At 26.8% G+C, this 57671-nt stretch carries 58 protein-coding genes, 1 pseudogene and 1 other annotated feature (1 of these 60 only partly in view); of the genes and pseudogenes, 11 read left to right on the forward strand and 48 right to left on the reverse strand.

Annotated elements, in window-relative coordinates:
• Positions 1-255: 255 nt before the first annotated feature.
• The 12 genes from J7M87_RS18095 to J7M87_RS18150 all read right to left on the reverse strand — a co-directional run bounded on the left by J7M87_RS18095 (position 256) and on the right by J7M87_RS18150 (position 14408).
• On the reverse strand, positions 256-1947 hold the full coding sequence (locus tag J7M87_RS18095) for a M56 family metallopeptidase (protein ID WP_291653264.1): 1692 nt from the start codon (positions 1945-1947) through the stop codon (positions 256-258).
• 72 nt (positions 1948-2019) lie between these two features.
• A complete protein-coding gene (locus J7M87_RS18100) occupies positions 2020-2406 on the reverse strand; it encodes a BlaI/MecI/CopY family transcriptional regulator (protein ID WP_291653266.1) in 387 nt (128 codons plus the stop codon).
• Positions 2407-2749: 343 nt separating this feature from the next.
• Entirely contained in the window at positions 2750-4849 is a 2100-nt protein-coding gene (locus J7M87_RS18105; RefSeq protein WP_291653267.1) for a sodium-translocating pyrophosphatase, read from the reverse strand.
• A gap of 340 nt (positions 4850-5189) precedes the next feature.
• Entirely contained in the window at positions 5190-6089 is a 900-nt protein-coding gene (locus tag J7M87_RS18110) for a D-alanine--D-alanine ligase (protein ID WP_291653269.1), read from the reverse strand.
• A gap of 442 nt (positions 6090-6531) precedes the next feature.
• Entirely contained in the window at positions 6532-7197 is a 666-nt protein-coding gene (gene nth / locus J7M87_RS18115; protein ID WP_291653272.1) for an endonuclease III, read from the reverse strand.
• A gap of 8 nt (positions 7198-7205) precedes the next feature.
• Positions 7206-7910, reverse strand: a complete 705-nt coding sequence (locus J7M87_RS18120; RefSeq protein WP_291653274.1) for a lysophospholipid acyltransferase family protein — start codon at positions 7908-7910, stop codon at positions 7206-7208.
• A gap of 34 nt (positions 7911-7944) precedes the next feature.
• Positions 7945-8934, reverse strand: coding sequence for a tRNA epoxyqueuosine(34) reductase QueG (gene queG, locus J7M87_RS18125; protein WP_291653276.1), 990 nt, complete (start codon positions 8932-8934; stop codon positions 7945-7947).
• 208 nt (positions 8935-9142) lie between these two features.
• A complete protein-coding gene (epsC, locus tag J7M87_RS18130; protein ID WP_291653278.1) occupies positions 9143-9727 on the reverse strand; it encodes a serine O-acetyltransferase EpsC in 585 nt (194 codons plus the stop codon).
• A 41-nt stretch (positions 9728-9768) separates the two neighbouring features.
• On the reverse strand, positions 9769-10677 hold the full coding sequence (cysK, locus tag J7M87_RS18135) for a cysteine synthase A (protein WP_291653280.1): 909 nt from the start codon (positions 10675-10677) through the stop codon (positions 9769-9771).
• 121 nt (positions 10678-10798) lie between these two features.
• Positions 10799-11030, reverse strand: a binding site (T-box leader).
• Positions 11031-11102: 72 nt separating this feature from the next.
• On the reverse strand, positions 11103-12359 hold the full coding sequence (locus J7M87_RS18140) for a CBS domain-containing protein (protein ID WP_291653282.1): 1257 nt from the start codon (positions 12357-12359) through the stop codon (positions 11103-11105).
• Positions 12360-12810: 451 nt separating this feature from the next.
• Entirely contained in the window at positions 12811-13452 is a 642-nt protein-coding gene (locus J7M87_RS18145) for a hypothetical protein (RefSeq protein ID WP_291653284.1), read from the reverse strand.
• Positions 13453-13526: 74 nt separating this feature from the next.
• The gene (locus tag J7M87_RS18150; protein WP_291653286.1) at positions 13527-14408 is read right to left on the reverse strand and encodes a YegS/Rv2252/BmrU family lipid kinase; all 882 of its coding nucleotides are present in this window, start codon (positions 14406-14408) and stop codon (positions 13527-13529) included.
• A gap of 263 nt (positions 14409-14671) precedes the next feature.
• On the opposite strand from J7M87_RS18150, the gene pssA reads away from it, so the two are divergent.
• On the forward strand, positions 14672-15193 hold the full coding sequence (gene pssA / locus J7M87_RS18155; RefSeq protein WP_291653289.1) for a CDP-diacylglycerol--serine O-phosphatidyltransferase: 522 nt from the start codon (positions 14672-14674) through the stop codon (positions 15191-15193).
• Positions 15194-15253: 60 nt separating this feature from the next.
• Here pssA and J7M87_RS18160 read toward each other — a convergent pair whose 3' ends face one another.
• The 7 genes from J7M87_RS18160 to J7M87_RS18190 all read right to left on the reverse strand — a co-directional run bounded on the left by J7M87_RS18160 (position 15254) and on the right by J7M87_RS18190 (position 20181).
• On the reverse strand, positions 15254-15604 hold the full coding sequence (locus tag J7M87_RS18160; RefSeq protein WP_291653290.1) for a hypothetical protein: 351 nt from the start codon (positions 15602-15604) through the stop codon (positions 15254-15256).
• Between the two features lie 43 nt (positions 15605-15647).
• Positions 15648-16712: a hypothetical protein gene (locus tag J7M87_RS18165; protein ID WP_291653292.1), complete on the reverse strand. Its 1065-nt coding sequence runs from the start codon at positions 16710-16712 to the stop codon at positions 15648-15650.
• Positions 16713-16723: 11 nt separating this feature from the next.
• Positions 16724-17266, reverse strand: coding sequence for a rubrerythrin family protein (locus J7M87_RS18170; RefSeq protein ID WP_291653294.1), 543 nt, complete (start codon positions 17264-17266; stop codon positions 16724-16726).
• Positions 17267-17518: 252 nt separating this feature from the next.
• Positions 17519-17992, reverse strand: coding sequence for a GNAT family N-acetyltransferase (locus J7M87_RS18175; RefSeq protein ID WP_291653296.1), 474 nt, complete (start codon positions 17990-17992; stop codon positions 17519-17521).
• 204 nt (positions 17993-18196) lie between these two features.
• Positions 18197-18547 carry a hypothetical protein gene (locus J7M87_RS18180; RefSeq protein WP_291653298.1) on the reverse strand — a complete coding sequence of 117 codons (351 nt, stop codon included), beginning with the start codon at positions 18545-18547 and terminating at the stop codon, positions 18197-18199.
• 700 nt (positions 18548-19247) lie between these two features.
• Entirely contained in the window at positions 19248-19940 is a 693-nt protein-coding gene (locus J7M87_RS18185; protein ID WP_291653300.1) for a hypothetical protein, read from the reverse strand.
• A gap of 25 nt (positions 19941-19965) precedes the next feature.
• Positions 19966-20181: a hypothetical protein gene (locus tag J7M87_RS18190; protein WP_291653302.1), complete on the reverse strand. Its 216-nt coding sequence runs from the start codon at positions 20179-20181 to the stop codon at positions 19966-19968.
• A gap of 780 nt (positions 20182-20961) precedes the next feature.
• Here J7M87_RS18190 and J7M87_RS18195 point away from each other — a divergent pair.
• From J7M87_RS18195 to J7M87_RS18215, 5 genes and pseudogenes are all read left to right on the forward strand, one after another.
• Positions 20962-21558, forward strand: a complete 597-nt coding sequence (locus J7M87_RS18195) for a hypothetical protein (RefSeq protein WP_291653304.1) — start codon at positions 20962-20964, stop codon at positions 21556-21558.
• Between the two features lie 277 nt (positions 21559-21835).
• A pseudogene (locus tag J7M87_RS18200) lies at positions 21836-22237 on the forward strand (transposase).
• A gap of 26 nt (positions 22238-22263) precedes the next feature.
• Positions 22264-22374, forward strand: a complete 111-nt coding sequence (locus J7M87_RS18205; RefSeq protein ID WP_291653430.1) for a hypothetical protein — start codon at positions 22264-22266, stop codon at positions 22372-22374.
• Positions 22375-22490: 116 nt separating this feature from the next.
• Entirely contained in the window at positions 22491-22688 is a 198-nt protein-coding gene (locus tag J7M87_RS18210) for a helix-turn-helix transcriptional regulator (RefSeq protein WP_291653306.1), read from the forward strand.
• A gap of 2 nt (positions 22689-22690) precedes the next feature.
• Positions 22691-23110, forward strand: coding sequence for a hypothetical protein (locus J7M87_RS18215; protein ID WP_291653308.1), 420 nt, complete (start codon positions 22691-22693; stop codon positions 23108-23110).
• A 286-nt stretch (positions 23111-23396) separates the two neighbouring features.
• On the opposite strand, the gene J7M87_RS18220 is transcribed toward J7M87_RS18215, so the two are convergent.
• Genes J7M87_RS18220 through J7M87_RS18230 form a run of 3 tightly spaced genes read right to left on the reverse strand, consistent with a single transcriptional unit; the run spans position 23397 to position 27872 of the window.
• Positions 23397-24767 (reverse strand): SpoVR family protein, encoded by a 1371-nt coding sequence (locus tag J7M87_RS18220; RefSeq protein WP_291653310.1) that lies wholly within the window; start codon positions 24765-24767, stop codon positions 23397-23399.
• A 1-nt stretch (position 24768) separates the two neighbouring features.
• Entirely contained in the window at positions 24769-25944 is a 1176-nt protein-coding gene (gene yhbH / locus J7M87_RS18225; protein WP_291653312.1) for a sporulation protein YhbH, read from the reverse strand.
• 5 nt (positions 25945-25949) lie between these two features.
• Positions 25950-27872 (reverse strand): PrkA family serine protein kinase, encoded by a 1923-nt coding sequence (locus J7M87_RS18230; protein ID WP_291653314.1) that lies wholly within the window; start codon positions 27870-27872, stop codon positions 25950-25952.
• Positions 27873-28241: 369 nt separating this feature from the next.
• Here J7M87_RS18230 and J7M87_RS18235 point away from each other — a divergent pair, with 369 nt between their 5' ends.
• Positions 28242-28367 (forward strand): hypothetical protein, encoded by a 126-nt coding sequence (locus J7M87_RS18235; RefSeq protein ID WP_008680269.1) that lies wholly within the window; start codon positions 28242-28244, stop codon positions 28365-28367.
• Positions 28368-28546: 179 nt separating this feature from the next.
• On the opposite strand, the gene J7M87_RS18240 is transcribed toward J7M87_RS18235, so the two are convergent.
• From J7M87_RS18240 to J7M87_RS18255, 4 genes are read right to left on the reverse strand one after another with little or no spacing between them, the layout of a single operon-like run.
• On the reverse strand, positions 28547-29143 hold the full coding sequence (locus J7M87_RS18240; RefSeq protein WP_291653319.1) for a hypothetical protein: 597 nt from the start codon (positions 29141-29143) through the stop codon (positions 28547-28549).
• 12 nt (positions 29144-29155) lie between these two features.
• Entirely contained in the window at positions 29156-29863 is a 708-nt protein-coding gene (locus J7M87_RS18245) for an ABC-2 transporter permease (protein ID WP_291653321.1), read from the reverse strand.
• Positions 29863-30696 carry an ABC transporter ATP-binding protein gene (locus J7M87_RS18250; protein ID WP_291653323.1) on the reverse strand — a complete coding sequence of 278 codons (834 nt, stop codon included), beginning with the start codon at positions 30694-30696 and terminating at the stop codon, positions 29863-29865. Before J7M87_RS18250 ends, J7M87_RS18245 begins: the two co-directional genes overlap by 1 nt.
• A gap of 1 nt (position 30697) precedes the next feature.
• A complete protein-coding gene (locus J7M87_RS18255) occupies positions 30698-31072 on the reverse strand; it encodes a GntR family transcriptional regulator (RefSeq protein WP_291653325.1) in 375 nt (124 codons plus the stop codon).
• A gap of 452 nt (positions 31073-31524) precedes the next feature.
• On the opposite strand from J7M87_RS18255, the gene J7M87_RS18260 reads away from it, so the two are divergent.
• Positions 31525-31767, forward strand: coding sequence for a hypothetical protein (locus J7M87_RS18260; RefSeq protein ID WP_291653327.1), 243 nt, complete (start codon positions 31525-31527; stop codon positions 31765-31767).
• 115 nt (positions 31768-31882) lie between these two features.
• On the opposite strand, the gene J7M87_RS18265 is transcribed toward J7M87_RS18260, so the two are convergent.
• The gene (locus J7M87_RS18265; RefSeq protein WP_365846250.1) at positions 31883-32347 is read right to left on the reverse strand and encodes a GNAT family N-acetyltransferase; all 465 of its coding nucleotides are present in this window, start codon (positions 32345-32347) and stop codon (positions 31883-31885) included.
• A gap of 136 nt (positions 32348-32483) precedes the next feature.
• Here J7M87_RS18265 and J7M87_RS18270 point away from each other — a divergent pair, with 136 nt between their 5' ends.
• The gene (locus J7M87_RS18270; RefSeq protein WP_291653329.1) at positions 32484-33509 is read left to right on the forward strand and encodes a hypothetical protein; all 1026 of its coding nucleotides are present in this window, start codon (positions 32484-32486) and stop codon (positions 33507-33509) included.
• A 137-nt stretch (positions 33510-33646) separates the two neighbouring features.
• Here the strand turns inward: J7M87_RS18270 and J7M87_RS18275 are convergent, their stop codons facing one another.
• From J7M87_RS18275 to J7M87_RS18295, 5 genes are all read right to left on the reverse strand, one after another.
• Complete coding sequence (locus J7M87_RS18275; protein WP_291653331.1) at positions 33647-33757, reverse strand: MetS family NSS transporter small subunit; 111 nt, start codon at positions 33755-33757, stop codon at positions 33647-33649.
• Positions 33758-33778: 21 nt separating this feature from the next.
• Positions 33779-35266, reverse strand: a complete 1488-nt coding sequence (locus J7M87_RS18280) for a sodium-dependent transporter (RefSeq protein ID WP_291653333.1) — start codon at positions 35264-35266, stop codon at positions 33779-33781.
• A gap of 374 nt (positions 35267-35640) precedes the next feature.
• Positions 35641-36171: a 2'-5' RNA ligase family protein gene (locus J7M87_RS18285; protein ID WP_291653335.1), complete on the reverse strand. Its 531-nt coding sequence runs from the start codon at positions 36169-36171 to the stop codon at positions 35641-35643.
• A 181-nt stretch (positions 36172-36352) separates the two neighbouring features.
• Positions 36353-36982, reverse strand: a complete 630-nt coding sequence (locus tag J7M87_RS18290) for a DUF488 domain-containing protein (RefSeq protein ID WP_291653336.1) — start codon at positions 36980-36982, stop codon at positions 36353-36355.
• A 447-nt stretch (positions 36983-37429) separates the two neighbouring features.
• On the reverse strand, positions 37430-40465 hold the full coding sequence (locus J7M87_RS18295; RefSeq protein WP_291653338.1) for a DEAD/DEAH box helicase: 3036 nt from the start codon (positions 40463-40465) through the stop codon (positions 37430-37432).
• A gap of 490 nt (positions 40466-40955) precedes the next feature.
• On the opposite strand from J7M87_RS18295, the gene J7M87_RS18300 reads away from it, so the two are divergent.
• Entirely contained in the window at positions 40956-41294 is a 339-nt protein-coding gene (locus J7M87_RS18300; protein WP_291653340.1) for a hypothetical protein, read from the forward strand.
• Between the two features lie 256 nt (positions 41295-41550).
• Here the strand turns inward: J7M87_RS18300 and J7M87_RS18305 are convergent, their stop codons facing one another.
• Positions 41551-41865, reverse strand: coding sequence for a hypothetical protein (locus J7M87_RS18305; RefSeq protein WP_291653342.1), 315 nt, complete (start codon positions 41863-41865; stop codon positions 41551-41553).
• 174 nt (positions 41866-42039) lie between these two features.
• Positions 42040-42570, reverse strand: coding sequence for a flavodoxin domain-containing protein (locus J7M87_RS18310; RefSeq protein WP_291653344.1), 531 nt, complete (start codon positions 42568-42570; stop codon positions 42040-42042).
• Between the two features lie 360 nt (positions 42571-42930).
• Here J7M87_RS18310 and J7M87_RS18315 point away from each other — a divergent pair, with 360 nt between their 5' ends.
• Positions 42931-44127 (forward strand): MFS transporter, encoded by a 1197-nt coding sequence (locus J7M87_RS18315; RefSeq protein ID WP_291653345.1) that lies wholly within the window; start codon positions 42931-42933, stop codon positions 44125-44127.
• A 100-nt stretch (positions 44128-44227) separates the two neighbouring features.
• Here J7M87_RS18315 and J7M87_RS18320 read toward each other — a convergent pair whose 3' ends face one another.
• The 14 genes from J7M87_RS18320 to rbsK form a co-directional block, all read right to left on the reverse strand.
• The gene (locus J7M87_RS18320; RefSeq protein ID WP_291653347.1) at positions 44228-45478 is read right to left on the reverse strand and encodes an ATP-binding protein; all 1251 of its coding nucleotides are present in this window, start codon (positions 45476-45478) and stop codon (positions 44228-44230) included.
• Between the two features lie 373 nt (positions 45479-45851).
• Positions 45852-47111, reverse strand: coding sequence for an ATP-binding protein (locus J7M87_RS18325; protein ID WP_291653349.1), 1260 nt, complete (start codon positions 47109-47111; stop codon positions 45852-45854).
• Positions 47112-47124: 13 nt separating this feature from the next.
• Positions 47125-47253: a hypothetical protein gene (locus tag J7M87_RS18330; protein ID WP_291653351.1), complete on the reverse strand. Its 129-nt coding sequence runs from the start codon at positions 47251-47253 to the stop codon at positions 47125-47127.
• Positions 47254-47826 (reverse strand): accessory gene regulator B family protein, encoded by a 573-nt coding sequence (locus tag J7M87_RS18335; RefSeq protein ID WP_291653353.1) that lies wholly within the window; start codon positions 47824-47826, stop codon positions 47254-47256.
• A gap of 160 nt (positions 47827-47986) precedes the next feature.
• Entirely contained in the window at positions 47987-49744 is a 1758-nt protein-coding gene (gene recQ / locus J7M87_RS18340; protein WP_291653355.1) for a DNA helicase RecQ, read from the reverse strand.
• A gap of 339 nt (positions 49745-50083) precedes the next feature.
• The gene (locus J7M87_RS18345) at positions 50084-50506 is read right to left on the reverse strand and encodes a hypothetical protein (RefSeq protein WP_291653357.1); all 423 of its coding nucleotides are present in this window, start codon (positions 50504-50506) and stop codon (positions 50084-50086) included.
• Positions 50507-50856: 350 nt separating this feature from the next.
• Positions 50857-51780 (reverse strand): transketolase family protein, encoded by a 924-nt coding sequence (locus J7M87_RS18350; protein ID WP_291653359.1) that lies wholly within the window; start codon positions 51778-51780, stop codon positions 50857-50859.
• Positions 51781-51792: 12 nt separating this feature from the next.
• Positions 51793-52605: a transketolase gene (locus J7M87_RS18355; RefSeq protein WP_291653361.1), complete on the reverse strand. Its 813-nt coding sequence runs from the start codon at positions 52603-52605 to the stop codon at positions 51793-51795.
• 17 nt (positions 52606-52622) lie between these two features.
• Positions 52623-53621: a LacI family DNA-binding transcriptional regulator gene (locus tag J7M87_RS18360; RefSeq protein WP_291653363.1), complete on the reverse strand. Its 999-nt coding sequence runs from the start codon at positions 53619-53621 to the stop codon at positions 52623-52625.
• Between the two features lie 73 nt (positions 53622-53694).
• Positions 53695-54609, reverse strand: coding sequence for a ribose ABC transporter substrate-binding protein RbsB (gene rbsB, locus J7M87_RS18365; RefSeq protein ID WP_291653365.1), 915 nt, complete (start codon positions 54607-54609; stop codon positions 53695-53697).
• Positions 54610-54629: 20 nt separating this feature from the next.
• Complete coding sequence (locus J7M87_RS18370) at positions 54630-55568, reverse strand: ribose ABC transporter permease (protein WP_008680310.1); 939 nt, start codon at positions 55566-55568, stop codon at positions 54630-54632.
• A 16-nt stretch (positions 55569-55584) separates the two neighbouring features.
• Complete coding sequence (locus J7M87_RS18375; protein ID WP_291653369.1) at positions 55585-57090, reverse strand: sugar ABC transporter ATP-binding protein; 1506 nt, start codon at positions 57088-57090, stop codon at positions 55585-55587.
• A 17-nt stretch (positions 57091-57107) separates the two neighbouring features.
• Positions 57108-57503 (reverse strand): D-ribose pyranase, encoded by a 396-nt coding sequence (gene rbsD / locus J7M87_RS18380; protein ID WP_291653372.1) that lies wholly within the window; start codon positions 57501-57503, stop codon positions 57108-57110.
• Between the two features lie 5 nt (positions 57504-57508).
• A protein-coding gene (gene rbsK, locus J7M87_RS18385; protein WP_291653374.1) for a ribokinase crosses the window boundary here: on the reverse strand, positions 57509-57671 show its 3' portion. 767 nt of this gene lie beyond the right edge of the window; 163 of the gene's 930 nt are visible here — the last part of the coding sequence; the start codon falls outside the window, past its right edge — the gene reads right to left on this strand; its stop codon occupies positions 57509-57511.

The raw sequence follows: 57671 nt of genomic DNA on the forward strand, positions 1-57671 counted from the left end.
AATTTTATAATTATTTTAACAACAACTTTTTAAAACACATTCATATAGTTTATTTAACTATTAATATCTCAGTATTGCTACAAAAATATTTCTAATAAATCTAAATTAAAATAAAAGAAATACCACATTTAAACTTTAAATAATGCAATATTTCTATTTATCATTTTTTCTATTTATTATTTTTTTAATATCTTTACATCGTATTTATGAAAAGTTTTTAATAATATTTATATGGACTATTTATGTTGCAAATTATTAATTATAAATGCTTACAATTCTGTATATATTTTTACCAATCTTTTCAATGTCAACCATATTACATTTTTCTCTCATCCAATCTCCGTCTATAACTCCAGTTCCTGCAATCCATCCCTTGCCTTCTTTTGCTAGTTTTATATCATATGATATACTAACAGTAAATATATTTTTTCCATCTTCAGATAAAATCGCATCATATACTTTACTATCTGCTACCGTTATTTCTGCTTCTTTTCTTAAATCATTATTTAAATTAAATAACCAATTAGTTGTATGAATTTTTATATATTCTTCAAAAAGTTTCTTAGCAATTAGAGTTTTATCATCCGTATCTATTTCTATTTCTATTTCAGGATAGACTCTGCTTGCATCAATATATCCATCTTTTTCATTACTTACTTTATATTCGATTCCATTTATCCTCATATATTTATCTATAAAACTAATATCATAATTTTCTTCTCCTGAAATTGATATGCTAATTTCCCACCCTTTATAAAGTTCTTGCTTTTTATTTTTAACCTCTATTGAATTTAAATAATTTACTATTCTATCTATATCTTCTTTTGTAGATATTACTTTTTGTTTAGGTTGTGATGGCATTACCTTAATACTAATACTTGTTAGTTTATTTTTATCTGTTTCATCTATATGAGTACTGCTAATCTTACTCGTTAAGCCCACTCCCCCTAAAACTATTATAATAATAACTCCAATAATTAAAGTTTTGAAACCAAATTTTTTATTTTTAGATATACTTATTATTCTTTCTTTTAATTTTTTCTTATCTGTGATTATTGATGTTGTCCCAGGCTTATAACTTTTGATATTTATATATTGTAGTACATTTAAAATAGTATTACCATAATCTCTATTTTCATTATTATCTAGTTTTGATAAAACCATTTCATCACATGCTTCTTCACAATCACTTCTCATGATATTTATTCCTAAATATATTATAGGATTAAACCAATGTATAGCTTTTATAAAAGAACTTAACCATGATATAAATACATCTTTTCTTTTATAATGGCATAATTCATGTAATATTATATATTTCTTTTCCTTTTCGCTCATATTTTTAGCTAATTTAAGCGGTATTAGTATTTTGGGATTTATGATACCACAAAGACATGGAGTACTTATTTCATTTGATATTCTTATTTTTAATTTATTCTTTATAGATAACAGGCTTATCTCCTCTTCTATTGATATGTTAAAATCATAATTGCTATATCTTTTGAATTCTCTTAAAATATTTATTTGAAATTTTATATATGAAGTGATTGTTTTAATTAAAATTATCGAAAAAGTAATGAACCAAATAGCGAATAAAATTTGCTTAAACCGAAAATTATTTTTACCACTTGTGATTATACTATTATTCAAACTTTCACTTACTATATCTCTATCTTCGTTATTTTCGTAAGCTGTTTTATCATTTATTTCTAAGGAATCTAAATTAGGTATAATTGAAATGTCGCTTATAGGCTTGTTATTAATTTGATTTTGAATATTTTTTCCTTCTAATGTTAGAGACTCTTTTGTATTAATATCCACAAAATTATATATACTAAGCTTACTTTCAGGACTAAATTGAATTAATAGCTTTACAACTAAAATAAACCATAAATAATAAATAATTGATTTTTTCACATGCTTCTTCAGTAGTAGCCTTAATCCCAAAATTAAAACTACTCATAAGCTTCCAACTAAAGATGTCTCTAAAATATACTCGAATATTTTAAGACTATCCATTTATTTTTCCTCCGATATAAATTTTCCATCTAATATACTTCTTAGCTCATTTATATCTTCTTTAGTTAGATTATCTGATTTTACAAAGTTTATCATCATTTCATTTAATGACCCATTAAAAACTTTCTTTATAAAGGATTTGCTTTCCTCTTTAACACATTCTTCTTCTGACACAAGTGGAAAATAGAAATATTCCTTTCCAAGTTTTTTAAAGCTTATAGCATCTTTATTTAATAATCTACTTATAAGACTTTTTACAGTTGTGCTTTTCCAAGGCTGCTTTCCCTTAAGATCTTCAATAATTTCACTTGATGTTGCTTCTCCTAAAGCCCATATTATTTTCATAACTTCCCATTCTGCATCAGATATTTTAGGTAACTTTTCCATAAATCTCTCCCCCATCATTAATTACATTCGTAATTTATAATATAAGTTTACAAATGTAATCATTAACTGTCAACATATAACTGTAAATATTTTCTTAATATTATTTTTACATTTATTATCATTATATAGACTTTAATATTATGTATACTTTAATCGCTATGTAATTTTTAAACATTATATTACTTTTAAATATTATAAAAATTTTAGATATTATTAGATTCTTAATCCTTAAAATTTAACTAATATTATTTGAAATTTTATAGATATATAAAAAATTTAGAAGCACTAGCTAAGATTAATTTATCTTAGTTAGTACTTCTTTAAACTCGAAATAATAATAAATCTAAAGCATTCCAAAAGCTAGTACTAAGGCACCAAATACTATTGATACCATAGACATAAGCTTAATTAATATATTTATTGATGGTCCTGTAGTATCTTTAAATGGATCACCTACTGTATCTCCTACCACAGCAGCTTTATGACAATCTGATCCTTTACCACCTAAAACTCCTGATTCTATATATTTTTTAGCATTGTCCCATGCTCCACCTGAATTGGACATCATAATTGCAACTGCAAAACCAGTTACTGTAGAACCAGCTAATAATCCTGCTACACCATTTGGTCCTAATAACAATCCAACTAAAATTGGTGTTAAAATTGCTATTATAGCTATTGTTACAAGTTCTTTTTGAGATGATTTTGTGCAAATATCAACGCAAGAAGCATAATCTGGTTCTGCTTTTCCATCCATAAGCCCAGGTATTTCCTTGAATTGTCTTCTTACTTCTACTACTATTTTAGAAGCAGCTCGTCCAACCGCATCCATTGTCTTTGAAGAAAATAAAAATGTAACCATTCCTCCAATAAATAAACCTATTAATACTTGAGGATTTAATATAGACAAATTAAATTCAAATTCATAAACTCCACCTTTAACCATATTTTCTATAGAATCCTTATATGCTGCTATAAACGCAAGAGCAGTAAGGGCTGCTGATCCTATAGCAAATCCTTTTCCTGTTGCTGCTGTAGTATTTCCTAGAGAATCTAATGCATCTGTTCTTCTTCTAACTTCTGGATCTTGATTTGACATTTCAGCTATTCCTCCTGCATTATCTGCAATTGGGCCATAAGCATCAGTTGCTAGCGTTATTCCTAATGTCGATAACATCCCTACTGCTGAAATAGCTATACCATATAATCCTAAGTTGAAGTCATCTGATCCACCTGATAATTTGAAGCTTATTAAAACTGACAAAGAAACTATTATAACTGGAATTGCAGTTGATACCATTCCTAATGATAAACCACCTATTATAGTAGTTGCTGGTCCAGTTTTAGTCATATCAGCTAATTTTTTTGTTGGATTATAATTATCTGAAGTATAGTACTCTGTGAAAAATCCTATTAATATTCCAGCTATAAGACCTGACAATATACTAAAATAAACTCCTATATTCTCAGTTCCTATTACAGTTTTAACTATAAAGAATGATCCTACAGCAACAATAATTGATGATATATATACTCCTCTTCTTAATGCCTTTAAAAGATTTTTTTGTGTTGCATCCTCTTTAGTCTTAACAAAAAATGTAGAAAAAATAGATGCTACTACTCCTAAAGTTGCAACTAATAACGGAACCGCTATCCCCTTAGTAGATAAACCTGCTGCCACCGCTAAAGCGCATGATGAAACTAATGAGCCTACATAAGATTCATATAAATCTGCTCCCATTCCAGCAACATCCCCAACATTGTCCCCTACATTATCTGCTATTACCGCTGGATTTCTTGGGTCATCTTCTGGAATTCCTACTTCAACTTTTCCAACTAAATCTGCCCCAACATCTGCTGCCTTAGTAAATATTCCTCCACCAACTCTTGCAAACAACGCCATAGAAGATGCACCAATACCAAATGTTAGTATATTAGTTGTAATTTGAACTACACGCTCTGCTTCAGCTAAATCCCTATAATACCAATCTAAGAAGAAATATCCAAGTCCTATATAAAGTAATCCTAGAGAAACAACCACTATACCAATTACAGATCCACTTTTAAAAGAAACTTTCAATGCCTCATTTAAGCTTTTTTTAGCTGCAGTAGTTGTCCTTCCATTTGCATTTGTTGCAACTTTCATTCCAATAAACCCACTAAGCCCTGATAAAAACCCTCCAATTACAAAAGAGAAAGGCACAAATATTGATACAAAATCAAAGATGCTTAATATTAAAAAGATAATAAACATTAAAACAAAAAATATAGCCACTCCTTTATATTGCCTTGCCAGATATGCATTTGCTCCTTTTCTGATCTTAGTTGAAATACTTTTTACCTTTTCATCACCTTCATCTTCTTTTAATATTGAGTATGCTTGATAAGCTGCAAAGATTAAACCTAAGACAGAACCAAGTAAAACTAAGAAAATGAAATTCATTACAATTCCTCCTATTATATTAATATATATATTAACTTCACTTTATTATACGTTTTAAATTTTAGGAAAATACTCAAATTAAATGTGAAATTAATATAAATCTCTACTTTAACTGAATGTTGCTATATACAATAGTATTATCTATATAGCTCCCCTTATTTATTATATAGAGCTTACCTGATGATGACTAAAAACTTTAAAGTATTAATATTAAAAAGAAAAGCGAACGAGCTGATCTATCAGCTTTTATATTCTTCATTATTGATACTGATTTAAAACAGAGCTCAATAAAAAATAGGTATGACTTTCCACTTAAAAATCATACCTATCTACTATAGTTCTATTTCTTTAATGAATGTTCTATTATCATATCTATAAATTTAGAATAGCTTATTCCTTTTTCTCCTGCACTTTGAGGGAAAAGGCTAGTTGCTGTCATACCTGGTAAAGTATTTACTTCTAATACATATGGAACTCCTTCTTCTGTAATTATCATATCAATTCTAGCATATACAGAGCATTTTAAAGCCTTATATGTGTCAAGAGCCATCTTTTCTACTTCACTGTGAATGTCTTTTTCTAAATTTATTGCGTAATGCTCAGCTCCATTAGCTGAATATTTTTGTTCATAATCATAAAAATCAGTTTTAGCTTTTATAGCAAGTACTGGGAACATTTCATTTTCAAATACAGGACAAGTTATTTCATCACCCTTTATAAACTCTTCAATCATAACTTCATTGTCCCACTTTAAGCCTTCCCTTACTGCATTTTCAACATCTTCTTTTTTTGTTATTTTAAATGTTGCAACACTTGAGCCACCATTAGTTGGCTTTATAAATACTGGATATCCCATTTCTTCTATTGCAGCATAATCAATTTCTTCTACTGCTCTAACATTTAGCCATCTTGCAGTTCTTATTCCATTAGCTTTTAAGATAGTTTTTGTTAAATCCTTGTCCATACATAATGAACTACTTAATGTATTACAACCTGAGTATGGTATTCCTAAAGTATCTAATACAGCTTGAACTGTACCGTCTTCTCCAAATCTTCCATGTAAAGCTAGTAATGCAAAATCTATATCTTTTACTTTTTCTATTACATCTTCCTTCTTATCTATAATAACTGGAATAACTTCATACTTTTCCTTATTTATATGTTGCATCATAGAGTTTCCACTATTTAACGACACTTCTCTTTCTGAAGATATTCCCCCCATTAAAACTCCAACTTTCATAACAAGTCCTCCATTTTACTATAAAATTTACTCATTTAAATCTTTAATTATTATATCACTATACAATCTATGATTAAAGTAATAAAAGTAAACTTAAAATTAAAATTTCACTCTCAGACTATGAATATCATTATTCTCATAAAATTATCATTAAATTTAAAGTTAATCTAATTTCTTTAAAAATAAAAAAATATATAGGATTTATTAGTTATTAAACTAACTAATAAATCCTATATCTATCTTACTATATTTAAATTTTATATCTTTTTATGATTATATATATTTATTTATGTAGAAACCTTTATACTTATATTCACGAACTTATTTTTAAGCTCATTATAAAATTAATTCAAAATTACTCTAAGTTTATGTTAACTTAAATCTATATATCTAATTACTTAGACTTAATTTCAAACTCAATTTAGCTTTATAACTTTTTTACTTATTTCTTTTTTGATTCTTTCTTTTTAATTTCTTTTTTCTTAACTTCCTTATAATACTTACATTGCTTTGTTAAATTACAAATTTCACATTTTGGATTTCTAGCAATACAGCATCTTCTTCCATGAAAAATTAATAAATGATGGGCTAAGCTCCATTCCTTTTTAGGTAGTTCTTTTTGTAGTTGTTTTTCTACCTCTAATACATTATCAGAATCTGCAAGTCCTAACCTATTTGAAACTCTAAATACATGAGTATCAACAGCTATAGATGGTACTCCAAAAGCATTTGATAAAACTACATTTGCAGTTTTTCTACCTGCTCCAGCTAATGAAGTTATTTCTTCCATAGTATTTGGCACTTCTCCATTAAACTTTTCTTTAAGCTGATTACACATCATTATTAGATTTTTTGCTTTACTTCTATATAATCCAATTTGTTTTATTCTTTCTTCTAGTTCTTCCACTGTAAGAGTTAAAAAAGCATCTAAGTCTGGATAATCCCTAAACAAAGTTTCAGTTACTTCATTTACTTTTTTATCAGTTGTTTGAGCTGATAATATAGTCGCAACTAAAAGCTGAAAAGCAGATTCATGATTCAATTCACACTTTGCATCTGGATAATCTTCCTTTAATGTCTCTAGTATTGTTTTTGTTCTTTGCTTCATAAAATCACCTATTTATATACTCCTCTATATTTTTCAGGTAGCAAGTTAGCAATAGACTTCATTATATATAGCATGGATCTTTCATCAAATTGGTGTTTATCTTCATCCTTTTCTTTTACTGGTAGTGCAATAGGATCACCAATTTTAATATTTACATCTGCATAATTAAACTTTTCTCCACCCATATCACCATCTTTATTTATAGGTAAAAGAACTTCAGTTCCATACATCCCAATTGGTATTATTTGAGCCTTTGTAAGCCTTGCCATTAGCAGTATTCCTTTTTTTCCTTCAATCATTGATCCAGTTCTACTTCTTGTTCCTTCTGGGAAAATAACTAAGTTTTCTCCTCCTCTAACAAGCTTAACTATCTTTGTAATAGCCTCTTTATCTGCTGAGTTAGGCTTAATACCAACATTTTTAATCATAACTGTTCCTAATCTTGTTATAGGATCATTTGAAAGTTTTACTCCTGCAACAAATGTTGGATCATACTTTTCTCTAAGTACCTTATCTAATATTAACCCATCAGCATTGCTTAAATGATTGCATATAAATATTTTAGGCCCAATTGCTTTTTCTATATTTTCAAAACCTTCTATTTTAATATTTGCATACTTTTTAAAATATTTGTTTACAATACCTTTTGTTATCTTTACTACTAATGATTCTGGTAATACATTTATTACCTTTACTAATGTTGGTGATAACATTAATCTCCCTCACTTCCTATTGTTATATGTAATATTATATTTTATTACTATTTAAAAGTCTATCAACATAATCTTTTAAATAGGGAGAGTCAGTTTTTATATCACTTATATCCCCATTATTATGCCTAATTTTTATTAAAGCATTCCTCTTCAAAACGTTTTTTCCTCTCCATCCACAAGAGGTATTTAAAAATGTTTCTTTAAATTCTCTAGTATTTATATTAGCTAACTCAATTCCATTTTCTTTATTCATAAAATCAAAAGGATAGAAATCACTTATACTTGAAAAACTTATATCTTCATTATATGGACAACAGTTTTGACAACTATCACAGCCAAAAACCCTTCCCTTTAATAATTTTATGTGTTTATCCTCTAAATCTTTCTTTTGCGTAAAATATGAAACGCATATATTACTATTTTTTTTATATGCATTTATAGATTTACTTGGACAACTTTTATAACATTTATCACATTCTCCACACTCTTTAAAAAGAGTAATTTCATTAAAGTTTCTTTCATCATCACAATTTATTTCTAAATCTGTTATTATTTCTCCTAAAAATACATATGATCCATACTTTTCTGTAATAATCATATTATTCTTACCTATAAATCCAACCTTTGCTAAATAAGCTATATATCTCTCAGGTAAAAAGTTGCTATCAACAAATGAATTAGCTTTTCCACCAATACTTTCTATGTATTCACATATTTTACTTAAATATAATTTTACTACTTTATGATAATCTTTCCCTCTTGTATAAACTGAAAAACCATTATCAAAATAATCTATATCATGAAGATAAGGGAAAGCTATTGATATAATAGTTTTCCCCTCTTTCATATAATTAAAAGGATTTATCCTCTTTTCAATATCTTTTTCTTCAAACTCATTTTCAAGACCTTGTTGTCTTCTTTTATAAAAGAAGTCCCTAAGTTCTACAAACTCTCTGCATTTTATAAATCCTAAAGTGTCTAATCCCAAAGAGTTACAATAATTAACTATGTCTTCTTTTCTCATAACAAACCTCTATATAATTATATTACATAACATATTAATTCTATATAATCATACTCTCTTTTTTATATTATAATTTTTTATATAATATCTAACTCCGTTTATAATTAAATTATCTTAGTAGTCAATATCATCTATAATAATTAACCCTTATATAATAATTAACCCTTATATAACAATAAACCTCTATATAATAATATTATTATATATTTTATATAACCATGTTGTTATATATTGTTTTTTTATTTCCATCTTCATCTATTACTTCAATTATATCATTAACATTTTTAATGATATTTCTTCCTGCACAACCAACAACAGTGGCTTTTTCAGGCACTTCCTTTAAAACTACAGTATTTGCTCCCACTCTAGACCCCTTTTTTAAAGTTATTGGACCTAATACCTTTGCTCCAGCTCCAATTATTACGTCATCTTCTACTGTTGGATGTCTCTTTCCTTTTTCTTTTCCAGTACCACCTAAAGTAACTCCGTGATATATAGTAACATTATCTCCTATTTCACTTGTTTCTCCAATTACTACTCCCATACCATGATCTATAAATAGTCCTTTTCCAATTTTAGCACCTGGATGAATTTCTATTCCAGTAAAAAATCTAGCTAATTGTGATAATAATCTAGCACAAAAGAATCTTTTATGATTATAGAAAAAATGTGCTATTCTATATGCAATTAATGCATGAATGCAAGGATATAACAAAAGTACTTCTATTTTACTTCTTGCAGCTGGGTCTCTTTCTAATATATTATTTATATCATAACTTAAATTTTTAAACACAGCTATTTTCCTCCCTTTGTTAAAATTACTTATTACTAATTTTAATCGTAAATCCCCATTGATATATATTTTTCTCCTCCATCAGGTGCTATTACTAAGACTTTTTTACCCTTACCAAGTCTTTTAGCTTCTTGAAGTGCTACAAATATAGCTGCTCCTGATGATATACCTAGTAATATTCCTTCTTTTTCTGCAAATTCTTTCGTCATCTTAAATGCATCTTCATCTGAAACCTTTATTATTTCATCTATACACTTTGGATTATATATTTCTGGTATAAAACCTGAACCAAGTCCTTGTATATTATGAGCTCCTGCCCTTCCTCCACTTAATACTGGTGATTTAAGTGGCTCTACTGCAATAACTTTAATTCCTTTCATCTTCTCTTTTAGTTTATTCCCAACTCCTGTTACAGTTCCACCAGTTCCTACTCCTGCAACAAAAGCATCTAAATCACTTAGGTCTAAACATATCTCTTCTGCTGTAGTCTCATAGTGCTTTGTTGAATTTGCTAAGTTTTCAAATTGTTGAGGCATAAAATAATTATCTTGCTTAGCAAGTTCTTTTGCCTTTTCTATAGCCCCATTCATTCCCTCTGCTCCATCAGTTAGTATCAGTTCTGCTCCATAAGCTCTTATTAAATCTCTTCTTTCTTTACTCATACTATCTGGCATTATAATTATAACCTTATATCCCTTTACTCTCCCAAGCATAGCTAAAGCTATACCTGTATTACCACTTGTTGGCTCTACAATTATTGAACCTTCTTTTAATAATCCTTCTTTTTCTGCCTTCTCAATCATTCCTAAAGCAGCTCTATCCTTAACACTTCCACCTGGATTATATTTTTCTAATTTAACATAAACCTCTGCACTATTTTCATCAACTAGATTATTTAATTTTAGTATAGGAGTATTACCTACTAAATCTAATATGCCGTTATATATCATCTTTTCCTCCTGCTATTTGAGCTTATTTTCAAAAAATAAACTTAGTTACTATATCAATATATAATTTAATTTTTATACTGTTTTATTAACTATTATAAATTAAAAACTTCGCCTCTAACAATATAGAGACGAAGTTAACTCCGTGGTTCCACTCTAATTAGATTAATAAATTAATCTCACTCATAAATGCAAATAATGCATTATCATTGTAACGGATGATACCGGAAAGTTCTACTGTATTTCAAACTTCAACTCCAAAGTGCACTTCATATAAATTTCAGGTAAAAAGCTCTCATCCTTCTTTTCTTTCTGTAACCTTCCTCTATACTACTCTTCTTTTTCTTAGTTTTTAATTCTGAGTATTTCAGTAAGTTTTATATTATCATTATATTCTTCAAGCCTTGATTGTCAACCCACTTAACTCTCTACCTTATCTTTTTCTTCCAAACTGGATACAAAATTTCATCTATTAAATCATGAGTGTTGACAGCTCCTATTAATTTGTATTCTTCATCAATTACTGGTATAGCTAATAAATCATACTTAGCTGTAATTTCTATTGCTTCATCTATATTAACATCATGTCTAATTACATTAATATTTTCATTCATTATATCTTTAACTTTAACACTAGGTTTATTTAATATTAAATCTATTTGACTTATATCTCCTATTATTCTATCTTCTTCATCGGTAATATAAATCCTATAAATCTCATCTTCTTCAAGTTCTTCCATTTCTCTTAATATATCAATTATCTCACCAACTGTTATATCTAAATTAAATGAAATAAAATCTGTACTCATTATACTACCAACAGCTTCATCTTCATACCTTAACAATTCCTTAACTTCATCTGCATCTTCTTTTTCTAGATTCACAAGGATCTTTTCTCTTTCCTCATCATCTAGATCATCAAGAATATCTGCAATTTCATCATTTGGCATGTTTTCCAAAAGCTCAGCTGCCTTTGTTTCACTTAAGTCTTTTATAATGCTACCTTTATATTCAGGTTCAATTTCTTCTAATGTATCTGCTGCTAAATCTTCATCTAATGATTCAAATATTTGTTTTCTTGAACTTGCATCTAAGTTTTCTAATATATCTGCTAAGTCTGCTGGATGTAGAGTTGAAAGCTTTTTATATGGTACTGATATTTTTAAATTATTATCTACCATTTCTAATGACTCAACATCATCCCACATTAAAACTCTATCTTCATAGTCTTTTCTAAGCATCTTATAGATAAAGCTACCAAACTTTGCGCAATTCATTCTTCTAAATCTTGCCATAGGACCAGTTTCAACTGCTATTACCCTATATTCTCCTGCAATTTCAGCTATTCTTAAATCATCGACTCTAACTACTTGCTTACCATTAATATCTACTATTTTCTTGTCTAGTAGATGCTCTGATAAAAGATAAGAATATGTTCTTGGGAGTATTTCTTTGCTGCCTCTTGTAACTATTTTTATCCTATTGTCTTGTTGATAAAAATTAATGCTCCTAAACTCATAGTGAAAAGTATATCCATCTCTTTTGACTTTATAGCCAATTACCCTTGGATATCCATCTTCAGTAGTTACATAAATATCTTTAAGTTCTCCAAGGCTTTCATCAAACTCGTCATACATCTTTCTCCCTAAGATATTTGTATATAGAAATACTGATAGTCTTTTCATATCTTTTCCTCCTCACTTTTAGAAGAGTAGACAATGAATTAACTATACTAAGATTAATTTATAATGAAGTCTATCTCCTCTAAAACTCTAATATTCAATTTTAATAAGTTACTACTCTGAGGGACACCCTCCATTTTAAATTCACCCCTTATTTATTTAGAATAAATATTATTTCATTTTATTATACATACAATCTCCAATACTATATTATATTAAAATACCCCAAAAAGGCAACCTTTTTAAGAATGCAAAATGAAAAATGTAGAATTAAAATTAAAGACAATTTTATACTCAAAAATTAGAGTTCAATTTCTGAAAAAATGTTATACTACTATCTATAAGCAACAAAAAAGGACCTGTCCTATAACAGTTCCTTTTAAAATTAAGATAAAAATTTTTTAATTAATTTTGAATTTCTCATTTCGATTATAATTATTTTCTATTTTAAAAATTATTTAAATGTAGATATAGATTTAAGTAAACAAAATAATATTAATACTTCACCAATTATTGGATAGGGATATATGCTTATCCCACCTAATAACAAAATGTATTCTACGATATATAAAATTAAACTTACTAGAAGCAGTCTCATCCCAACTTTGTTACAAAATGGCTTATCCAAATTAATTAATATAAATACTGCTAAAGAAGCTAATATAATTAAATATATTAAAATTGGTATCATACCATTTTCTAAGGAAATAATAAATCCAAACTTATTAGTTATACTTATACTAAATTTATATGTATATACTAACCCAACATACAGTACACCTAAAATTATCATAAAAATATAATTTCTATTAAACTTTAACTTTTCATTTCTTAAGAAGATGTATAAAGCTGAAATTATAATTAAAGGTATACTAAAGTAATTAAGTAAGACATAGTATCTCAAAAAATATATTATTCCTTGTTTTTCTATTATTACTCCACCTAATAAAACTAAGCACCTTAATATTATTGGCATTAATGAAATACTTATAAATAGTCTAATTTTCTTTGGTGATAAATCTATATTCTTTTTTTCTAGATATAAAATAAATGTAATTATAAATAACAAAAGACATAAATAGCTAAACTCTAACAATTATTACTCCTACCTTTTTATATTACTGCTACTTATAATTATTAAAAAAAATCTGATTTTATTCTAGTTTTATATTATTTTACGCCTAAAATTTTTAAGCCGCCTTTTATACATTTTATATGAAGTGGAAACTCTGGTCCTTTTTCTCCATCGATATCTGTTCCGATATCTTCCTTAGATTCAATATATAAATTATTTGTTTTAAAATAAATAACATTATCTGAATCTAGATGCTCACCCTTAAGTACTTTAACAAATAGAGGTATTAATTCTATTATAGGTATAGCCTTAAATATTATAACATCAAGCTGTCCATCTGTTGCATCTGCTCTTGTAGCTAATTTAAAATTACCAGCTGTTTGCCCATTGAATACTAGCATGAAATACATCTTACCATCATATTCAATTTCATCTGACTTGATTTTTATATCAAGTTTTCTAAAATTCGGTAGTTCCTCCAGTCCCTTTAAATAGTATGCAAGTTTACCAATTGTATTTTTTAAATTTACATCTGTTTTTTGTGAAACATCTGTAAATAGACCTGTACTAGCGACATTTACAAAATACTTATCATTTATACTTCCTAAATCTACTGCTGTAACTTCTGAAGATAATATTTGTCTGCATGCTTTTGAAACATCTGAAGGCATTCCTAAAAATTTTCCAAAATCGTTAGCTGTTCCAACTGGTAATATTCCTATTGGAACTGAAACTCCACACTTAGTCATTGCATTAACTACATTGTCTATTGTTCCATCTCCACCAGCAATTAAAATGTAATAGTAGCTATTTTCCTTAAAATCATTAAAAGCATTTATAACATCCACTTCTTTATCTATTCTATATGGGACAATCGTGTATCCTGCTTCTTGGTGTATTTTTATAACCTTATCTAGCTGATCTAATATTAGATTTTCTCCTGAATATGGGTTATAAATAAATTTTACCTTTTTCACATTACCCCTCCTAGGTTAATTTTATATTATATTCCAATTATAAAAACTCTATAATTCCATACAATAAGTATATATAGTATATTACTATATTTTACATATAAATCAAATTAAATATTATCCTTATTTCTTAATTTTATCTTAATAATCAAATTAATCTTCAAATATCTTATATTTAATAGAAATATATGATATAATATTGCATTGATAATAAGACATTAAAGAAGTTAATAACCTTTGTGTCTTAAAAAACCAGGAGTGATTTTATGAAAAAAAGTTGTATTCCAAATGTTTTTACATTTATTAATTTATCATGTGGCATAATATCTATTTTATACACTTTTGAAAAAAATTATTTATTTGCCTGCTTCTTTATAATAATAGCAGCACTTGTAGATAGATATGATGGAAGAGTAGCAAGATGGTTAAATGTGTCTAGTGAACTAGGAAAAGAGTTAGATTCACTAGCTGATTTAGTTTCCTTCGGAGTTGCACCATCTATACTTACATTCTTAATGTATGATTTATCAAAGGTAGGACCAGCTGGAATAATAGGTATTGCTGTATTATTAGCTTTCCCTATATGTGGAGCTTACAGATTAGCTAGGTATAATACTTCCACATTTGACGGAGTTTTTACTGGAATTCCTATAACTATTGCAGGAAGTTTCATGGCTGTTTTTGTATTTTTTACACTAAACCATAGATTAACTCCATGGATTCCAATTATACTTCTAATACTAGGATCTTATCTTATGGTAAGTTCATTTAAATTAAAGAAACTTTAGTCACAAATATAGTAAAAACAAAAAAGCTATTTCAATTAATATTGGAATAGCTTTATTTTTTTATTCTTCATCTTCTCTTTCTGAATTATTAAACTCTAATTCATAATCTATCTCTGTTAATATATTATCTTTATTTGTTTTTTCATCTATATACTGTTTCTTTATCTTACAATACTTTGTATAAGAACCACTACATTCCTCTAATGTTTTTATTATTTCATCTATTATATCCCCTAACTCATCTGCTCTGTCTACAGCATCCCTTACATGGCTTTTTTTAGCTTCTGATATATTATTTAATTCATTTGCTCCACCAATTAATAGTCTATAAGAGTTGACCATAGAACCAAGTAAATTAGTCAAATTATTAATTTCGTTATATTGATTTTTAATTAAATCTCTATATGGCAATTAACCACCTCTCATTATACTATCTAAGTTTAACTTCACCTAACTATTGCAAACTCTTAGTCTCTTCTACAATTTTATTTTCTTCTTTAACATTGTTTTCTGCCCAAACATTCTTATCTTTTTCACCATTATCTTCTATTTTAGTTTTATTTTCTATCGTCATAGTATCTCTTTCTTCTATAGATACACCTTTTTCCTCTGCTTTGATTTTAATGTCATTTTCCTTTATAGATTTATCATTTTCTATTTCACTTTCTTCTATAAGTTTATTATTTTCTATTAAATTATTATTCTCTACTGATTTAATATCAATAGATTCATTATCTATTAGCCTATTCTTCTTTATTGCTCTTACAAACTCATTTTCTTCTATAACTCTATTATTAATATTTTTTTTGCTCTCTTGTACAAATTCATTATCTATCGTATTATACATATCTGACTCATGCTTAAAGTCGTCTTCTAATTCTTTATCAATTTTACAAACTTCTTCTTTATTTATTAATTTACAATTTAAATTTTTTATCTGTTCTCTTAATATTTCCTTTGCATCATTAACTATTTCATTAATTGTTTTTGCAATAGCATCATAGTTTAAATCCTTACAATTTAATGATGCTAAATGTTCATTGTAAATATCTTCAATTTTTCCAATATAATAATCTATCATTCCATCTATATCTGCCTTTGATAAAGGTGTTCTTATATTTGAAATAACCTCTTTATAATTATTATATAATTCTCTAAATTTATTGACATGTAGATTAAGTAATTTTAAGCGCTCTCTTTCACTCATATCAAGGCAACCTGCTTCTCTGAGTTCTTCCATATATCTCATAAATCCTTTTACATAATTTGAAATTTGTTCTTCTAAAATCTCTTCTTCTATATTTTTTAATTCACTTTTTAAAAGTTCTTCGATTTCTCCTCTAGAATTTCTAGATATACTATATTCTATATCAGCTAACTTTGCTCTACTATTTGGGATACTAAACTCTCTTGTCTTTCTTTCTGTATCATATTCCATTGAATCTGTTTCGAAATTATATCTAAAATCTTCACTAAATAATACTGGTACAAAAAACTCCTTAGGTATTGATATAAACATAACTTTCCCCCTTAAACATTTGTAACTTTACAGTATGGTTTAAAGTATGCTCTTGGATATTTACAAAGAGGACAAACTAAAGGTGCTTCCTCACCTTCATGGATATACCCACAATTCATACATACCCACAATGAGCCTTCTGGACCTCTAAACATAGTTCCATCTTCAAGCTTATCATATAGAGCTTTAAATCTTTTAGCATGATTTTCTTCTGTTTCAGCTAATTCTTTATAGAAGTCTGCTATTTCATTAAAACCTTCACTTCTTGCATCTTCTTCAAACTTTTTATATGAATTTTCATATTCATCTTTTTCGCCTAAAATACAATCTAATAGGTTATCCTTAGTACAGCCTATCCTTTTTAGAAATGTTCCAAATACTTCTCTTGCATGAGCTAATTCATTTCCTGAAGTTTCATCAAATATTTCTCCAACCCATTGATATCCATCTAATCTTGCTTTTTCAGCATATAAGGTATACTTAGTTCTTGCTCTAGATTCTCCAGCAAAGGTCTTGTAAAGATTTTGTTCTGTTTTACTTCCCTTAAACTCCATTTTAATCTCCTAAAAATTTATACACTTATACATTATGCGTCTTATTATTTAAATGTGAACTTAAGTAGAGTTTTACAAATCAATTTATTTAACGAAGATTCTAAAGGGTAAAAATGAGAAAATTGAGGATTTTTAATAAGTAAAATTTCTAAATTGCGCAATAAAAAATACCGTATATCAATTTTTGAATACTACGGTATAATCATTTATTTATATCTAATTTTATTTTCATAATAGTTTAAAATAATTTCTCTAAATGCAATGACCAAATGAAATTTGTTCTTTTTCCATAACATAATTTTCTAAAAGAAGCCCATTTCTTTCTACGTTCTGTTTCTTAATAACTTTGTACCCTCGTTTTTCAAAAAAAGGCTTTGCTGTAATTGAAGCATGTGTAGTTATTTTTTCTACATCAAAAATGTATTCTAATTTAGCACAAATTGCAGAAGCAATCCCCTGATATTGATATTCCTTATGAACGTATAGCCTATCAAGATATCCTGTCTCATCTATATCTCCAAAGCCAACTATAATACCATCTTCAACTGCAACAACTGAAAAATGAGACAATAAGGATTTATTCCATTTCTCTAAATCTATATTCCCTGTTGCCCATACATTTAACTGTTCTTCTGTATAATCTTTTGCATTAATTGAATGTACTGTATTATAAAACAATTCCGCTAACTCCTTACAATCTGATGTTTCATACCTTCTTATAAGCATTGCCTATTTCCTCCATAAATTCCTTCTTTGGTTAGCTTAATAAATAGCTAACTGACTTTTTAATATTATTACGAATTAATTATAACATATTTCTTAATATCGCATTATCAATTGTCAAAAATCAGTTTAGTTTGTAATAGTATTACTTTAAAATAATAAATAGATTACTATAAAAGTAAATCTATCTAATATCAGTATTTTCTACTATACTTTTCTGTACAAAAAAACATTTTCAATGAAACTATCATTATAATATAAGTCGTATAAAACCCTATAACTATCTTCTCTTTCAACTAATCTAGTACCTACAACTCTTCTTTTATACGGATTGCTAGTATTTAGTCCATCAATTTGAACTCTAAAAAGACTATTTTGATAAATAAATGTCTTAAATATTGGCTCAGCTTCAAAAGTTAATTCTAATATTTTAATATATGTTTCTTGTTCTAATGAAATCTTTCGCAAGAACTCTTCTAAAGCTGGTTTATTATTAATTCTATTAACAGGATCTGAAATTATACTAATTGCTACAATATCTTCAAAGCAATAACTCATAGATATAGTTCCTCCTATAAATAATAATATATAAATAATATATTATTATTTATATATTATTGAATTACAAAATAAAAAATATTTTTATTTTGTTATAAAAAGGGGTGAATTGGTTGTTTTTGAGTTATTAATTAATTGCATTTATTTTATAAATATTAATTAATTTATCCAATATGAATGAAAACCATAATTTAATACTTATAATAGAGATTCCATAATGACTGCTACCACCATTGCCAATAAACCTGCACCTGTCGCTAACAAAAGTAACATCAGTCTAAGACCTCAAATGTATTTTTACCATCAAAAGTATTTGATATTGCCCATTTTGCTCATGTCAAAAGTATTTGTCACTCTACAAAACTCTATTTTTTACTCGCTATATAATGCAATTATATCACTTTTTAAATCCCTATTATTGAACTTAAAAAAATCAAATCTCCTTAATTGCTTCACAGTAATTTCTAATTGAAAATAAAAATACCGCATATTAATTTTTTAATAATGCGGTATCTTAATAATTTAATATTAATATTTGATTTTATTTTCGTGATATATTAATATTAAGAATTAAATTGAGGAACTTAATTTCCCTATCTTTTTAATATTATTTGCAATTTTTATAATTTCTCCGATAAAAATCAAGACAACCCCAATTATATTTATCAATAATTCTATCTTTACATCCAAATGCAAGTTTTTAGAAAAAGTGAAAGCATAAAAACCAATAGCCACTATTATCTCTTAAGTCTATTATCAACTTTTCTGGATTATTTTTATCAACACCTTCAAAGACCTCCTTAGTAAAGTCTTTAAATGAATATCCATCTATATTCATGCATAAATTATATTTAACATAAACTATATTTTTATCTTCTATATATTTAAACCAATACATATCACTTTTATTTTGTTTTGATAGTGGCAATGTATCAGTTCCATTATAATCTGATATAAGTAATATATCTTTAAGCTCTTCATTTGATATAGCTTTAATAACAACATCTCCATTAGTAAATGTATATGTTATTTCATCACTATCAGCTAGTCCACTAAAAGTCAGTAAATTAAAATTACTTAATGCTGCTGAAAATTCGTCCTTAAATATGGCATTGTTGTCCTTTGCTATATAAGGTTTAAGCATTTCTTTAGCTTCTTCTACTTCATGGCCATTTATAGCTATTAATTTATTTCCCCAATAATCTTTGTACTCTAATGATCCATCTATTAAATAAATTCCTTCTTCAAACTCAAAAAATTTTAATGGATATATCGTATTATTAACTAATCCTACACTTGTATGGCTATCATTTATTGATACTATTAGTCTAACTAACTCACCTTTTATTTCTTCATCTGTATAAATAGATATATTTTTTAATAGACTATCCATTTCTTCATTAAACTCTTCTTTTGATTTATGAAAAAAATAAGTTCTTATGCTTCTTTGGTAGCTGATATTTTAAAAACTCAATATCTTTTATCCACTTTTCATTTCTATCACTACTAGATATTATTGGTGAATTAGTAACTCTATTAAATATTTTGTTTATAAATATTCCGCCTATTATTAATAAGGAAATTGTAATTGAAACCACAGTAATTAATATCTTTTTCTTTTTATTAGTTTTCATAATGCCCCCTTCACTAAATATCTTGTAACTTCATTTTTACTTTTTACATACAATAATAAATCTGTGTTCAATACTTTTTATATATCCTTTAGCTTCTATTTATTTAATTTACACAATTCCTCAAAACAATTTCCCACTGAAAATTCAAGGAATTTCCATTCAATCATGTTAGTTCAGAAAGATATTTCTTTGCTGTAGCCAATTCATTCACAATAATTACCTATAATTATATATTATAGGAATTATTAGGTAAATAATTTATAAAAAATAAGATAAGCTTTTTCATCCTATCTTATAATTCTATAGCTTCTTAACTCTCTTATTTCTTTTATATTTACTCCAGTTTTTCATTAACTACTTAATAATCTAAAATGTCCAATAAGTTTTTGCTATTTATATTGCATTCTTTTCCTACACTGAACTAATTGATATTATTGCGTATTAAGCAATGCAAATGTTCTTTGAAAATTGAATAGCACAGTATTAGAAAAATATGTTATAACCAAATCATAATTGTATTATTTATGTATAATTGAATAAGGGGGCTATAATAAAATGACTGTTAGTATTCAAGAACTATTTAGATACTCACTTGCTATTGTTATCCTCGTTGCATTTATTGAAATGATTGTTTGTTTTTTGATTGGTTTAAAAAATAAAAGCTATGCAAAAGCAAAAATATTTGCGATGATTTATGTATGTTCAAATGCATTACGACTTCTATTAAATCATTTTAATCTATATTAAATTGAACAATAGAAATTGGGGAGGGGGATAAACTTGAAAAAACTTATTTTAAGTACTTTTTCTTTAGTTTTAATTTCTTTTTTAATAAGTTGTAGCAGTAAAACTTCAACTGTAGAAAAATCTATTGAAGGATTCTTTAGCAAAACAACTTCAGATGAAAAAGCAGTTATTTTACTTACAAAAGATATTGGCAATGAAAAACTTGTTTTGGCCGAAAAACATGAAAAAGATGAGCAACTACATACTACTCTCTTTTTACTAAATGAAAATAATGAAATTTTAAGTTGGACTACTGGAATAAATCCAATTAGCCAATGCTTCTCTGTAGATACATTAATTTATAATGATAAAAGAATTATATTTGGAAGTTTTAATGATAGTAAGTACATTCCTTCTGAAGATAAAAAAGTAAGTGTAGATATATCAAAAATAGATATTACCCTTACTGATAATAAAAATATTTGTGAAAGTGTTACTTTAGATGAAGGATACCTTGTAATAATGGATAATACATCTGATATTAAGGAAGTTAAGGTTTTAAATGATAATGATGAAGTTCAAAGTACACTTAAGGACATTGAAAATATAGTAACTAAAAACTATTTCATTAAATATAAAAAGAAAGTTTAAAATAGTCTGTGTAAACTTCAGAAAATGGTATAATAAATTATCAATTATGGAGGGAACACAGACTATGTCATTTTCAAAGGAAGAATTAATAAAAATATCAGCAAAAGGTCAAAGTATTTAAACAGCTGAAAATATTCAGAATGTTTTAAAAGACTTATTTGGAGGATTACTTCAGCAAAGTCTGGAAGCAAAATTAGATAATCATCTTGGTTATGATAAACATGATTACCAAAATAAAACCACAACTAATAGCCATAACGGAAGGAGCTGAAAAACTATGAAATCCACTCTTAGCTACTTCAATTTAGATGTTCCAAGAAATATAGAAGATTCTTTTGAGACTGAAATAGTAAAAAAGCATAAGACTGATGTTTCACATTTAGAAAACTCAATAATTGGGATGTATGCTAAAGGAATTACTACAAGAGATATAGCATCACAAGTAAATGAAATATACTGAATGGACATATCACCAACATTAGTTTCTAATATAACGGATAAAGTAATTCCTATGATTAGAGAATGGCAAAGTCCTCCTTTGGAAACAGTATATCCTATAGTATTTATAGATGCTATTTACTTTAAAGTAAGAAAAGATAACATAGTTTTTTCGAAAGTATCCTCCGCTGCGATTGGAGTAAATCTTGAAGGAAAAAAGATGTTATTTGTATATGAATAAGGGCATCAGAGTCATCAAAATATTGGCTGCTTGTTCTCAATGAGTTAAAAAATAGAGGCGTAAAAGATATACCAATTGCTTCATTTGATGGGTTAGTAGAGTATTATAAAAATATTCCTTTGAGTATTGACTATTAATGTAAAGTATACTATACTTTTAGGTGTAAAGCGAGTTTTACATTAGGGATGTTGATAAAAAGGAGGTTTGGAAAAGTATAAGTTTAAATGTAAAGTAAACTGTACTTTAAGAGAGTATGAAAAACATTATTAAGGATTTACGAAAGCAAAGTAACATGACACAAGAAGAATTAGCTAAGGCTTGTGGAGTTAGTAGACAAACGATAATATCATTAGAAAATGGTAAGTATAACCCATCAATATATCTTGCCCATAAGGTTGCTGTTATATTTGATAGTACAATTGAAAAAGTATTTATTTTTGAGGAGGAATAGTAATGAAATATATGAAAAAGAATTTAATATTTAGTGTAATTATTTTAGTTATAGGTGCTAGCTTACTAATTACAGGGTTTATAATTGAAGGAAATAGTAATGAGGCAAATCCTATGTTTTTTGGTTTAGGATGTGGGCTTGGTGTAGCCGGATTAGTTAATACAATTCAAGCAATGGCATTAATAAAAAATCCAGAAAAATGTGAAGAGATAGAAATGGTAAAAACTGAAGAGAGAACTGTATTTCTAAGAGATAAGAATAATAGTATGGTTTATTCTATATTTATATATGTTGAATGCTTAATGGTTATAATTACAAACTTCTTAGGTTATAGAAGTATCTCGTTAGTTTTATCATTTTTATTATGTGCGAAGCTAATAACTTGGATGATTGTCGGAACTATAAATGGAAAGAAGTATTAAATTATAACGAGGATGAAATTAAATATTAGATTATTTAAAGTGCCGTATTATTCAAAATGAATATGCGGTATTTTTTAGTGCGCAATTTAAATATTTAGTGAAACACTTTTCTTTAAAATCCTTATGGATTTTTTCCTCAACTCCTTCACTTTTTCATTTTCACGCATTCACCTTTGAGACCTTTAGTTATTATAAATAAGAACTATAAATTGGCGAAGATAAATAAAATATGTGGTAAATTCATATCTTATATCTTCGCCTTTCTTATTTTAAATATAACTATTAGCTAATTAATGAAAATCTTTCTATCTTCATTGCAAACTATCTCTATTTGTTTGCCTTCTTTTGTTTTTGTTACAAGAGTAACTTTGCGTCCCCATAAATCTTGAACGTATTTAAGTGTTTCTTTAGCATATGACATTTCAAGCTCTCTTCCATCGAAGAAATGCTCTAATGTTAAAGTTAGGTCCCTTCTATTTAAATTAGTTACTCTTATATATGGAATAGATGCAACTCCACAAGTATCTGCAAGGTAATCTCTAATTTCTCTCCAGCCTATTTCATCTGGGACTTCTTCAACTACATATTCAAAGCTCTTTTTAGCATATTGAAATAAGTTTAGTTCTTCACATAATTCTCTTGTTAGATATCTTCTTAAGAAAGAGCTATCTCTTTCTGTTTTTCTAACTTCGAATATTTTTTCTCTACCAAATCTTTTTTCAATATCTTGAAAAACCTTGAAGCCTATATAATATGGATTTAATCCACCAACTATAGGTGCTACTACATCATTATGTCTTTTTAAGAACTCAAAATGGAGCCCTTCATCTAAGTCTAACTCTTTTAATATATTATAATGCCAAAAACTTGCCCAACCTTCATTCATTATTTTAGTTTCAATTTGAGGCATAAAATATTGAGTTTCTCTTTTTACTATTCTTAATATATTTTTTTCCCATTCTTCTAAAGAGCTATATTTTATTATAAATCCTAAAACATCATCACAAGGCTCAACTGGTATTTTAGATACATCAGGAAATGGTATTTCATCATTTTTATCTAAAATACTTCTATTTTCTTTTTTAGAATAATAGTCAGAAATTAAACTTTCTTTAATTTCCTCACTGCTTAATTCCTTTACTCCAACTACTCTAGGTATTTGATATCTAATTGCATGTGCTGCATCTAGGATTTTTTCAACTCTTTCATAACCTATACTTGGATCATTTATATATCCTCTAACTATCTCTGCATCTAGCTTAAACATCTCTAATGCTCCCTTAGCATTAGTTCCATCTACAAACATTCTATTATTTGCAAAAAAGTCATTATGACCATATACATGGGCCATAGTTAATATTTGTAAAAGTAATGTATTTTCTCTCATCAAATATGCAAGACAAGGATCGGAATTTATTACCATTTCATATGGTAATCCAGTCATATTTAATGAATACAATGTTTTATTTTTATCATATGCTTTACCATAACTCCAGTGAGGATATTTAGAAGGCATACCAACATATGCCTCATACCCTAACATTTCATTAAAGCCTATTATCTCAAACTCTTGAGGATAGAACTTAAGTCCTAGCGCTCTTGCCTTTTCTTCTATAACTTCATTCCACTTCTCTAAAGTGCTAACATTGTATTCCATACTATTCCTCCTTCAGCTCTTTAGATAACATTATCTTCAATGCATCCCATAAATCCTTTTTTTCCTTAACAATTACAGAAACGAAGTTTTTACAACTTATCTCTTTATTAAATCTATAATACATTGTCGTTGAATAAGTGGATGGTAATAATTCTGCATAGCCAAACATATTACTTATTTCGCATAATTCTTTTACAGATTTCATTGCTCTTTCATTATCTTCACTCCAGTTATCTCCGTCACTAGCATATATAGGGTATATATTCCACATTTCTGGTGGATACTTTTCTTTAATTAATTTTAAAGCTGTATTAAGTCCACTTGAAATATAGGTTCCACCCGATTCAGCTTTATGGAAAAACTCAAACTCATTTACCCTCTTCGCAACAGTAGTATGAGATATAAACTCAAAAGCTATATTATTATATTTCCTTTTTATAAATCTAGATAAAACAAAGAACAATGACCTTGCTAAATATTTTTTGCTACTATCCATAGAACCTGATACATCCATAATAAATAGCATTACTGCATTGCTTTCCTTTTTAGGTTTTTTCTTAACTTTATAATATCTAAGATCTTCTTCTCTAAAAGGAAATCTATTTATATCACTATCTAAACCTGCTTCTTTTAACGCTCTTTTTTTCCCTTGCTTTCTTTCAAGCTTTGCTACAACTGTTTTTTTCTTTGCAAGCCTTGGATTTATTCCATATCTTTGATAACCACGCTTTTTGCCAGAACTTTCTGTTACTATTTCAGAGTATTTTTTTCTATCTAAATTAGGTAGCTCTAAATCCTCAATTATATAATCCATAAGTTCTTCCATGGTTACTTCTGTTTCATAAATATCATCTCCAGGAGAGTTGCCTGCACCTTGATTACCACTTTTCCCAGACTTTGGATTTCCATCTGAAATTTTATCTCCTCTTCTTTCTTCCCCAACTCCAGTGGCAACCCCTTTATTATTTCTTCCAAACACAAATTGATATTCTTTTATTCCTCTAATTGGAATCTTGAACTTTTTATTCTTACTTTCTCCAATTATACTTTCCTCCGAAAGAATATCCCCCAAATTTTCTTTTATAGACTTTTCAACCAATTGTCTATGCCGTCTTCTATCCTCTATTGATCTATCATGCTCTAATGGATTATCTGCATTATCTCTAAAGATTGCCATTTTTATCAATCCTTCCACAAGTTGTTTGCAGCATATTTTAATATTACATCACAGCAATGTAAGCAATATCCATTATTCTGCATTTCTTCAACCATGGAGTTATATTTTTCGGCTTGTTCTGTATCTCTAACTCTAGATTTAGTTATTATTCTTGAAAGGTCTTTAACAGATGCCATAAGTTTCTTTTCAATGGCTTCTTTTAAAGGTTCATATGAGGTATAGTCTATCTTACTTCCATTTCTAACTAAATAAAACATGTATGAAGTAACATCTGCTCTAAAGCCTTTGCATGAGTTTTCTGAAACTCCAATTTGTTCTTCTATACTTCTCATAAATTCTTCATCTGGATTTAGCTCTTCTCTAGTTGATATATCTTTTATTTTAGTTTTATTAACAAATGCTTCAGCGTTATCTATATAATTATCAAATAAGCTTTCTGCTTGTTCTCTAAAAGAATGAATAAATGCCTTTGTAATTTCTTTTTCAAGAATCTTATTATATTCTTTTCTAATTGTATCTTGTATAAACCCAAGATATTTCTTCTTATCTTCAGCTGCAATATCCATTTCCTTAACTGATTTTATTATACTTTCCATTATACTTAATGGATTGATGCAGTTATATTCTGAACTAGAAAGGGCATTATCAATTGCTTTAATTATAAATCTAGTACTTATACCCTTCATACCTTCATATGTGCCTGCTTCTTCTCTTAATTCATTTATGTCAATTCTCTTAGTGCTTCCTTTTTCAACTATTTCTTCTCCATTATATATTTTAAGTTTTGTTATAGGGTCTACCTTAGATGACGGGGATAATCTTGAAAGAATAGCAAACATAGCTGCAACTTCTATTGTATGTGGAGCTATATGAGCATTAAAATTACTCTTTTTTAATATCTTTTCATATATTTTTACTTCTTCATCAAGCTCTAAACAATAAGGCACTTCTATTTTTACAATTCTATCTAAGATAGCTTCATTTGTGTGATCTGATTTAAATTTATTCCACTCAGCTTCATTTGAGTGAGCTATTATAAGTCCATCAAAGTAAATCATAGATCCTTTACCTGGTGATGGAATAGATTTTTCTTGAGTTGCAGTAATTATTGTATGAAGATATTCAACATCATTTTTAAATACTTCTATAAATTCAACTAATCCTCTATTACCAACATTAAATGCACCATTTAAAGAAAATATTCTAGGATCATCTTCTGGATACATATCCATTTTTGAAATATCAATTGAACCAGTTAATATTGAAGTATCTTGATTATTAGGATCTACTGGTGGAACAACACCAATTCCTTTTCTTGATCTAATAGAAAAACCCTTTGTTTCAACTTGGAACTTTTCATATTCTCCATTTAATTCATTCATAAGCCTATACTTACAAACTGGACATAAGTCCCCCTCTATCTTTGCACCTAATAATTCTTCAAATTTTGGTCTTAAATGTTTAGGTATTAAATGTAATGGTTCTTCATGCATAGGACAACCCTTTAAGGAATATATAGGAGTACATTCAACAAGTGCTTTTTTCAAAGCTTCAACTAATGATGATTTACCTGCCCCAACTGGACCAACTAAATATAGTACTTGCCTAGCTTCTTCTCCATTCATTGATGCAGAATGTAAATAATTTACTAACTTCATAATTACCTTATCAATTCCAAAAAAATCCTCTTTAAAAAAGCCATACTTTCTTATAGAATCATTTCCATATATCTTTTTTACTTTAGGGTTTTCTTCACCCTTTAGCACTTCTACACCCTTACTAACTACCATATCATAAATTCGCTTATGTGAAAGCTTAGCTATATCTGGGTTTTTCTTTACTAGTTCTAAATACTCAAGAAATGTTCCTTCAAATCTTTCTTTGTTTCTGCTTTCCCTATCACTTTTTATAAATTCTTCGAAGTTCATTTACTCCCCCCCTTTTTACTAAAATATATTCATTTATATGCTTTATATATGACAAAATCTTTTATATGACACTTTTATTTCAATTTATTGATTATTTAATTTTGCACCTATTAACTTTGAAAAACATATATTTTTTCATATAATGAATAATTAATAAAAAACTGATAATAATAAAACTAATATGAATCTTATTTATAAAAGTGAACTAATTTGTGTGAATATTTTTTCTATAATGCAAAATTTGTTAATTTAATATTTATCATACATGATAAATTAATAACAATTATTAATTAGTAACTTTTATTGATAAATTGATTATAATATAGTATAATAGTAATAAATAAAAGAACATTTAAAGGGGTGTTGTACATGGAAGGAATAGCATGCATGCTAAGCAAAAAGTGTAGAAGAGAAAAATCAGAAGAAATAGTTAAAAATATGAATAACGAACAAAAAACCTATGAAGAAATTTATGAAAAAGAAAATAATAACTAATTAAATTTTATTATATATAACTCATAAATGAACACATAATTGAGAATTAAAAAAGAAAATTTTGTATATTAAGTAGTTTAATATAGCATAAAAAGTAGAGAAAATAATTTCTCTACTTTTTTATATTTTTCTGGCCCCCAGAGGCAATTCCCCTAGGGATCTAATTTTCCCCAAATAATCTATTCTATTATAAATGGCATCGTCGAATTATCTATATATTCTGAAGCGCCTCTAGAAAACGCATTCCCAATAACTGTACCCTTTCCTATTCTGTATTTAAAATAGTTTACTCCATAAGATATAGACATTCTATTTGTATCAAAAACTTCTTTATCAAATTTTATTCCTTTAGATATTTCAAATATATATTCCCTTTCTTCATTAGGATCTAAATAAGAACTAAAAGTATCTCCTCTATCTCCAGGTTTATAATTCAGTAAATATTCTCTCTCAGTATTATCATATCCTTTAAATACAGGAGTAGCATTATTTGAACTAAATCCAACTTTATCCTTTGTATTATGTGAAAACTGTAAGTTTACATTGTTTAAGCTAGCATAATACTTACTATTATTTTTTATATTAACTTTAATCTTATAAGCATTTTCATCTTCTTCAAATCCAGAGTATTTTATTATTGGTCCTTTACTATTAAAGGCTTCTTCAGTAGAATCAACGTATAATAGCTTGTCTCCCAAAATGAATTTAAAGCCTAAAATAAAGATAAAGCTAAAAAGAAAAATACTTATACTTACTGTTATAAATTTTTTATTCATTTTACTCTCCTCCTAAGCTAAATCCTTATTTTTATAAATTCTTAAAGAAATATATATTGAAATTATAAATAAAACTAATGCTATAACAAATATAAGAATAAGATAAACATTCATTGACATAACTTTATAGTCATAACCTTCAAAATTAAAAATCTTATAAATTAGTCTTCCTATTTTTCTTGAAAAACTTATAAGTAATGTTTCCTTCCCATTATTAATAAATTCATAAGCACTACTATTTTTATAAGCCATATAACCTATAAATATCGTTATTATAGGAGCAATAATTCTTCCAATTCTATAACCATATTTAAATATAATAGGTATTATTATTCCAAAGCTAAGTAATATAGTTACAATAGACACAATTATATCTTGAAAAACCATAACTCTTGCAGAATTTAATATATTCATACCATATAGAACATACATTAATATTAATGAAGCAAAAATTATTATTAATGTTAATATATATTTTGAATAAACCACATCTTCTCTTTTATTTGGAAGACTTAGCATAAAACTTTCACTTTTATTCAAATAGTCATAATAAAAGCTATTCATCATAATAATAAAAGTAAACATTACTGGAAGTAAGGTTGGAAATACATATGAAAAAGCAGTTAAGAAAAATAATCCTACTATAAATGTAATTATTGCAGCTTTTAATGATCTAACCTTTAGACCTACTAATAAATCCTTTTGTATAAGCTTAAACATTATTGCTCCCCCTTTACATAGTGAAACATTATATCTTCTAAAGTTGGAATACTTATATTTTCATTATCCAAGCCTTTTTCATTTATAAATAAACCTTCCATATAATACTTTGTTTCTTTTATAGAAATAAAATTTAATTTAATTTCTTCAAGTTCTTCCTTTGAACCTCTAAAAATTCTGTATTTTTCCTTTATAGACTCCATGTCTTGTGAGAAAATTAACTTTCCCTTATTAATAAAAGTTATATAATCTGCTATTCCATCTAAATCTGATGTTATATGGGTAGAAATAATAACACTTCTATTTCCATCCTCTATTGCTTCTTGAAGTAACTTTAATATATCTTTTCTTATGATAGGATCTAATCCAGCTGTAGGCTCGTCTAATATTAAGAGCTTTGCATCATGGGATAATGCATTAGCTATCATAAGCTTAATTGCCTCACCTTTTGAAAGTTCTCCAACGTATAATTTTTTATGAATTCCAAATCTTCTTAAATAAGACTCAAAAAGATTTGAATCAAACTTTGAATAGGACTTACTAACTATTTTCTTGAAATCCTTAATACTTAAATGACCATAAAAATTTAAATTGTCAAATACAAAGCCAATATTATCTTTAACATAAATTTCTTCTTTAAAAATATCTTTATCAAATATTTTTATTTCTCCTTCATCAGCTTTAATTAGTCCAAGAAGCATCTTTATTAAAGTTGTTTTTCCTGAACCATTTGGTCCAACTAACCCCATTATAAATCCTTCGTTTAATTTAAAAGAAATATTATCAAGCTTAAACTTACCTCTCGCCTTACTTACATTTTCTACCCTAATCATACTATTCTCCTTCATACAACAAATCTATCATGTTATAAATATCTTTCTTATCTAGCTTTATAGCCCTTGCTGTTTGCAAAATTTCTTCTAACTTATATTCAATTTCCTTAAGCTTTTCTTCATAAACAAGCTCCTTGTTAAAATACGATACATAGCAACCCTTTCCCCCAACAGTTTCAATAAAGCCTTGGTTTTCTAGCTCTTCATAAGCCCTTTTTGTTGTAATAACACTTATATTTAAATCCTTAGCTAAAGACCTTATAGATGGCAATTTTTCATTAGGTTCCAATGTTCCATTTATAATTTCTTCTTTTATTGAGTTAACTATCTGCTCATATATTGGAAGCTTAGATGAATTACTAATTAATATTTTCATTTTTCACCTCATACAACTGTATAATCTGTATATGTATACTATATACAGTATATACATGAAAAGTCAATAATATTTTGAACTTTTTTACCAAATACATTTAAATAATGCATATATAAATAATATAAATATCTTTTTATTATTAATTTGCAATTATATATTATAAATAAACACACTTTCTAACATAAAAACTAAAGGGAGTCGCGAAAAGCGACTCCCTTTACAACCCTTATAGTCCATTTTTTATAAATTCTGCAAGAGGCTCGCGAAACGCGATCCCCTTTCCACATCTAAAATGCTCGTAATTTTCTTAATTCAACGTAAGTGAATTATCTCCTCAAGAAATTCAATCTTTTAATAAACAAATCTTTATAGTCTTTGAAAGCCTCCACTAATAATTTATTGTTATCTCAATAAATACTATTAGAAACTCCCATCTATAAATCATAGGACAAATGCATAAATTAAAGATTTATACTCCATGCTTGTCTATTTTTTATAGATTTAAAATAATTGCAAAGCATAGAAGTATGAAACTAGTTGATATAGAATTAATAAATGATGAATCTATTTATAATGTTTATATGCATAGTGGAAGTTTTAAGGATGATTTCCCAAGAAATGATTTTAAAATATATAATGTTAAATATTATATAAAATATAAAGATGATAATAAGTCTGTTAAAGATAGTGGTTAATATACGCAAAAGTATTTCTTGATTAAAGAAAGTTATATCATAAAATGGAAAATATATGATATAGGTGAATTATTTCCTCAATTGTCCATTATCAATTATCAATTTTCCATTGACTTTACTTCTTCTCCATTCTTATGTTCTTCTCCACCATCCCCATAGCTTTATAGAACCCTATAGCATATTCATTAAATCCCCAAACTCCAAGTTCTAGACTTTCAGCCCCATTACTCTTTACTAAATCATATAAATAATCAAATAACATTCTTCCTAAACCTTGTCCTCTATTGCTTTCCTTTATACAAATTTCATCTATATATGCAAAGAATTTGTCATTTAATAAATCCATATTTTTAATTTCTATATATCGTATCATCGCATAACCAACTATCTTTTTATCTTTAGTTACTACTATAATTTCAATACCTTCATCATTTAATAATTCTTTAAAATATGATTTATATATAGTCTTACTAGCTTCTTTATATATATCAGGTCTATTTTTAACATGAAAGTTATGTAGCTCCTTTGATATATTACTTATATATTTATAATCATCTAATTTAGCATGTCTTATTTCTATCCCAACTCTATCACCTCATAATATCTGTATTAAAAATAATGAAGTATTGTTACCCTATAAATTCCATAATTTAAAGTAACATTTTAAAGTCATTTTACTTATAATGATTATAAAATAATATATTAGGAGTTTATCAATGAATTTTAATGATGATGATTCAATTCTTTACTCAGATGATTCTAGATTAAGACCACCTCCACTTGGAAATCTAATCCCTGGCTTTCCAACACCTGGCCCTGGTCCTGGTGCTGGTCCTGGATCTGGTCCTGGTGGCAATTTCTCTTTTCCTGGATCTCAAGGTGCTCCACCTATGGGAAGTAATTTAAATATAGGTGCCCCACCAAACTTTACTCCATCTAAAAACAGTGCAGGGGTGCAAAAACTAAGTTCCTCCGGTGGTGCTCAAACTAAAGCTGTAAGTCCTGGCTCTATTAGTTTTTGTCTATTTAAATTTACTTATATATGGGAAACTAGTGGTAGAAACTATTGGGCATTTTTATTGAATGTAGATCGTAGATCAATTTCTGGTTTACGATGGTTTAGGAACACTTGGGTATTCTTCGGCCTAGATCTAAGGAGAATAGATTCATTTATATGCTACAGAAGTGATTCTAAATATGATTCTGCCTCAGAAGATTATCCAACTTCAAAAAATGATTACTCTTCAGAAAATTTAATAAACAATAGAAAAGAATATTCAGCTGATAGTATAAAAAACACTTATACAAAAGTATTAACTTCTGTTGATATTCCTGAAATAAAGAATGATTATATAATTAATTATCTAGGTGAAGTTGATGGTAATGAATTAACTACAAAAATTCCTTGCAAACAAACAAGAGTAACTAATTACAGAATAGTTCTTGAATTAACATACCCAGATGAATTTAATAAACAATTAATAGATAAAATTAATTCATGTGCAATTGAGGCATCTACTGTTGCTTCAAGGTATTTAGATGAATTTAGAGATAGTAATGACTTTTTAACTCCTTTAGAAGTATTTAATTTATCTACTAAACAAATAGGTAAATCAGTAAAAGTCTTCTCTTCAGAATTTACTAATAAATTGAAGAAGCTTAAAATACCTAGAGAGGTAGCAAAAGAAGTAGAATATAAAATTCTTCAAGAAAAAGTACAAGAGCCCTGGAGAATAATATAAGCAATTGAAAATGAATAATTGACAGTTGATAAATAAGAGTGAAGAATTGACAATTCAATTTGTGAAATAGCAAAAAGGACTGTAGTATAACAATAATTGTAATACTACAGTCCTTCTTTTAGTCAACCATAAATTTTCTAAGCTGTTTCTTTTCTTTCATTATATATAGTTATTCCAAGGGTTAATGCTAATCCCCCCCATAAAACAATAGCTCCTAATGCAAAGAATGATAACGCTACTCCTGTCATTATATAGTACCCCCTTTTTAATTACTCTAATATATTTTTGCTTTTCCATTGCTTTTTGCTTATTATAAGTGCAAGAATTATCCCAAATCCAATAATACTCCATCCATAAGCAAATAATGCTGAAATATCATATCCGCCATAAGGTGCTTTAATTTCCGTAATTAGACTTTGTGCTAACATAAATATTAATATAACTGGTGTTACAAACTTAACGCAAATATTCCACCACTTACCTATTTTAAAATATGATATTTCATTTGTATGCCCTCTAACAATATCTGGACTAGCTATCCAACCAATTAATATAACTTCTAGTAATCCAACTACCACAATTCCATAATTATTTATAAAATTATCTATTATATCTAATAGGTAGAGACCTGCTCCTATAGAATATAATATTCCAATTGAAAATCCTATTAAGCAAATTACTGCAACAACTTTATTTCTTGCCCATCCAAATTTATCTATAAATGGCGCTGAAACAGCTTCTATTAATGATACTGATGATGTTAAACCTGCAAATAACAAACATAAAAAGAATAATACACCTAAAAATGTTCCTACTGCTCCCATTTCAGTAAATACCGCTGGAAATACTACAAAAGCAAGTCCAACTCCACTTGATACAACTTCACTCATTGGTATCCCCTTAGCACTTGCCATAAATCCTAATATAGAAAATACAGCTATAGCTGATAAAAATTCAAAACCACAATTTGCAAATGCAGTCATAAATGCACTGTTATTTATATCAGTTTTCTTAGGTAGATAACTAGAGTAAGTCATCATTATTCCCATTGCTAAGCTAAGCGAAAAGAATACTTGTCCATAAGCAGCTACCCATACCTTTGGATCCATAACCTTTGACCAATCTGGTGTAAATAGTGTATTTAGTCCTTCTGATGCTCCTTCTAAATTAACAGCTCTAATTGCTATTATAATCATTATAATTACAAGTGCAGGTAGAAGAATTTTATTAGCTTTTTCTATTCCAGCCTTTATACCTTTATAACATATAAACCAACTTAAAAACCAAATAATTGCTATTCCTATTAGTATAGGTAAAATCATTCCTCCAAAATCAAATGGTGAACTAGATAATTTAATAAAGTCTGTATGGAAAAATTCATCAGTATTACTTCCCCATCCTTTATTTATGCTAAACCTTAAATAATTTACTGCCCAACTTAAAATCATAGAATAGTATGTTAAAATTATAAATGCATTTATAGTTGGCCACCATCCAAGCCATTCCCACTTTTTCTTTACCTTTGCAATTGCAAGTGGTGTTGATCCCTTATATTTATGTCCTAATCCATACTCTAATATTAATAATGGAATACCTGCTGTAAATATAGCAAAGAAATAAGGTATTAAGAATGCTCCTCCCCCATTTGTATATGCTATATAGGGAAACCTCCAGATATTCCCTAACCCTACTGCCGAACCTACTGCTGCAATAATAAATCCTAATTTCGATCCCCACTGTTCTCTGTTTTCTTCCATAAAATCGCCCCCTATAAAGTCATAATATTAATAACTTATTGATATTTAAATATATGATATATTAAAATATCAATAAAATCAACATATTTTTAATAAAATATTATGCTAATATAATTAATTATATCATTATCTCATTATATAAAGATATATATTACTATTTTATCAAAATACCATTGTAAAATGATATAAAAAATAAGCATCTCATAATTTGAGATACTTAATTTTTTTTTCTATTTATTATTTATTAATATTTAAATTTATTTCTTTTCTTATTTATTCTTTTCAATTTTATAACTTTTACTTATACTTTCCTTATTTATTACTTCATATTTATCGCTTTATTATTATCACTTTATATATTATCATTTTTCTTTTTAGTTTCCTATAATAAACTCTTTGTGTAATTTCCATGTATTATCTGCCCATTTAAATATACTTATATTATCAAAGTAACAATTAAATTCAAATGGATACTTATTTACATATTCCCATACTTCCTTATATATTGGAGGTACCTTTTTAGATGTTAATGTAACATGGAAAATTTTATCTTTTCCATCTTTTTTATTAAACTCAATATAATCAAAATTATTTAAAACATCTATCAGTTTATCATGAATAACTTTTCCTTCATTAGACATATTAACATCCATATAAATAACTCTATCATCAAAATGATTGTATTTATTCATTATAAACTCTGCTTTCTTTTCATTTTTACTAAACTTATATAAAGCATCTTCTAAATCTTTTATACTTTTATCATATTCAAATGGTGCTTTTATAGTAAAATGTGCAGGTAACTTTGAGGACTTAGCCTTAAATTTTTGAAATATATCTTTTCTCATTTCATTATTAAAATCACCTGCTTCTCCTTTTACTACACAAACTATAACATATCTCATAAACATTTCCCTCCTCTCATAGAGTTCTTTATTTTTAACAAATACATATTTTAATTACTAATCTCTATAATTTATTTTTTCGTATATCAAATAATAAATATACTAGTTTAAGTAAATATATAAATTAAAGTTTTTAATGGATTTTCTACTAAAATAACTTTGCTAAGTTAAGTGACCCCTACTAACTCTTTTTCTCTATAGGCAAACATTCAATTCTATAACCAATTTCTTTATTAGCCATTCTATATCCTTCGTTTATCATTTCTTCTATGCTCATTTCATTTCCTAATAAAGCATCTATAGTTATTTGTGATCTATCAGGGAAATATTTATCAAGTACTCTTTCATTAATATAATCTTGATTCTTTATAGAATAATCATCTAAAATATGCATTACATTAAATCCAGCTTCTTTTAAAGCCCTTCCAACTAATATACTTCTATGACATCTTATTGGATCTTGCATTGCCCCAAGTAAAGCAATTCTATACCCTTTATTACATCCGTCCTTTAGCCTTTCAATCCCCTTAATAAAATCATCTTCATGAATAACTTTTTCAAAATCAGAATACCCTTCTTCATTATAGGAAACCTTATTTATTCTCTTTGCAGCTAGCTCCTTAGCCATATAAATATATATAAATCCTGCTTTAGTTAAAGTATACTTTATGGTTTCTTTATCAAATTGAACATTATATTTAGAATAAGGTGTCCCTCTAATATCCACAACACAATTAATATCATAATATCTTAACATATCTATTAACTTTTCAACTGTATAATTTGAATGTCCTATTGTATATATATCCATTAAAACTGCACCTCCTGTAGTTAGTGAATAGTTAAGAGTGAAAGAGTGAAAAGTTAATGTAAATCTGCTTCAGATAAGCTTCAGCAGATCAAACTTCAAACTAAGTTCAGATAGCTTCGCTAAGTATTCAATACCTGATATGTAAAACTCAAATTCAACTTTTTCATTCTTCACTCTTATCCCTTAAAACTTTTTGATTATTATTATAAATTAGAAATATAAGTTGGCGAAGATAAATAGAATATGTGGAGTAAGCATATAGTGAGCATTAGAAGTACTTGGTGAAGGAAGAACTACTAGGCCTTAGTGTTGTTGGTTTGTCTGAGCGTAGCGAGTTAACCAAAACTCTTGGCTTAGTAGTTTTTCCAATCCTAGCACTTCTTTGCGTAGCTATTTAGCTTATGGAACATATCTAGTTATCGTAGCCTTTATATTCTCATTTTATAATTAGCTAAATAGTTTTAGTAGCTCTTCCTCTGTTATTGTATTTAACGTTTCTCCACTTAGCATATCTCCATCTATAATTTTACTAATTAATTCTTTCTTTTCTTCTTGAAGTTTTATAATTTTTTCTTCAATAGTATCTTTAGATATAAGCTTTATTACTTCAACTATATTTTTTTGACCAATTCTATGAGCTCTATCTGTTGCCTGATCTTGAACTGCTGGATTCCACCAAGGATCAAAGTGGACTACAACGCTAGCTGAAGTTAAGTTTAATCCAACGCCACCAGCTTTTAAGGAAATTAAAAATATATTTTTATCTCTATTATTAAATTCATCAACTAAATTTATTCTTTCTTTTGCTTTAATGCTTCCATCTAAATATAAATAGCTAATATTATCCTCTTCTAATTTATCTCCTATCTTTTTTAATACAGATGTAAATTGTGAAAATATAATTATTTTTTTATTTAAATCTGTAGTTTCTTTTATTATTTCCTTAACTACTTTTATCTTTGCACTTTCTTCTTTAAAATCATCTATTAATAAAGATGGATCTAAACAAAGCTGACGTAATTTTGTAAGATAAGATAAAATAACAATTTTATTATCTTTGATTTTTTTATTTTCTTTAAGTTTCTTTTTAACTTCTTTCATATATGAATTATAAATTTGTTTTTGACTAAATGTCATTTGTATTAAGTATTCTTTTTCTATTTTATCTGGTAATTCATCTAGCACATCTTCTTTTAATCGTCTTAATATAAATGGAGAAATAAGTTCTTTTAGCTCTTTTAAACTTTCATCATCTCCATATAAAAACTTACCCTTAAATCTATCTTCATTATATAAATATCCTGGCATTATAAAATCAAATATTGACCATAATTCTAGTAAATTGTTTTCTATTGGTGTTCCTGTTAAGGCTAGTTTACAATTTGCTTTTATTGATTTAACTAATTCTGAAATTTTAGATTTTTTATTTTTAATATTTTGTGCTTCATCAATTATACAAAAGTCAAACTTTTTATCTTTATACCATTCACAATCACTTCTTAAAGTCCCATATGTGGTTAGTAAAACATCGTATTCTTTATAATGATCTTTAACTTTATTTCTTTCACTCACACTTCCGTGAATTACTCCCACATTTAAAGTATTTGCAAATTTTCCAAATTCACTTTTCCAATTGTACACTACAGACGTTGGAGTTATAATTAAACTCTTTTTATTATTATTATTTGAAAGTAATAATGTTATTGTTTGAATGGTTTTACCAAGTCCCATATCATCAGCTAATATTCCTCCAAAGCCTAAATTTTCTATTGTCTTTAGCCAATTATATCCTTTAATTTGATAATCTCTAAGTGTAGCATTTAAGTCCTTTGGAATATCATAGTATTTTTCTTTATTACTTAAATTGTTTATTAACTTATTTATCTTATCTTCTCCAGTTATAAATGGAATTCTTTTATTTCTTATTTTATTTTCTAAATGCAATAAATTAAATTTATCAACATATATTTCTTCTTTATAAACATTATTAAATAAATTCAGTTCTTCTATTGTTTTAAAAAATTCAACTACTTCCATATCCTTTAAATCTAAAAAATTGTTTTCCTTAGTTTTATAAAAGGAACTTCCCTTTTTTATTTTTTCTATTATCTCTGCTATTTCGCTATAATCTACTCCATCTATCTTATAATCAAACTTATAATAATCGTCTATTTCTTCTATTTCGCTTAATATATCTTTAGATTTTATAAGTTTTATTTCACCAAATTCATTAGATAAAGTAACTATCCCAATTTTATTAAAATGATTTATTCCTTCACTTAGTAATATGTATTTATCCTCATCATTTCCTATAAATATAAATTTATCTTTGTGCTTTATAAACTTATATCTTTCTATCTCCATTTCTATTTTTTCTTTAGCTCTAATATCTTTTAATCCATCTAAGCTATTTACATAATTTATATCAATACTACAATATATATTTTCATTTTCTTTTTCTATATAAAATCTTGGAGTATTAACTTTATTTATTTCATATTTTACAGTTTCATCTATAATTATATCCTTTGAAATTTCACCTAATATAAATAATAATTTTTTTAAATTAATTTCAGTATTTTTATAAATTAAATTACCCTTTTCAGCTAACTTATCGTATATTGCTTTATAATATTTTAATTGTTTTTCTGTTGGTAAATATATTTTTTTATCATATATCCAAACATCTTTTTTATCATCAATTGGTATTGTACTCTTCTTTTGAGGATTTACTATTAAAGCTTCACCTTTTTTCTTTAATGTAAATATTAAAGGCATATCTTCTTTATGGATAATTGAGTTATAGTTCATATAATCATAAGTTAAAGTTATATTTTTATTATCATATATTAATTCTAGAAAACTTCTAAGCTCATTTTTATATAGTACAAAGCTTCTACCCTCTACTATTCTACTTTTGTTTTCTTTAAATTTTGCCTTTAAAAAATCTATTATTAAAGTATCATTTTTATTAAAATTATTATTATCATCAAATAAAAATTTTCCTAATGCTTCTACTGCAATTGTATTTTCTTCTCCTGCTCTAAGCTCCAAATGATATTCTTCATTTTTATTTACTTTAACTTGCTTTATCTTTATATATAATTTTAGTATTTTCTTATTTATTTCATTCTTTTCTTCATCTTTATTTTCTTTTTGTTTATTATTTAATATTGCATAATAAAATCTATACATAGTAGATACTAAATGGCTACAAACATAATTTTTCATTTCCTTACTATTTTCTGCAAATTGATTGCAACTACATTTAGTATCAATTATTTTATTATTAGAATCAAACTTTAAATGAGTGCTATATTCATATTTATTTTCTAAAACTCTACCATATATGTGATAAGTATCATTTATCTTTTTACTTACAACCTTAGATACTAGCCCCTTTTTAAAGAAAGCCATTCCATTATTCTTTGAAATACTAGAACTTAACTTTAAAACTGAGTTCATCATATCCTTTAAATTCATATACACCCCTCCTTTTTTAAAGTACTTATTATTATATATATGTTTGAATTAATAATCTACATAATTAATGTCTTATGATGTTAATTATTAATAGACTTATTTAAGTAACGTATCAAAATTGAAAACATATATTTTCTCTTTTTATATTATAAATCTTCACATAGCAAAAAAGCTCTAGAGTGTATTAAATTATAATTTTTAATTTAATACATTCTAGAACAGATCTACTATCTTTATACTTTCATATTTATTTAAATTTATCTGTATATGTTGGCATCTTATAAATTCCATTAGGATTTTGTCTGAAAAAATCTTCAATTTCATCTAATTGTTTTAATGCTTCTTCTTCTTCATTTTTATAAATATGATTTTATTTCTATATATTTACATAATATATTTTAATTTCAAACTAAATAAACATTGAAAATTACTTTGTAAGTATAAAAAAATATTTTTATCAAAAACTAAGAAAAAACAAAGGAGAATACAAATGATAAAAAAAATATTTTTAACTCTAGTATTACTTATATTATTTCCTAACAGTGTTAATGCAAGTACAACATCTAATTATGCTGCACCTATACCAACTATTTCAAAAACCTATACAGAAGGTTTTTATAAATTTAATAATTCAACTAATGTAGATATAGGCATACTATTAACTACCAACACTCCTACTAAAATCATGATCCTTGATGAAGAAATGAATATTGAATATATGAGCTTAGTACCGTATAACTATAAATTTTATCTCCGTAATATTGCCCCTGGAAAAATAATAGCACTAGTTGGTGATGGCGAAGTAGCAATATCATTTTTAACTCCTTAGATAAACTCTACTATAAAATCTTCTAAATTCCGCATTATTCAGGAGTGAGTATGCGGTATTTTTATCTCTCAATAAATCCATATTGATATGTTCTTTTTATACTACATATTACTTAATTCCATAAAATTTATTAATATAAATCTATTTCATAATAATCTCTATATTTTTATTGAGAACTAAAAACGCACATTCTCTTTTGAATAAAGCGATATTTTCTTTAACTTATATTTAATTTTTTCTTAGTAGTATTTTAAGATTATTCTTTAGTACCTATATAACCTTTCTTTCTTGCATAAAATTCTAATATATAGTTTAATCCCAAAAAAATTATTATTGTTATGATAATAAAATTTGGTTGCTTTTTACCAGTTCTATTCCACACTAAGTAAAAAGCAAGTAATAAAAGTGAATTAGCTATCCCAAAAATCAATTGTGTACTATAGTATTTAGCATTTAAAATAATATATTTATCATTTAGCATATATACACTTTTTTTATTTTTGTAGCATATCACATTGTAAATAATAAATATTGTTACGATAACGCAACCCATAATAAATAATAAATCCATAAAACTTTTCCCCTTTTATATTAATAAGAATTTAATACAATTACTAATTAATTATAAAATATATTCCAAATACTGTACCATTCAATTTTCAAAGAAAGTTTTCATTTCTCAAATCTCAATATTCCAAATTATTCAACTAATTAACTTGTCATATTCAAACCTAACAGTAAATTATTACTCATCTAACTCTTTTACATACCTAATTAAATCCTTAATATTTTCTTTATTACAATGATATTCTGCAATATTATATGCATCTAACATACCTTGTTCATCCTCTGTTCTTTGTTTTTTTAATCTTAATTTTATTTTTAACATATTCATTAGAATTTTATCTGCTGTGTTTAGCTTTTTATAATCAAATCCACCTCTCAAATAAAAAGTTTTAATATAATTTAATTGCTCTTTATTAAAATTATAATCCCATACTTGTTGAAGCTCTTCTTTTCTTCCTATGCTTGCCCCTGTTGCCCAAATAACAATTTTCTTGTTACATAATAAATCATAGTTTTTCTTTATTAATGCTAATCCGTTAATGCCCACAGCATAAAGTCCGCCACCATAAATAATTACATCGTATTTTTCAAGTTTTTCTACTGTTATATCATCAGCTACTTTTAAATCGCAATTTAGATCTTCTGAAATCCATTTTGCATATGTTTCTGTATACCCTGATTTAGATTTGTAAATAACGATTGTTTTCATAATTCCCCCTATTAATGTTTTATTGCTAGACGTATTTATTTTATCTTTTAGAATTGTTTACTATCTTTAATAAGCATCAAATTATACAGTTAAATTTTTGTTTGCATAAATTATCTTAAGCGTTTTATATCCAAAAGGCGCACTAAATAAAATATTTTACTCTTTATGTAGTGACTTATATACAAAGATACTTTTGAAAGCATTGCTAAGTACATCAACATATATTGTTCATATTATATATATTTTACCAAATAATCATTAATATGTTAATATTTTCAACATGATACTAATAAAATATATTCATTTATTGTATAATATACTTTGTAATCTTTAACTTAAATTTATAAAATGGAGGATAACATGACTTTTCCTTATAAACATACAATGTACGCTTCTTTCATTGGCTATATTGTGCAAGCAATAATAAATAATTTTATTCCACTATTATTTTTAACTTTTCAATCATCTTATAATATCCCAATTTCAAAAATAACATTTTTAGTTACTTTCAATTTTGGATTTCAATTAGTAATTGATTTTCTTGCTGCTGGATTTATAGATAAAATAGGTTATAGGCTTTCTGTAATAATAGCTCATATTTGCGCTGGGCTAGGTCTAATATCATTAACAATTCTTCCTGAAATTTTTAGTGATCCTTTTATTGGATTATTAATTTCAGTTATGATTTATGCTATTGGTGGTGGATTAATTGAAGTTTTAATAAGTCCTATAGTAGAAGCATGTCCAACAGATAATAAAGAAGCTGCAATGAGCCTATTACATTCTTTTTATTGTTGGGGACACGTTGCTGTAGTTTTAATATCAACGATATTTTTTAGTGTATTTGGAATTTCAAATTGGAAATACCTTGCAATCTTCTGGTCTTTAATACCAATATTAAATATTTTTCTTTTTATAAAAGTTCCTATTTTACATTTAATAGAAGACGGTGAAAATAGTTTAACAATTAAAGAATTACTTTCAAACAAAGTATTTTGGCTAATGGTACTTTTAATGATATGTGCTGGAGCAAGTGAACAATCTGTTAGTCAATGGGCATCTACTTTTGCAGAAAAAAGCCTTAATGGTAATAAAGTCCTTGGTGATTTAGCTGGTCCAATGTTTTTTGCAATAATGATGGGTATATCTAGAACAGTCTATGGTAAAATAGGTGAAAAAATAAACCTAAAAATATCTATGATATGTTGTAGTTTGCTTTGCTTTATAAGCTATATTATTATATCCCTATCCCCCTGGCCACTACTATCTCTTATAGGATGTGGTATTTGTGGGTTTTCAGTTGGTATTTTATGGCCTGGAACCTTTAGTATATCTTCATCGATACTAAAGAAGGGTGGAACTGCAATGTTTGCTTTTTTAGCACTTGCAGGAGATGTAGGATGCTCACTTGGTCCAACTATTGTAGGCAGCGTATCTAGTGTTTTTAATGATAATATAAAGATTGGAATTTTATCCTCAAGCATATTCCCTATACTATTAATTATTGGAATAATTCTATCTAAAAATAATAAAAAGATAAAAATTCAAAATATATAAAAATGAGGGGGAAACTTTAACAGCTTCTCCCTCATTTCTTGAGTAATCATCATTATTGTATTTTCAATTATTTATATTATGTGTATTTTATTTTTCATTATTAAATAAGTAAAGGTAATTTTATAACAAACTTAGTTAATTTCCTATTGCTTGTTACACTAATATCTCCATTATTTTTATCAACTATTTCTTTTACTATATGTAATCCAAATCCATTATCCCTATTTTTATTTTCTTTTGTAGAAAATCCTTCTTCAAAAATTCTATCAATAATCTTTTTATCAATTTCCGGTCCATTATTTTGAATGCTGATTAAAACATAATTAAATGAATAATAACTATTAATCATTAATAGCCCTTTTCCATTTAATGCATCGACAGAATTCCTTACTATATTAGAAATAACTTTATGAAGTTCTAACTCACTTATCTTAGTATCTTTTAATTCAGCCCTTTCATCTATTAGAACATCTACTTCTTTTAAATCAGTAGAGTTCACCACTTGAGATATAATAGAGTCCTCAGAACTTAGAACTTTAACTTGAGTTGAAATATCATTTCCATCTATTATTCCTTTTAATAATTCACCTAATTTATCATAATTATTCATAAGATAAGCTCCATACAAATATGAAATTTGTGAGCCATAATCATGCTTTATTTTTTTCAGTTCGTTAATCTTACTTTCTAATTCTTTATTTAGTACATATACTTGCTTTGAGTTTTTATCTATATTTACAAAATGCCAAGCAATAAAAATAATAAATCCACCTAATAATACAAAAATTATTTCTTTGAATACTGGATTGTCCTTATCACTAATAATACGTGAAAATGACATTATAAAGTCAAATACTACTGTCCCTATTATTAAAGTAATTATAGATGAAACTCTTGATTTAATTATCAAGCTTATATTATAAATAAACTTCATATTCTTTAATACAAAATATGAAATAATAAATTGAGTAAAATACAAAATTATCATACTTGCATATATATTATCAGAACTTGAAATATTATTAAATATTGTTAATAATATAAAAGATAAATTAGCACTTATTCCAATTATTGAATATATTATACTAAACCCAATAGTAGCTCCTAATTTATCATCTTTAAACATTAAGTTTGTTAATAGTAATTGTCCCATATGTATTACTATTATTCCTAAACTCGAGTTTCCTAATAAATAAGTACTACCGATTATAAAAAGTGCTGTTATAGTTATTAAAATAATTGATTGTATTTTACTTTTTTTATATTGTTTATTCACACAATAATTTGATGCAATAATAAACATAATACTTTGAATAATACTAATTATAATATCGGTCAATCCTTCGTACATACTCCTCAATTCCTTTATCTTAAGTTTTTAATTATTTCTAGCATAATTTGCTCTAACTTTTTTAATATAATTATTATATTAATCTATAGGATAATTTCTTTATTATTTTATTCATAAAAAATACCCTTTATTAATTTAACACACTCCATATACATAACGCAATATTTCCTTATAATATTCTATATTTTTTAATTTTAATTTATTAATAACTTATTTTTTATAATGCTTTTTTAAATAATATTATATTTTATAAAAAATCTAAATTGCTAGTAAATAAAAATGAGAGGGAACTTGTACATTTCCCTCTCATTTTTAAATAATTATTTTATTTCACTCTCAATTATTTATATTACATATGTTCTGTATTTCATTATTAAATATATAAAGGTAACTTTATAATAAACTTAGTTAAATCTTTATTACTTGATACCCTAATATTTCCATTATATTTATCAACTATCTCTTTTACTATATGCAACCCAAATCCATTATCTCCATCTTTATTTTCTTTTGTAGAAAATCCTTCTTCAAAAATTCTATTTATAATGTTTTTATCAATTTCCGGTCCATTATTTTGGAGGCTTATTATGATATGATTATAAGAGTAATAACTATTTATCATTAATAAGCCTCTACCTTCTAATGCTTCTATAGAATTTCTTACTATATTAGAAATAACTTTTTGAAGATCTAGTTCATTTATATCGGCATCTTTTAATTCAGCCTTTTCATCTATAAGTACATCTACACCTTTTAAATCTGTACTGTTAACTATTTGAGATATAATGGAGTCCTCTGAACTCAAAACTTTAACTTGAGTTGAAATATCATTTCCCTCTATTATTTTTTTTAATAACTCACCTAATTTTTCATAGTTTCCCATAAGATATGCACCATATAAATATGAAACTTGTGAGCCATAATCATGTTTTATTTTTTTTAGTTCAGCAATTTTCTTTTCTAACTCCTTATTTAAAGTATATATTTCATTAGATTTCTTATTTATAATTGCAAAATACCAAGTTACGAAAATAATAAATGCACCTAATAATAAAAATATTATTTCTTCAAATATTGGATTGTCCTTACCATTAATTATAAATGATAATGATATTATAAAATCAAGTATTATTGTCATTATAATAAAAGTAATTATAGATGAAATTCTTGATTTAATCATTAAATATAATTTATACATAAATTTCATATTCCTTAAAACAAAATATGCAACAATATATGAAGAAAAATATATAGTTAATATCATTAGTGAATTCATATTTTTGCTACTAACATTTATAATATTGGTAATAAAGCTAAGTATAATATTACTAATAATAGAATGTATACAAATTATAAAATATATTATGCTAAATCCAATAATTGCTGATAATTTATCTTTATAATAGGGAGAAATCGTAAAAACCAATGATACTATATGCATTATTATAATTGATAAGCTATAATTTCCCATAAATGAGGTAATCAGTATTGTTGCTGAGGATATCACTACTGTTAATACAATTAGTTTTATTGCATTTTTTTTATATTTTTTATCAACACAATAATTTATTGTACTAATAATCATAATAGTTTGAAGCAAACTATTTATAATATCATATATCCCAGTGTACATATATTAAACCCCTCTATCTAGTCTTTCTCATTGATTCTGGCATATCTTCTACGCCTGTGCCTGCTAAAGATGCTGGTGCTGCATTTACTAAAAGTGCTGCTAAAAATAATACAAAAGTTCCTAAACACTTCTTTATTTTCATTTACTTCACCTCCTTCTTTTTTTCATATTTATTAAACATCAACATAGCTTGTACTAAAATTGTCCAAACTATTATTTGTGAAAGCATTGTAACTTTAAAAAGAATAATCGATAATATAGCCAATATAATTACAGTACTTATTCCAATTTTTCTATTTTTCCTAATAAGATCTTCTCTAGTAATTGGCATTTTATCATTTATAATTGGAGCTTTATTATATATAGAAAATATACTTATTAAATTTAATATAACAAAACTTATGAAGCTCAATTTATTATTTTCAAATAAAATAATTATTAAACTTACTATTATCAGTGTGGCAATAAAACATTTTACTTGAGTATCTTCATGATATCCTCCAATAAAGGGTTTTGTAATTGACATTATAGAAATTATTAATAGGCTTTCTTTAAAATAGCCAACTAAAGAAAATATAAAGATTATTAGTACCATCTTTATAACTTCATACACAGCAACTTTTAAAGCATATTTAGCTTGCTCTATTTGTTCATTATTATAATTATTATACTCACCTAAATCATCAACAAACCTATATATTAATTTTTCTATCATATTTAACACCTTTTACTTACAGATATTTATTATATGTATATATTATACTCTAATTTTATATACTTTTCCATATTTATTATTTTTTATTTATTACCTCAACACTTTTTCATAATATACATTTTTTATATTTAAATGTAAAAATAATGTATCTTTAAATAAATTAAAGATACATTATTATATTTAAAACTTCATCCCCATACTTTTCAAATTTCTTTTCTCCCATACCTCTAATGCTAAGTAGTTCCTCTTTATCTTTTGGAGCTTTGTTAGCAAGTTCAATAAGAGTTGAATCTGAAAATATAATATATGGTTTTATTCCTAGAATATTGGCTTTTTCTTTTCTCCAGAATTTTAGCTTATTAAATAAGTCTTTATTTTCAATCTTTTCTTCAATATCTTCACTTAGTTTACAAATAACTTTCTCTTGAGATTTTAATACTCGAATTGATTTAGGATTTAATTTTAGCATTGAATATGTACCATCTTTTAAATTAACATACCCTAGATCTAATAAGGTTTTAATTAAATCTCTTATGAATTTACTGCTATACTCTTTCATGATTCCATATGTAGTTAATTTATCTAAATTATTTTGAATTATCTTAGGACCTTTAAATCCTCTTAAAATATCAACTAATACAGAAATTCCATATTGCTCTCTCGTTCTATATACACATGATAAAATCATTTGTGCTTCTATTGTAAAATCTCTAAGTTCTTCATTGTTTAAGCAATTGCTACAATTATTACAATATGGTTTTGCATTTTTATCTCCAAAATAATTTAAAATAAAACTTCTATAACATTTGTTATATTCACAAAAATCCACCATACTTTGAAGCTTTCTTATTTCAATTTCTTTTCTCGTATTACCTACAGTAGTATATATCAAATATTCTAATGTTCTTATATCTTCTCTGTTATATAAAAGGTGACATTCCGTTTTTTCTCCATCCCTGCCCCCCCTACCTATTTCTTGATAATAATTTTCAAGGTTCTTACATAGAGTAAAATGTATTATATATCTTACATTGGATTTATCTATTCCCATTCCAAAGGCATTTGTCGCAATCATTACATTAAAATTATCTTTTAAAAACTCTTCTTGGTAATAATTTTTTTCTTCATCCTTCAATCCACCATGATACTTTGCTACTTCTATTCCTCTTTCTTTTAAGTAATAGCATAAAGCATCAACTTCTTTTCTCGTCGAACAATAAACTATTCCTGAAGCTTCTTCATGATCTCTTATATAATCTTTTATAAATTCAGCTTTATCTTCTTCCTTATGTACACATATTGATAAATTTTCTCTATCAAAACTACCTAAATATGCATATGGATTAATAAGTTCTAAAAGGTTTAAAATATCTTTTCTTACTTCTGTAGTTGCTGTAGCTGTAAATGCAGTAACTACAGGTCTAACATTTAAGCTTTTTATAAAAGGAGCTATAAATCTATAACTCTTTCTAAAATCATGTCCCCACATAGAAACACAGTGTGCTTCATCTACTGCAACTTGACTTACCCAGAGCTTTCTTAACATCTTATTAAAATATTCACTTTCTAATCTTTCTGGTGCTATATATAAAAGCTTAACTTCTCCATCATAACATCTTTTTAATATTTCCTTTATATCGTCTAAACTTTGAGTACTATTTATATATTCAGCTTTTATTCCTATATCATTGATTGAATCAACTTGATCCTTCATTAAGGATATTAAAGGAGATATAACTAAAGTAATTCCATTAAAAATTAAAGCAGGAATTTGATAACAAACTGATTTTCCTCCACCTGTTGGCATAATGCAAAGGCTATCCCTTCCCCTTAGAATATTTGATATTATTTCACTTTGTCCTTCTCTAAAGGAGTTATATCCAAAATATTTTTCTAAAACTTCCAATGCTTTATTCATAATGTTAATCACTCCTTTCTCCTTAAAATTCTACCATATTTTCTAAGTATTAAAACACTATTTGTTAATAAAAGAATAAAAAATGAAAGAATAAACAGTTAAAAGTGAAAAAATTATGGATGTTTTGCTACAAAAAACTTAAAATTAAATTAGTCGAAAGCACTTTATATTCAAAAATCCTTGGGATTTTTTCTCTAACTCCTTCATTCTTCATTCTTTCACTTTTACTATTTCTGCAGTAATATAACAATAGCGAAGATAAATAATATGTGAAATAAACATATCTATTTACCTTCGCTTTTATATAAGCAAAACATAAAGTTAACCTTTACATACGTCCTAATTTAGCATTTTAATTATCTTTTCATTTTCTTCCTTAGTTAAATTAAGTTTTTCTGTTATATTTAATAATTTTTCAAATAATTCATTTTCATCTATTATATTTCTTAAATAACTCGTTATAGAATTACTTATTTCTAAAACTATTTGAAGAACTTCAATTCTATCTTCAGATTTAAGTTTATTTTCTTCTACAGCTCTACATAATATATAGCCATATACTGAACATAACTCAACATAATCTATTATTTCTTCTGATGATATTTTATTTATCATGCATTCAATTTGTACTGGTGAATACTCTTTATAAATATCATTATTTATATTAAAATGTAATGATGCATTTATAAATTCATCCTTCAGGTCGCTTGTTACTTTTCCATGTAAGTAATTTAAAACTAGTTTATATATTATAACATCCATTACGACTGTCCCCCTAAATAATTCCTTTACTTATAATTTATCATAATATTGCAAACTTTTAAATTATATTCTAAAAAATAAAAAATATATTTTTTATTTAATATGAATATTAATTTTTAGTTGCTATAAATTTAATTTAAATACAATTATTAACAAAGCTTGTCTAAAGGAACCTTTCTGCCTTACTTATAAATTTCACTTTTTATCATTAGCTCTTTTTTCGTAACTGATTGCAATCTTTATAATATTATATTTCCCAATATAATAAAAAAGATACCTATGTAAATTGAGGTATCTTTTCCATTTAAATAACTTATACAAAGGTTAAATTTTTATTTTAACTTTATATATTAAATAATTTCTTTTACAGCTTTTATTATTTCATCACTTGTTAAGCCATATTTTTTCATTAATTCATCAGGAGTTCCTGATTCACCAAATGTATCTTTTATTCCTATAGTTTTAACTATTGTAGGATGATTGCTTGTTACAACTTGAGAAACTGTTGCTCCAAGTCCACCTATTATTGAATGCTCTTCAGCTGTAACAATTCCCTTTGTTTCTTTTGCTGCTTTTATTATTAGTTCTTTATCTATTGGTTTAATAGTAGAAATATTAATAACTCTTGCATTTATTCCTTCTTCTTTTAACTTATCAGATGCTTCTATTGCTTTTTGAACCATCATTCCAGTAGCAATTATAGCCACATCGTTTCCTTCTCTAAGCTCTACACCTTTTCCAATTTCGAACTTATAGTTATCATCAAATATATCTTCTGTATTACATCTACCAAATCTTAAGTAAACTGGTCCTACAAAATCTGCTGCCGCTTTTGTAGCTTGCATAGCTTCTCTGTGATCTGCTGGTACTATTACAGTCATATTTGGAAGTGCACTCATAAGTGCAATATCTTCAACAGATTGATGTGAACCACCATCTTCTCCAACTGTTATACCTGCATGAGTTGCAGCTATTTTAACATTCATTTTTGGATAGCATATTGAGTTTCTTATTACTTCAAATGCTCTACCTGTAGCAAATACTGCAAAAGTACTAGCAAATGGTATGTTTCCTACATTAGCAAAACCTGCTGCCATTCCCATTAAGTTTTGTTCTGCTATACCTGCATTAAAAAATCTATCTTTAAACATATTTTTAAAATCACATGTTTTTGTTGATTTAGAAAGATCCGCATCAAGAACTACAACTTTTTCATTTTCTTTTCCTAATTCTACTAAAGCCATTCCATATGATTCTCTTGTTGCCTTACCCATTATAAATACCTCCTATTTCATGATTTCCATAATAGCTTGTTCTGCTTGTTCTTTGTTAGGTGCTTGTCCATGCCATCCTGCTTGATTTTCCATAAAGCTAACACCCTTACCTTTTACAGTCTTCGCTATTATTACTGTTGGCTTACCTTTTGTTTCCTCTGCATTTTTAAATGCTTTATCTAATTCTTCATAATCATGTCCATCACATTCAATTACATTAAACCCAAAACCTCTAAATTTTTCATCTAAAGGACTAATTCCCATAACTTCTTCGTTTTTACCATCTATTTGTAATCCATTAAAATCAACTATTGCAACTAAATTGTCTAATTTATAGTGAGCTGCTGCCATTGATGCTTCCCAAACTAAACCTTCTTGAAGCTCTCCATCTCCTAATACTGCATAAACTCTAGCATTATTATTTTGAGCTTTTAATCCTAAAGCCATTCCTACAGCATTAGATATCCCTTGCCCAAGTGATCCTGTTGATACATCAACACCAGGAACATGTTTAGAATCTGGGTGTCCTTGAAGTAAGCCACCTGTTTTTCTTAAAGTTTTTAATTCTTCCTTAGAGAAAAATCCTTTTTCAGCTAATACTGAATAAAGCGCTGGAGCTGCATGTCCTTTACTTAATACAAATCTATCTCTTTTCTCCCACTTAGGATTATTTACATCTATATTCATCTTTTCGTAATATAAATATGTTACTATATCTGCACAAGATAATGAGCCACCTGGATGTCCAGATTTTGATTCACAAAGCATTTCTATTATATTTTTTCTAACATTCTTAGAAATAGAAATTAAATTTTCTTTATTCATATTTTACACCACCCAATCTATTTTACTGTTTTTCTTTCCACTAAATATGGTTTTAAATTAATAATATTTTCTCTACTATTATTACTTGCAACATCCATTAATAAATTAAAGGCTTCCTTCCCCATATTATAAATTGGTTGTGCAATTGTAGTTAACTCTGGCTCTATATAAGAACATATTCCTATATTATCATAACCTAATATTCCTATATCTTCTGGTATTTTCAAACCTTTTCTAATCAAACACTTAATTCCACCAATGGCCATAATATCACTACTATAAAATATTACATCAATATTATTATTTTTCTTCATGAGTCTTTCAGTTGCATTTATTCCCCCTTGTAATGAAATTTCATCCTCTTCTAGTAAAAGTTCATTAAAAATATTATACTTCTTAGATATTTTTTCAAAGTATCTAAGTCTTGAATTTGAGCTTACTTCATTTTGAGTTGCTCCTACAAAAGCTATATTCTTATATCCTTTTCCTATTAAATAATCCAAACCTATTTTTATTCCCTCTTCGTTATCACAAAAAACACCATTTACATTTTCTGCTTCATCAATGTGCCTATCAACAACAACAAATGGTACTTCATTAGATTTTAGCATATTTATAGAATTACTTTTCTTACCACTTGCTACAATTATTACTCCATCAACTAGTTTGCTTATTAATAATCTTATATACTCTTCTTCTTTTCTACTACTATTGAATGTATTACATAAGATTATACTATATCCTTGTTTTTCTGCTTCTATTTCAATAGCTTTTGCCATCTCTGCAAAGAATGGATTTTCTATATCTGGAATAACAAAACCTATGGTATAACTTTTTTTTGTACTTAAACTTCTTGCTAATGAATTTGGTATATAGTTTAGCTCTTTTGCAGCTTCTAAAATTCTATTTCTTGTTTCTTCTGAAACATTTATATCTTTATTATTTAATACCATGGATGCTGTGGTTCTAGATACATTTGCATACTGAGCTATATCTAGAAGAGTTATCTTGCTCATAAATTCCACTCCTTATTGCAGTTTTACATATAAGATTATATCATAATTTACTAATATTTATTTGACAAATTAACTAATAATTTTTATTACTAACAATTTTTAGATCAGCTGCTATTTCTTTATCTACTGCTTCACCATTATATATTTTTAATGCTAATACAACTCCTAATGCACCAATTAAATCTGGTTGTTGTGCAACAGTTGCAATCATTTCTCCTTTTTCAACTGCATCTAAAGCATCTTCATTTCCATCAAATCCTATAACCATTGCCTTAACATTACTTGTTCCAATTGCCTTAGCTGCTCCAAGAGCCATTTCATCATTATGAGCAAATACTACTTGAACATCTGAGTTACCTTGTAGTATATTTTCCATTACTGATAAACCCTTTTGTCTATCAAAATCTGCTGCTTGACTTGAAACAAACTTAACATTTGCTTTATCATCTAAGATACTATGAAAACCTGCTCCTCTATCTCTAGTTGCTGATGCTCCTGGGATGCCTTGAAGTTCAACTACATTTATATTTGCCTCAGTTCCAAGCTTTTCTAAAACAAATTCTGCTGCCATAGCTCCCCCCTTTATGTTATCTGAAGCTATATGACTTGTAACTTCTCCACCGTTTGATTGTCTATCTAAAGTAATTACAGGTATATTTGCATTATTTGCAACTTCTACTGATTTTACAACAGCATCACTATCTGTTGGATTTATTAATAAAGCTACTACACCAAGTTGTATTAAATCTTCTACATTAGATCTTTCCTTAGCCGGGTCATTTTGTGAATCTAATACTATTAATTCAAATCCTAGCTTTTCTGCTTCTTTTTCTGCTCCTTCTTTCATACTAACAAAGAAAGGATTATTTAAAGTGGATAAAACTATTCCAACTTTTTTGTCACTCTTTCTATTTGAGCATCCCATAAAGAAACTCATTGAAATTATGGCTAATAGAGAAAATGCTAATATCTTTTTTATACCTTTCATGTTATCTCCTCCTATTTCAATTATGCTTTCTTTCTGCTCTTTTTATCTAATAATACTGCTATTAAGATAACTAATCCTTTTACTATTGATTGATAAAATGGTGATACGTTCATTAAGTTTAATCCGTTATTTAACACTCCTATAATAAGAGCACCTATTAATGTTCCTGTTATTTTACCTTCTCCACCTGCAAGTGATGTACCTCCAATAACAACTGCTGCTATTGCATCTAATTCAAAGCTTGTTCCTGCATTTGGTGAAGCTGATGCTATTCTACTAGTTATAATTACCCCTGCTATTGATGATGCAAAACCTGAAACTACATATACCAAAGTCTTAATTTTATCTGTGTTTATACCTGATAATCTAGCTGAATCTTCATTTCCACCTAGTGCATAAAGATATCTACCAAATCTTGTTTGTGATAAAACATAAATTGCTATTATAGAAACGATTACAGTAATTATAACTGGAATTGGCATGAATCCTATTTTTCCATTACCTATATTAACGAATTTTTCTGGTAACTTAGAAATTGGAGTTCCATTTGTAAATACTAAAGTAGCGCCTCTAAATATTGTCATTGTTGCAAGTGTTGCTATAAATGCTTGTAGCTTACCTTTTGATATTAAAAGCCCATTTACTAAACCAATTGCTATACCAACTAATGCCGCAACTATTATTGCTAATGTAACACTTCCTGTTGATTTAATTATTGATGCTGATAATGCTCCACTAATTGCTAAAGTTGAACCAACTGATAAGTCTATTCCACCAGTTAAGATAACAAAAGTCATACCTACTGCAATTATTGCATTAACTGAAACTTGCGTAAAAACATTAGTAATATTTGATAGTGATAAAAATGATGGTGTAACAAATGTAATTATCGCACATAGTAGCACTAGTCCTATAAGAGATTTATATTTAGATGCAGTTTCTTTTATATTAATATTCATAATTGTATCCTCCCAACTATTTATTCATTCCAACAGCTAATTTCATTATGCTTTCTTGTGAAGCTTCTTCTCTTTTTAATTCTCCTGATATTTTTCCTTCACTCATAACAAGTATTCTATCGCTTATTCCTAAAACTTCTGGTAAATCTGAAGATATCATTATTATTGCCTTTCCAGATGCTTTAAGTTCATTTAATAATTCGTATATTTCCTTCTTTGCTCCGACATCTATCCCTCTTGTAGGTTCATCTATTATTAGTACTTCTGGAGATAACATAAGCCATTTTGCAAGTATAACCTTTTGTTGATTACCTCCACTTAAGTTTTTAATTAATTGATCTCTGTTTGGTGTTTTTATCTTAATTTTATCTATATAATAATCAACATCTTTTATTGCTTTATTTTTATCTATAGACATCATTTTGCTTTCATATTTTTTTAAATTAGATAAAATCATATTTTCAGCTACAGATAAACTTAAAACACATCCTTCTTTTTTTCTATCCTCTGATAGATAACAAATTCCATTATCTATTGCTTCTTGAATATTCTTTATATTAACTTCTTTTCCTTTTATTTTTATAGTTCCAGAGGTCTTTTTATATTCTCCAAATATTGTTTTTGCAACTTCTGTTCTTCCTGACCCCATAAGACCAGCTATTCCTAAGATTTCTCCTTCTTTTACATTGAAGCTTATATCTTTTATTCCAACATTTGAGTTAAGATTCATAACTTCTAAAATGTCTTTTCCACTATTTACCTCTCTATAAGGGAACTGATCTTCTATTTTTCTTCCAACCATCATTGAAATTAATTTATCATTATCAATATCTTTTATTAAGGCATTTCCTGCATATTTTCCATCTCTAAGAACTTCAACTCTATCACATATAGCAAATATTTCTTCCATCCTATGGGATATATAAATTATTGCAATACCTTTTTTCTTTAAACTATCTATTACCTTAAATAAATTCTTAGTTTCTACTTCTGTTAAAGCTGTAGTTGGCTCATCCATTATTATTACTCTTGCATTCTTAGTTAAAGCCTTTGCTATTTCTACCATTTGTTTTTCTCCAACATTAAGGCTAGAAATAAGAGTGTTGGGATTTATATTTGCACCTATTTGATCTAAGAATAATTTACTTCTTTCTATAAGTTCCTTTTTATTTATTTTCCCAGTAAACTTATGAAATTTTTCATTTCCTAAAAATATATTTTCTGCAACTGTTAAATTATTTAAAACGCTCATTTCTTGATGGATAATAGTAACTCCATATTCTTCTGCTGATTTTATTCCTTTTATATGTGCCTCTACTCCATCTATAAATACCTTACCCTCATCTTTTTGATATACTCCACTTAATATCTTCATTAGTGTAGACTTACCAGCCCCATTTTCGCCCATTAAAGCCGTAACTTCTCCTCCATAAGCTGTTATATCAACATTGTCTAGGGCCTTTACCCCTGGGAATATCTTAGATACTCCCTCCATTCTTAGCATTGGTATTCTTTTACTCATATAAATACCCTCCTTAACTAAAATACAACTCCTGATTTTAAAATTATATTTGCATAAGGTGTTTGTTCACCTGTTCTAACTACTGCCATGCATTCCTTTAAATTTCTTTTTAATTCTTCATGAGATACAAATGTTATTTTCACATCTCCTATAATTGCTTTAATTTCTTCAAAAAGCTGTGGATTTATATTTTCTGTTTCCTTTGCTAATATTACTTCTTCTATTTGAAGTTCTTCTAATGTTGCTTTTAAAGTTTGCATAAATGTTGGTATTCCATTTATTAATGCTAAATCTATTCTTTCAGTTACACTCGGAATCGGTAATCCACAATCTCCTATTGCTAACATATCTGTGTGTCCCATTTTTGATATTACTGAACTTAAATTACTATTTAATAATGATGTTTTTCTCATTTGTATTACTCCTCTCCATAAACCTCTTCCACTTCTTTTAAATATGGTATTGAAGGTTGTGCCCCTTTTCTTTGAACTGCTATTGATGAAACCTTATTTCCAAATGTCACTGCTTTTATAAGATTTTCTTTATTCAAATTTTTTACATCTATTTTTGAACTTAGACCT

It is taken from the genome of Clostridium sp., assembly GCF_017888565.1.
Taxonomy (GTDB): domain Bacteria; phylum Bacillota; class Clostridia; order Clostridiales; family Clostridiaceae; genus Clostridium.

Coding starts and splice junctions, on each gene's coding strand:
- J7M87_RS18100 (WP_291653266.1), bottom strand. CDS start 2,406: ATGGAAAAGTTACCTAAAATATCTGATGCAGAATGGGAAGTTATGAAA.
- J7M87_RS18105 (WP_291653267.1), bottom strand. CDS start 4,849: ATGAATTTCATTTTCTTAGTTTTACTTGGTTCTGTCTTAGGTTTAATC.
- J7M87_RS18110 (WP_291653269.1), bottom strand. CDS start 6,089: ATGAAAGTTGGAGTTTTAATGGGGGGAATATCTTCAGAAAGAGAAGTG.
- nth (WP_291653272.1), bottom strand. CDS start 7,197: ATGAAGCAAAGAACAAAAACAATACTAGAGACATTAAAGGAAGATTAT.
- J7M87_RS18120 (WP_291653274.1), bottom strand. CDS start 7,910: ATGTTATCACCAACATTAGTAAAGGTAATAAATGTATTACCAGAATCA.
- queG (WP_291653276.1), bottom strand. CDS start 8,934: ATGAGAAAAGAAGACATAGTTAATTATTGTAACTCTTTGGGATTAGAC.
- cysK (WP_291653280.1), bottom strand. CDS start 10,677: ATGATATATAACGGCATATTAGATTTAGTAGGTAATACTCCTATACTA.
- J7M87_RS18140 (WP_291653282.1), bottom strand. CDS start 12,359: ATGAAAAGACTATCAGTATTTCTATATACAAATATCTTAGGGAGAAAG.
- pssA (WP_291653289.1), top strand. CDS start 14,672: ATGAAAAAAAGTTGTATTCCAAATGTTTTTACATTTATTAATTTATCA.
- J7M87_RS18165 (WP_291653292.1), bottom strand. CDS start 16,712: ATGTTTATATCAATACCTAAGGAGTTTTTTGTACCAGTATTATTTAGT.
- J7M87_RS18170 (WP_291653294.1), bottom strand. CDS start 17,266: ATGGAGTTTAAGGGAAGTAAAACAGAACAAAATCTTTACAAGACCTTT.
- J7M87_RS18175 (WP_291653296.1), bottom strand. CDS start 17,992: ATGCTTATAAGAAGGTATGAAACATCAGATTGTAAGGAGTTAGCGGAA.
- J7M87_RS18180 (WP_291653298.1), bottom strand. CDS start 18,547: ATGAGTTATTGCTTTGAAGATATTGTAGCAATTAGTATAATTTCAGAT.
- J7M87_RS18185 (WP_291653300.1), bottom strand. CDS start 19,940: ATGGATAGTCTATTAAAAAATATATCTATTTATACAGATGAAGAAATA.
- J7M87_RS18190 (WP_291653302.1), bottom strand. CDS start 20,181: ATGAAAACTAATAAAAAGAAAAAGATATTAATTACTGTGGTTTCAATT.
- J7M87_RS18210 (WP_291653306.1), top strand. CDS start 22,491: ATGAAAAACATTATTAAGGATTTACGAAAGCAAAGTAACATGACACAA.
- J7M87_RS18215 (WP_291653308.1), top strand. CDS start 22,691: ATGAAATATATGAAAAAGAATTTAATATTTAGTGTAATTATTTTAGTT.
- J7M87_RS18220 (WP_291653310.1), bottom strand. CDS start 24,767: ATGGAATACAATGTTAGCACTTTAGAGAAGTGGAATGAAGTTATAGAA.
- yhbH (WP_291653312.1), bottom strand. CDS start 25,944: ATGGCAATCTTTAGAGATAATGCAGATAATCCATTAGAGCATGATAGA.
- J7M87_RS18230 (WP_291653314.1), bottom strand. CDS start 27,872: ATGAACTTCGAAGAATTTATAAAAAGTGATAGGGAAAGCAGAAACAAA.
- J7M87_RS18235 (WP_008680269.1), top strand. CDS start 28,242: ATGGAAGGAATAGCATGCATGCTAAGCAAAAAGTGTAGAAGAGAAAAA.
- J7M87_RS18240 (WP_291653319.1), bottom strand. CDS start 29,143: ATGAATAAAAAATTTATAACAGTAAGTATAAGTATTTTTCTTTTTAGC.
- J7M87_RS18245 (WP_291653321.1), bottom strand. CDS start 29,863: ATGTTTAAGCTTATACAAAAGGATTTATTAGTAGGTCTAAAGGTTAGA.
- J7M87_RS18250 (WP_291653323.1), bottom strand. CDS start 30,696: ATGATTAGGGTAGAAAATGTAAGTAAGGCGAGAGGTAAGTTTAAGCTT.
- J7M87_RS18255 (WP_291653325.1), bottom strand. CDS start 31,072: ATGAAAATATTAATTAGTAATTCATCTAAGCTTCCAATATATGAGCAG.
- J7M87_RS18260 (WP_291653327.1), top strand. CDS start 31,525: ATGCATAAATTAAAGATTTATACTCCATGCTTGTCTATTTTTTATAGA.
- J7M87_RS18270 (WP_291653329.1), top strand. CDS start 32,484: ATGAATTTTAATGATGATGATTCAATTCTTTACTCAGATGATTCTAGA.
- J7M87_RS18275 (WP_291653331.1), bottom strand. CDS start 33,757: ATGACAGGAGTAGCGTTATCATTCTTTGCATTAGGAGCTATTGTTTTA.
- J7M87_RS18280 (WP_291653333.1), bottom strand. CDS start 35,266: ATGGAAGAAAACAGAGAACAGTGGGGATCGAAATTAGGATTTATTATT.
- J7M87_RS18285 (WP_291653335.1), bottom strand. CDS start 36,171: ATGAGATATGTTATAGTTTGTGTAGTAAAAGGAGAAGCAGGTGATTTT.
- J7M87_RS18290 (WP_291653336.1), bottom strand. CDS start 36,982: ATGGATATATATACAATAGGACATTCAAATTATACAGTTGAAAAGTTA.
- J7M87_RS18295 (WP_291653338.1), bottom strand. CDS start 40,465: ATGAATTTAAAGGATATGATGAACTCAGTTTTAAAGTTAAGTTCTAGT.
- J7M87_RS18300 (WP_291653340.1), top strand. CDS start 40,956: ATGATAAAAAAAATATTTTTAACTCTAGTATTACTTATATTATTTCCT.
- J7M87_RS18305 (WP_291653342.1), bottom strand. CDS start 41,865: ATGGATTTATTATTTATTATGGGTTGCGTTATCGTAACAATATTTATT.
- J7M87_RS18310 (WP_291653344.1), bottom strand. CDS start 42,570: ATGAAAACAATCGTTATTTACAAATCTAAATCAGGGTATACAGAAACA.
- J7M87_RS18315 (WP_291653345.1), top strand. CDS start 42,931: ATGACTTTTCCTTATAAACATACAATGTACGCTTCTTTCATTGGCTAT.
- J7M87_RS18320 (WP_291653347.1), bottom strand. CDS start 45,478: ATGTACGAAGGATTGACCGATATTATAATTAGTATTATTCAAAGTATT.
- J7M87_RS18325 (WP_291653349.1), bottom strand. CDS start 47,111: ATGTACACTGGGATATATGATATTATAAATAGTTTGCTTCAAACTATT.
- J7M87_RS18330 (WP_291653351.1), bottom strand. CDS start 47,253: ATGAAAATAAAGAAGTGTTTAGGAACTTTTGTATTATTTTTAGCAGCA.
- J7M87_RS18335 (WP_291653353.1), bottom strand. CDS start 47,826: ATGATAGAAAAATTAATATATAGGTTTGTTGATGATTTAGGTGAGTAT.
- recQ (WP_291653355.1), bottom strand. CDS start 49,744: ATGAATAAAGCATTGGAAGTTTTAGAAAAATATTTTGGATATAACTCC.
- J7M87_RS18345 (WP_291653357.1), bottom strand. CDS start 50,506: ATGGATGTTATAATATATAAACTAGTTTTAAATTACTTACATGGAAAA.
- J7M87_RS18350 (WP_291653359.1), bottom strand. CDS start 51,780: ATGGGTAAGGCAACAAGAGAATCATATGGAATGGCTTTAGTAGAATTA.
- J7M87_RS18355 (WP_291653361.1), bottom strand. CDS start 52,605: ATGAATAAAGAAAATTTAATTTCTATTTCTAAGAATGTTAGAAAAAAT.
- J7M87_RS18360 (WP_291653363.1), bottom strand. CDS start 53,621: ATGAGCAAGATAACTCTTCTAGATATAGCTCAGTATGCAAATGTATCT.
- rbsB (WP_291653365.1), bottom strand. CDS start 54,609: ATGAAAGGTATAAAAAAGATATTAGCATTTTCTCTATTAGCCATAATT.
- J7M87_RS18370 (WP_008680310.1), bottom strand. CDS start 55,568: ATGAATATTAATATAAAAGAAACTGCATCTAAATATAAATCTCTTATA.
- J7M87_RS18375 (WP_291653369.1), bottom strand. CDS start 57,090: ATGAGTAAAAGAATACCAATGCTAAGAATGGAGGGAGTATCTAAGATA.
- rbsD (WP_291653372.1), bottom strand. CDS start 57,503: ATGAGAAAAACATCATTATTAAATAGTAATTTAAGTTCAGTAATATCA.